The sequence below is a fragment of the Gardnerella leopoldii genome (assembly GCF_003293675.1).
Taxonomy (GTDB): Bacteria; Actinomycetota; Actinomycetes; order Actinomycetales; family Bifidobacteriaceae; genus Bifidobacterium; species Bifidobacterium leopoldii.
In genome coordinates, this window is record NZ_CP029984.1 from 461,372 (window position 1) to 519,042 (window position 57,671).

Genomic DNA, 57,671 nt, shown 5'->3' on the forward strand with positions numbered 1-57,671 from the left:
TACGCAAACTTTCAAAACAGCTGGATATACTAAGGATGATTTCCATCAGAGTACTGAAAATATTAAAAATTACAAGAATGCTGAAGAAGTTTGGACTCACAGGCTTGTAGGTTTGCTTGATTTGGATACTTCAAAGCCGCATGTTCAGCAAGTTTTAGGCAAGTATTTTGCAGATTTGCTTAAGATGGGTGTTGTTGGTTTCCGTGTGGATGCCGTTAAGCATATTTCGCCAGCGGATATGAAAGCCATTAAAGCTGAAGCTGCAAAGCAGGCAAATACTACTCCTGACAAGATTTGGTGGATGCAGGAGACGATTGGCGATCCTTCTGAAGCTCCAGAAATCCAGCCAGCTAAGCATTTAAACGAAGGCGAAGTCAACGAATTCCAGTATTCCTACCGTTTAAAGAACGATTTTTATGGATCAATTTCGAATCTAAAGAATATTACTAATGGGCTTGTTCCAAGTGATAAAGCTTCGATTTTCGTTACTAATTGGGATACTCCTCGCGAAAATTATGTGCGCACTCTCACTTATAAGGATGGTCCTCGCTACGAGCTTGCAAACGCGTTTATGCTTGGCTATCCGTATGGAAACCCAAACATTTATTCAGGGTACAGGTTTGCGGATGGACATAAGGATGATGGTGCGCCTAATGCGACCGATACGTCTGTTCCAGATGTAAATTGTTCTCCAAAAACTGGCTGGCAGTGCACTCAGCGTTGGACTTCTATTCGCGGAATGATTGGCTTCTTTAATGCTGTGAATGGTGCTCAAGTCACTAATTGGCAGGAGAGTGACAATAATAACATTGCATTTAGCCGCGAGAAGAAGGGTTTCTTAGCAATCAACAATACGCCAAACGCAAAGAGAGTTTTGTATAAGACTGATTTGCCTGATGGTGAGTATTGCAACGTTTATGCTGCAGGTGACTGCTCTAAGACTGTTAAAGTTGCAAATGGCAATGTTGCTGCGACTATCGCTCCTTATTCTGCAATTGCTTTGCATGTAAATGCAACGACTAAGAATGTTAAAAAGATTGCAGCTCGCAATGAGTCTGATCCAAAATACAATGTTGACGATGTTAAAGACCAGTCAACAACTGTATATTTCAATGCTAAAGGTAAAGCAGGTAATCCAAGTTCTGTAAATATTCATTATCAAATAAGTGGTGATAATTGGACTGTAGCTCCCGGATTGCCAATGCGCAAAGTTTGCAATGATTGGTTTGCAAAGACTATTACTAATCGTGGTGAATTTAAAGCTGTATTTAATAGCGGTGTAGGCAATTGGTATCACATAAATGGCCAGAATGATGGCGATTTCATTATTCCTGCTGGCGCAAAGAATTATGTGATAGATAATAATCTCAATGGTTCTATCGCAGAACAGGCTCCTTGCGAAGTTGAGGATACATCTTCAAAACCTTCTGCATTAAAGACGAAGATTGTTATTCACTACAATCAAAAAAACACGAATAAAGGTGTTTATATCTGGGGTCTTAAAGATGCAGATGGTAAAGAGATAAAAGGTACCTGGCATGCATTTAATGGTCAAGACGCTTTTGGTAAGACTTACACAATTGAAGCTGATGGCACTTACGAGAGTGGAAAAGTCGGATTTATTATTACTACTGATCCAGGAACTGATAATAAAAATTGGCATAAGGACGGAACAAAAAACCGTTTTATTTATAATATCGAAGATGGAGTAGGTCAAGCTTGGGTTATAAGCGGGAATGAAGATACTTTTGCTGAACCACCAGTTGAAGTTGCGGACAAACTTAATAAGATTCAAACGTTAAACGTTACTGTTCACTACCGTAGAACAAACAAGGATTACGCTGGTTGGAATCTCTGGACGTGGTATGGTAAGCAAGAAGGCGTAAAGCAAGATTTCACGGCTCATGATGATTTCGGCAAGATTGCAGAATATACGTTTACGGATAGTAATGGCGTAAAAGATCCGAAGTTTATTGTGCGATATTCTATGCAAGGCAACGATTGGGTTGCTAAAGATCCTGGTGAAGGCGATCGTGCAATTCCTGCAAAGGCAATCACTTTAAGCCAAGATGGTAAAACTGGTAATGCTGAAATCTGGCTTATGCAGGGCGATAGTAGAGTTTACTTAAGTCCAAACGTAATCAACACGAAGGCTAATGCTATTAATGCTGATATTACGTCTTTGAAGGAATTTACTGTAAATGCGAGCGGTGACCCTTCAGAGATTAAGAAGAATGACGTAACTATAACTGATGTTACAGATTCAAAGAAAGAGAATCATACGGCAGTAGATATTTCGCAAGTTGCTGTTGTAGATAATAAGATCGTAATCACCGCAAAGAACGAATTAGATCTTAAGAAAATGTATGAAATCAGCATTAAGGGTGTTGGTGGAATGCCTAAAACAGTGTCTGTGTCAACTGTTAAAGGCTCTAAGATTGTTCGCACTGATGAGTTCGATAAGAAATACGCTTATGCTGGCGACGACTTGGGTGCTGTTGTAAATGGTAATTCTACGACTTTCAAGCTTTGGGCACCAACTGCTACGAAAGTTGAGCTGGTAACTTATCAGTCTGATGCTGAGAATGCTCCAGAAGCTAAAACGCAAGAGATGAAGCTTGAAAGCAATAATAGTGTGTGGAGTATTACTACAAGCGATGCAAAAGTTGGCACTGCTTACACGTACAAGGTTCATTTTGCAGATGGTGCTGTTAATAATTCTCCAGACCCTTATGCAAAAGCTGCTGTGCGAAATGGAATGAGATCTGTTGTATTCGGTGGCAGTATGGCAACACCTGTAACTCGCATGGCATCGTTTGGTAAGCGCCCAACTGATGCGACTATTGCAGAAATGAATATTCGCGACTTTTCGATTCATGAAAGTTCTGGCGTAGATGTTGCAAAGCGCGGCAAATATCTCGGTGTAATTGAATCTGACACTAAGAATGGAAGCAAGCCAACTGGTTTGGATTATTTGAAGTCCCTCGGCATCACTCACGTGCAAATCATGCCAATGTATGATTTTGGTTCTGTGAATGAAGCAGGAGATTTGAGTTACGGCAAGTCAGGTGCTCAAAACTGGGGCTACGATCCAATCAATTACAACGTTCCAGAAGGTTCGTATGCGTCTGATTCAGCAAACCCTGCTACGCGTATTGCGGAACTAAAGCAAATGGTTGACGGTTTGCATAAGGCTGGCTTGCGCGTGATTATGGATGTTGTTTATAACCACGTTTATAACGCTCAAAAGAACGCTTTTGGCCAAACTGTGCCAGGTTACTACTTCCGTTACAACGATGACGGCAGCTTTACTAATGGATCTGGTTGCGGAAACGATACTGCTTCTGAGCGCAAAATGATGCGAAAGTATATTGTTGACTCTGTAAAGTATTGGGCTAAAGAGTACGGTATTGACGGCTTCCGATTTGATTTGATGGGATTGATTGATCTTGAAACCATGAAGGAAGTGCGTAAGGCTGTTTATGACATTGATAAAAACTCTATTATTCTTGGCGAAGGCTGGGATATGAGCCAATTGCCTTATGGAAACCGCACTATTCAGCCTAATGCGTATAAGCTTGCAGACAATAATGGCGTTGCATTCTTTAACGATTCCTTCCGTGATGCTGTAAAAGGCAAAGGAGATGATGATGTTGCTGGATTCGTGTCTGGAAATAGAGGCAGTGACAATCTGGTAATGCAAAATCTTTACGGTTGCCAGCCTGGAAACTCAAGTTGCACTGATAGACATTATGCGAATGCAGGTCAGACTGTGCAATATGTTGAAGCTCACGACAATCTTAATCTTTACGATAAGTTGAAGAAATCTTTGCCTCATGAGTCAGAAGAGAATCTTAAGAAGCGAGTAATGCTTGCTAATTCGCTTGTAATGTTTGCTCATGGCATGCCATTCTTTGAGCTTGGTCAAGAGTTCTTACGAAGCAAGAACGGCAATAAGAATAGCTACAATGCTGGTGATAGTGACAATTCTGTTAAGTGGGATTTGGTTAATAAGAATTCTGATGCTGTTGAATACTTCAAGGCATTGATAAAGTTAAGAAACGAAATTCCAGCTTTACGCGATTCTACATATTCTGATGTTAATAAGAATATGCATTGGATTAAGAGCAGCGATGGTATTAATGCGTTTAGTGTTGATGCCAAAGATAAAACGTATGTGTTTATTTTCAACGCTAATAGTAGTGAATCTACTGTGAATATTGGCAAAGGAAAGTATCACGTGCACATTGCTGATGGAAAAGCTAATGGTGATGATGCATCAAAGTTCCCTGAAGCATCTGTAGACGATAGTGGAAATTACAAGGTTTCTGCTCTTTCTACTGCAGTGCTTGTGAAGGTTGCTGAAAAGAAGAATAATAAGAATTCTATTGATCTTGAAAAGGTCGCTGAATATAAATTGCATCCTGCTGACGTAAGCGAACTAGTTAATGGTACTGTGAATCCTGCGCCTGAGCCATCGCCGGCACCTGGTCCTGTAAATCCTCAGCCTGGTCCTCAACCTCAGCCTCAGCCTGGTCCTGGTCCTGTGACGCCAACGCCTCAGCCACCTGCTCCTGCTCCTGTAGTTCCAACACCAGCTCCTGGACCTCAGCCGCAGCCTGGTCCGCAACCAGCGCCAGTTCCAGCTCCAACTCCTGGTACTGTGAATCCTGCTCCGGCTCCTCAGCCTGGTCCACAGCCTTCGCCATCACCTGCTCCGGCTCCGGTGCCAACGCCTCAGCCTGCACCAACACCGTCTCCGGCACCGGCTCCTCAGCCTCAGCCATCTGAGCATGAAACTCCAGCTAAGCCGGATCAGACTAAGCCAGATCAGACTAAGCCGGATCAGTCTAAGACTGAAACTCCAGCTGAGCAATCTGAACAGTCCGCACCTGCTAAGTCTGAACAGTCCGCACGTGCTAAGTCTGAACAGTCTGCACTGGCAAAGTCTGAGCATTCTGCGCCAGCTAAGCCGGCAGAATCCACTCCTGTACCTGTTGCTCCGAAAACTGTTCAGCAGCTTAATCCAGAATTAAAGGGAACTCTTAGCGTTGGTAACAATAACGTTGCAACTGCAGGTGTTGTTAACAGTGTAAGAATTAATCTTGTAAACAGCGAGTTCATCGAGCGTTTGCAGCGCGATGGAGTAGTTTATGCATACGCGTACATTTACTCGTCTCCTCGTTTGCTTAAGGGTGCTGATGGTTCAAAGTTTGTGACTGTTCGCATGGTTAATGGCAAGCCTCAGTTTGATGCTCAATTCCCAGCTGGATACATCGGAAAGCATACGGTTGTTTTGGTTGACGAGAAAGGTAATCAAGTTGCTTGGACAGATATCACAGTAACAAACAATGCAGTTTCGCAACAGCTTCATAGTTTAAGTGCGACAGGCAGTAATATATTCGTAGTTACTGCTGTATGCTCAATACTTATTGCTGCTGCGAGCGTATTGCTACTTCGTATTAAGAGTCACAAGCGCTATAGGAATTCGTGAGGTTTTATTAGTAAATAAATGAACTAATAAGTTCGCTCATTATAAAAGCCGAGGATAATTGCATTTGTTGCGATATCCTCGGCTTTGTGTTTGAAGCAGGGTATAGAATTAATAGATAGTTTGGTTTTTTATAACTGTATGTGAATGTTTTACTAATAAGGAAGAGAAAGAAGAAAATCATGTACTGCGTTAATTGCGGAGCTATTTTAAAAGATAATACGAGGTTCTGCACGCAGTGTGGTGCAGAAATTACTTCTTCAGCAAATAATACTCAGTCTCAGCAAGCAGAGCAGCCTCATCCTGAAGCGCAAACGCAAGTATTTTATACCAGCAACATTCCTAATCAGTATTATCGCCCTGAAGCAAATACACAATACCCGTATCAACAACAATACGGGTATGCGCAAGTTGCTGCTGAAAATGATGCGAAGCGAAGGAATATTATTATAGCTATTATTGTTATGATTGCTGTTATTCTTTCAAGTATTTTCGGGTATTGCATTTGGGATTATATGAGACCAAAACAAATTCCTTACGAAACTTTGCGAAAAGAAATTATGAAATCCAATAAATACGCGGATTATAAGTTGAAAATTGTTGACTCTGACGTATCTAAATATCCTCATGTAAAACTGTACTTTTCGCTTACTGATAGTAGTGGAAAAGCTTTGGAAATTGATTCTCCTACTGCTGCAATTCGTGAGAAGATTGGTGGTGGCAGAGAAGCTGAAAGACTTATCCATAAAGTTGAGCGCATTAAAGATAAACAAGGTGTTAATTACGAAATTCTGCTTGATAAATCTGGATCTATGGAAGATTCTATAGATACGATGAAACGTACTATGAGTGATTTTGTGCGCAATCTTAATTATAAGGTTGGCGATACAGGAGAGCTTATATCTTTCGATAGTTACTTAATGTATATGGCAACGTATACTAACGATAAAGATCGATTGCTTACAGGCATTGATAATATGACTCCTTACGGCATGACAGCTTTGTATGACGCACTTTATACCGGAATTACTAATGCTTCTAATCATCCTGGCTTTAATTGCGTAATTGCGTTTACTGATGGTCAAGATAATGAGAGTACTCATACTGCTGATGAGGTTATTTCTTTAGCTAAAGAAAAAGGTATTCCTGTATATTTGATTGGTACTAGTGAAGCTGATTCAAGTACTCTGCAAAATATTGCGAATGAAACGAATGGTTACTTCTGGGATATGAATTCAATTTCAGATATGCAAGAGGTAATGAATAGAATTCGAGTCAATCAAGATAATGTTTATTGTTTAGAATATGATTCTGATTCTTCTTCGAATGCGTATGCTGATCGAGTGGTTTCTGCATTGGTTGCAGATTCCAAGAATCATCAGTCTGGTGGTATTGGTGATGATTTGTCGTTTAAGCCAATTAAGAAGAAGAATTATAAGAAGGGTGCAACTCGCTTCGTGCTACATAAGGGCGATGTGAAGTGGACTGAAGCTAATAGTGCATGCATGCAAGATGGTGGTTACTTAGTAACTCTTACCAGTAAGAGTAAAGAGAAAAAGGTAATCAATATGGCGAAAAAGGAAGGCGTTAAGTATGTGTGGATTGGCGGTTATACTTCGCAACGTGAGAATGGTGACGTATTTGCGCACTGGGTTACTGGTGAAAAAGTAAAGTATGAAAACTGGTTGCCAGGAGAACCAAGTCGAAACGATAAAGATGGAGAGCCTGAGTTCTATCTTATGCTTTGGCGTTTAAATGATGAGTGGTCTTGGAATGATCAGCGCGATGATTTATTTACGACTCCTACATTGCGTAAAACCTTTAGCGGTAAAACTGGCTATGTTTGTGAGATAAATAGGCATTAGTATTACGCTACTACTTTTTGGTTCATTTTTAGCGAATTAGAGGAAACTCGTTATGCGAAAGCAAAGGACACGTAAACTACAAAGCAGTCCGCATTATGTAGATGGTCGCACTATGCAATATCGTAGTGCTCAGCATCATAATCAAATTGCAAGTGTTGTTCCAAGAAAGCGTTTTGCTGCTATTTTAGTGGCTATTATAGCTATTGTTTTACTTACAATATCTATGTTTGCTGCAGTATCTGTTATGCGCTCGCATTTTTTTAATGTTTCTTCTAAAACTTATGTTAGTAAGAAAACAGTTAACCCTGCGGATGTGGCTAAAAAACTTGAAGCACTAAAGCAAGCACGTAAAAGGCAAGCAAGACGGGGGATTGACCCTAATAGCAGTGTTGTTAAAAATGTGCTATCAAAGATGTCTCTTGAAGATAAAGTTGCTCAAATGTTCATAGTTAAGCCTGAAGAATTAGCTGGAACATACGGGACTGTGGTATCTTCTGGCTCGCAAATGCAGCAGTCGTTTAATTCCATACCTGTTGGCGGAATAATGTATAGCAGGGAGAATATTCAGAATCCTAATCAAACTCAGCAAATGATTTCTGGGTTGCAATCAATAAGCGAATCTAGAGTGTCACTGCCTGCTTTAGTAGCTGTTGATGAAGAAGGTGGCACTGTTGCGCGAGTTAGCTCAAATCCTCAAATGGGTGTTAATTCCTCGCCTAATATGAGGGATATTGGAGCGACTAAGAAAACTCGCAAAGCTTATAAAACTGGTGCTTACATTGGTAATTATCTTTCGAATTTAGGTTTTAATGTTGATTTTGCTCCAGTTGCTGATGTGATTACTAATCCGGATAATAACCTGATGATCAAGCGTTCATTCGGCTCTAATGCTTCGCTAGTTGCAAATATGACAGATGCGTTTACTGACGGTTTGCAAGAGCATCACGTTTTTGCCACGTATAAGCATTTTCCTGGTCATGGCTCAACTTTTGAGGATTCTCACAAAGGCGTTACTGTTTCGAACCAAACTCCACTTGCGTTAAGAAAAATAGATTTAGTACCATTCAAAGATGCTGTAGACACTGGTGTTAAGTTTATTATGGTCAGTCACGTGTCGTATCCGAAGATTACAGGTGATGATATTCCTGCTAGCATGTCTGAGAAAATTGTTACTGGTTTAGCTCGTAAAAAGCTTGGTTATAAAGGTATTCTTATTTCTGACTCTTTAGGAATGGGCGCAATATCGTTGCGCTATTCTCCTGGAGTTGCTGCAATTACAGGAATTAAAGCAGGCATCGATATATTACTTTCTCCTGCAAATTTGCGTCAAGCGTATTATTCTGTTGTTAATGCAGTTCGTCAAGGTGATATACCTGAGTCTCGAATTGATGAGTCTGTAAAGCGAATTATTGCAGTAAAATTGCAAATTGCTCAGCAATTAAAGAGTCAAAATGTAAAAAATTCTAAAATAACTAAATGAATCAGCGTGTTGCATTTATTTAAGTAAATTTTTTCTTTTACATTATTTTGGGAGTTTCTTTATTTAAAACGAGATTTTCTTTGCAAAATAAGGATTTACGAATAATAAATTTATAAATATTTTTGTAATAATTATTTCATTAGGAGAATATTTTTGAAAAAATGTTTGCATTTGTACTTTTATGGTGTTAGCATCATTTCCAACACAAACAAATATCGAATACTTCGGTTGGGGTTTGTGCGTGAACCACAGTTAGTATTAATGAGTTAAGGAGGCAGACATCATGCTTAACATGAACATGAATGCTGAATCTTTCGATACTCTTAATGCTGCACGTATGTGGTGGTGGCAGTCTTCTTTTTGGCGTGAGTTTACTCTGAAGTTTTAGAAGCTGCGTATAAAAGCTTGTAAAAGACCTCCGGGTAAGCCCCGGGGGTCTTTTTGTATACAAGCCTTAAATTTCAAAAATAACCAAATCACAAATCACAAATCACAACAAAATATTCGATAGCTTTGTATTCAAATAATATGAAGCTTAAACAAGGAGAGAAATCATGGCTAATGAAACTAATGAAAAAGTTATGGAAGCTACTAGCGGCGTCGCAAATGCAACTGCTGATGTTGCGTCGGTAATGATGAAAAATGCGAAAGTTAAGAATCATGCACTAAATATTACTTCGTTAGTGCTGGTTGCAGTTCTATTTGCAGCAGGATGCATTCTTGATTTTACTGTTGCCAAGCCTCTTTCTATTGGAAATATCCAGCCTGAGTTTGTTATTGCTTCATTCTGCTTGGCGATTTTGTTGGTTCGTCCAAAGATTTATCAAGGAGCTATTATTGGAGCTCTTGCTGCAACATTAATCCAACTTAATACTTCGATTCCATTCCTTGAATATGCGTGTGACATTCCTGCTGCAATTATTATGACAGCTATTTTAATTGGATATGTCCATCTCTTCCCAAAGGATGCTGCTCGTAAAGTAAGTGTTTTCCCATTTATTGCAACTTTTGTTACAACAGTAATTTCTGGTTGCATTTTCGCTTCTATTGCTGCTTACTTTATTCTTCATTCTCCAAACATGGTAATCGTAATGATGCCAATTATTTTTGGTACTGCTGCATTTAATGCGATTATTGTTGAAATTCTTTATACTCCATTGCGACTTGTATTGCACAAATAATAAATAATGTAACTAAGAAATTCTTATGATTGCATGTTTAATTGCACGTTATACATCATTATTAACGAATGTGTTTAATGCGTATAAATGTATAAAGTCATAGAAGTATAAATATAAAGGTATAAAAGCAAGTTGGCATCAGTCTAATATGATTGATGTCAACTTGTGTTTTTGTGTTATTAATTTTTTAGCGTTTGCTCGGTGTGTTAGAGTTAGGAATGTTATGTCTCAGCAAGAAAAATATGTTGCAGATAATCATTTAGTTGATTCTGCCGAACCGTGTAAAGAGCCTATGAAAAAAAGTGATGAATCAGTAAAAGAAGTGCCATTGCTTGAATTAAGCAATGTATCTTTTCGTTACGATACTCATAGTGATGAAAGTGTTGCAAATAAAGATAAAAAAGACAATGAAGATAATTGCAACTATGCTCTTCATAAAGTAAACCTTAGTATTCATCAAGGTGAATTCGTTGGAATTATTGGACCTTCTGGGTCTGGTAAAACAACTCTTGCTTCACTTTTTTCTGGAGCAATTCCTCACCATTATTCGGGAAAGTTTTTCGGAACTGTCAGAATTGCTGGTCATGACACTACTACTCTTGAGCTCACTAATATTGCTTGTTTAATTGGCTCTGTTATTCAAGATATTGATGCGCAAATGGTTGCTGCAAACGTTGAAGATGAGTTGCTTTTTGGCTTAGAAAACTTCGGAGTTTCGCACGATGAAATTCCTGAGCGTATAGCAAATGCACTAGAAACTGTTGGTATTAGCAATTTGCGAAATCGTGATTTAGACACGCTATCTGGAGGTCAAAAGCAGAAGGTCGCAATAGCTGCTATTTTGGCTTTAAGGCCTAAAGTGATGGTTTTAGATGAGCCTACTTGTGCGCTGGATCCAGTTTCTTCACGTATGATTTTCGATGTTTTAAGTGATTTGAATAAAAACTTTGGTATTACTATTGTAGTGATTGAGCAAAAAGTAGCTTTATTAAGTGAATATTGCAAGCGTCTTATAGTGCTTTCTAAAGGTGAGCTTGTTCTCGATGCTCCTGTTTGCGAAGCTCTTAAAGATATAGAGTTACTTCGTAAAGTAGGTATTAATTATCCACGTACTACGCGATTGCTTAAACAATTGCAAGATGAACAAATTTGCGATCCAGCACCTCTTAGTGTTGGCGTTGATGAGACTGTAAATACTATTGTTAAAACTTTGCGTTCTGATTATTTTAAACTTTCTAATCGCGATGATGTGTATGATGTAGAAGCTGATTTAGAACTTAATAAAGAAGATTCTAAAAGAGCTAACAATGCAGTTAATAATATTGATAAGCCATGCCTTTCAATAGATCATGTGAGTTTTGCTTATGCAAATGATGTCAAGGCTCTAAAAGATATTTCATTTGATGCTTATGCTGGTGAATTGATCGCATTAATTGGTAAAAACGGTGCCGGAAAAACTACTATTACAAAAATTATTAACGGTTTACTAAGACCTACTGAAGGTAGTGTGACAATTGACGGTATCGACACCAAGCCATTGCGAATTAGTCAAATAGCAAAATATGTTGCGACATTATTCCAAAATCCTGATCATCAATTATGTAAAGAGACTGTTCTTGAAGAAGTAGAGTTGAGCTGTATTTTAATTGGTGAAGATTCTAGTCAAGCGAAAACGCATGCAATGGAAATTATTGAGAAACTTGACTTAAATCCTACTGACAGTCCATTCATGCTTTCTAGAGGGCAGAGACAAATGGTGGCATTGGCTGCAACTGTCGTAACGCGTCCTAAAATACTTGTTCTCGATGAACCAACTTGTGGGCTTGATTACCATGAATGCGTGAGAATTATGCAAGTGGTTGAGGAGTTGCGAGCTCACGGTTGTTGCGTGATTATGGTTTGTCATGATATGGAAGTTGTGCTTGATTATGCAACTAGACTTATAACGATTAATGATGGAAAGCTTATTATTGATGGTTCGGCGCATGATGTTTTTGAAAAACCAGATGTCTGCTCAGCTGCTTCTTTATATCCACCATTATTGTGTGCTGTTTGCCAAGGTTTGGTTTCTAACGGTTTTAAGCAATGCTATGGATTGTATACGCGAAAAGAATTAGTTGAAGCGTTGCGTTTTGGTAAAATCGCAAAACTTAGTCAGAATAAGCAGCATAATCAGCAGAATAGTTAGAAGTAAAATAAAGGCATCTGATATTTATGAAAACGAGACTATTAACATATCAATCAGGCAACACATTCCTTCACCGCACAAACCCTATTGCGAAGCTAATTCTTGCTGCGAGTATTGTAATAAGCGTATTTATTGCTAAACAGTATTCTGTACTTATTGCGCTAGCTGTTATTATTTTTGTTGGCATGGCTTTTACTCATGTTGTTAAAACATTATTTGGCCTTATTAAAGCTATGCTAATAATTTCTTGCGTAATGTTTTTGCTACAAACTGTTATTGCTCAAAGTGGGAACTATATTTTTCTATGGTTTACGTTAAGAGGTATTGATATTGGAGCGAAAGCTTCTTTGCGTTTGTTCTGTTTTGCTTTTCCTCTTGTTACAGTGCTAACAGTAACTAAATTAAACGATCTTGCAAATGCTGTAGTCCAATATTTGCATATTCCATATTGTTATGCTTTTACTATAACTACTGCGGTTCGTTTTGTGCCTATTTTTGCGCAAGAAATGTCTCAAATCACAGAAGCTCAAATGGCTCGCGGAGTTGAATACGATAGTAAAAATCCATTTAAAAAATTAAAACTTATGATGCCTCTTATTGTGCCTCTTTTGGTTTCTTCAGTGCGTAAAGCAGATAGTTCTGCGCTAGCAGCGGAAGAGCGCGGCTTTTATTTGCGTACACGCAAGTCTTCGTATTACAAATACCCATTCGGATGGCGTGGATTCTTGTCTTTAGTTATTTCTGCACTTATTATTGCTTTACCAATATGCACTTCAATCTTTTTGCCAAATTTAGTGTAAAATATTTGTGTAAATCATAAATAAATAAATCATAAATAATTTATGAGGCTTTTGATGAAAAGTGTAAAAATTTGGCTTAAGGGTGCAAGAATTTACACGCTTCCAATAGGCTTAGTTCCTGTTGTTATGGCGTTTGCGGTTTCATTTAGAATGATGCGATTTTCGTATTTTGAAGAACCAATTATGCATCTAGAGCAATGTTTTATACAATTTTTCTTGTGCTGCATGGTTGCTGCGTTTATACAAATCGCCGTCAATTATGCCAATGATTATTGTGACGGATTGAATGGCTTGGATGAGAATCGTAGTTTGCGTGCTTTAAGTAGCAATAATTCAAAGCCTTTATGCGATGTATCTTGGCGCCTTGCAAATGCTGGAATTTCCTCGAAATCTGTGCTTAAAGCTGTAATAATTTCTGCTTTTATTTCTTGTATTTTTGGTTTGATTATTGTTTTGCGAACTGGAATATATTGGTTTATTTTACTTGGAATTGCGTGCTTTGCTGCAGCCTGGTTTTATGCCGGGGGTAAACATCCTTACGGTTATAAAGGTTGGGGAGAAGTAAGTGCGTTTGTATTTTTCGGTCCTGTTCCTTTTATTGGTTCGTTATGCGCAATTACATATGGAATTGGTATTCCAGAAACTAGTATATTTATTAATGGCGGGCAAAGGATTTTGGCTTGTTTGCTAATATCTTGCATTCCTGGTGCTTATTCGGCTTGCTTAATGATGGTAAACAATCTTCGAGATATTAAAAGCGATAAAGAGCATGGAAAAATAACTGCTATGGTTAGAATTGGTGAGCGCAATGGTAGGCGTTTATGCGCTGCTATGAGCATTGTTTCTGCTGTTCTATTGATCGCATATTCTATTTTGATTATTGTGTTACCTTCTGCAGTGCCATCAATATGGCGCTTTTATAGTGTTGAAGTTTTCCTCAGTTTTAGTGCGATTGTATGCAATACTTCATGGCATTTATTTTTTGCTGCTTTTCAGTGGCTCTTATTGTTAGTCATTGCAATTAAAGCTTATAAGTTTACTAAATGTGTGCTTATAGGTGATTACAAGAACGCTTTTCCTATGTGCGTTGCTCAGGCAATACTTGGTGCGCTGGCTGTATTATTATCTGCGATTATATAAAATAAGCAAAATAGTGCTAATTGTATGTGCTTGTTCGCGCGTCTTGCAATTCTTATGATATTATTAATTGACACGAACATGGTGCGCGTGCGGTATTTTAATGACTTGCAAATTGTGTTATGATGCGCAATTTCCACTAGTGTTTGTGAGTGTGCCGTTGCGTGAGCGCCATGTTAAAGATGCATGGTGATGTTGCCCTGTGAATGTGTGGCAATGAAGTGAGGTTTTGAATATGCCAGGTATGGATGAAAATGAAGGGACAGAGCCAGCGATGCCTGAGGTACTTACTGATGATGAGCTGCGCAAAGCTGCAGATGATGAAGCTGCTCAGCGAGAATCTAAAGAAAAGAAAAACAATCATATTCGTACTGTGGTAGTTGCAGAAGATGAATCAGTTAATCGTATGGATTTAGTGGCAATGCTTGAAGATAACGGATATCAAGTTGTAGGTCAGGCTGCTAACGGTCAAGAAGCTATTGAGTTGACGCGTGAAAATCATCCAGATGTTGTATGCATGGATGTTAAGATGCCTGTTATGGATGGCATTACCGCCGCTGCAACAATCTGTGATGAGAATATTGCTCCTGTAGTAATGCTCACTGCTTTTTCACAGTCAGATTTAGTAAAACAAGCAACTGGTGCTGGAGCGATGGCGTACGTTACTAAACCGTATGAAGAATCTAAACTTCTTCCTGCTTTGGAAGTTGCTATGGGTCGCTTTAGCGAGATCAACGATTTATTAGATAGTGTTGAACGTGCAGAAAACAAGTTACACGATGCTGAAGATCAGTTGAAGAAAACAGAAGAAAAGTTGAAGAAAGCTGAAGATACTTTAGAAGAACGTAAGCTTGTAGATCGTGCTAAAGGTCTTCTTATGGATAAGGCTGGATTCTCTGAACAGGGTGCTTTCCGCTGGATTCAAAAAACTTCTATGGATCAGCGTATCCCTAAGAAGCGTCTTGCAATGGCTATTATTGCAAAGTATAGCGATGATAAAGCAGAATCTTCATCTGAAAATTAGTAGGGTTATATTTATTCATTTTTATATAACTGCATAGTTATTTATTAGTAATTACGGAACGTGGGTGAGTAGTCAACAGTGAATACCGACATCGTTGAAGAACATTCTTCGGAACTTAAGAATGAGAAAGGAACGTTGTTGGTTGTCGATGGCCATTCTCTTGCGTTCCGTGCTTTTTTTGCAATATCTGCAGATAATTTTTCTACTCGCTCTGGGCAAGCAACAAATTCCATTTGGGGATTTATTACTATGCTTTCGCAGGTTGTAAAAAAAGAGAAGCCTGACCGCTTAGCTATTGCTTTTGACGTTAAAGGTGGAACTTTTAGAAATACTATGCTTCCTCAATATAAAGGTACTCGTGATGCTGCTCCGCAGGAGCTTCTTTCGCAGCTTCCTATTATTCAACAGATGCTTAAAGCTCTTGGTATCACTTATATTGAGAAACCAGGTTATGAAGGTGATGATGTTATCGGCACCCTTGCAACAATGGGAGCGAATGCCGGTTATAGAACTTTGGTACTTTCTGGCGATCGTGATGCATTCCAACTTATAGATGACAATATTACTGTTTTGTATCCAGGACAGCATTTTAAAGATTTAAAAGAAATGGATAAGGATGCTGTTTTTGAAAAATATCATGTTACGCCTAAGCAATATCCTGATCTAGCAGCGTTAAGAGGAGAAACTGCAGATAATATCCCAGGAGTTCCAGGTGTTGGAGATGGGTACGCTGCTAAATGGATTAATCAATTCGGCAGCCTAGAAAATATTATTGAACATTCGAATGAGATTAGCGGTAAAAAGGGAGAAGCTTTAAGAGAAAATATTGATCAAGTTCGTTTAAACCGTAAAGTTAATGCTTTAGTTTGCGATTTGGATTTAGGCGTAACTGTAGATGATTTGTGCTTTGGTGATGTTGATGCTGCAAAATTAGGAATCTTGCTGTCTCAACTTGAATTTGGCGAATTAAAAAAGAGAAAGATTCTCAAAACTTTTAGCAACGGTACGCAACAATCTATTGAAAATAATATGCGTATAATGTTTTCGTCTACGTATGAAGGTAATGCTAATAACGATGAGCTAGTTCAAGGTGATCAATCAAATATTGACGCAGAAAATTTTCAAGAAATGCTAGCAAGCATTGACTTGCATCATGTTAAAACTGTAGAAGACTTTATTAATTGGGAGAATTCCGTTTCTTCTTTACTTTATACAGAAATAAAGAAAGATTCAAAAAATACTGAAGATACTTTCGACCAACTAAGTTCCGAAGAAGAGAATTTTGAAGAATTAAGTTCCGAAAAAATTATAAATAATTCTCGTAAATGTGCCGAACCTATACTGAAAAATCAAGAAGTTGTAATATACGCTCATGAGTGCAAGAAGAATTCAAAACATCATTTTGAGTTGACTGCAGATTCTTTAATAATTCTTGTTGCTCATAAAGCTGTGTTATTGTACGCGTCTGATTTGCAATCGGCAGATCGAGCTTTGCTCGAGATGTTGCGAAAGTTCTTGCAAAAAAATTCTTCAATAACAGTATTGCATGATTATAAAAAGCATTTGGGATTGCTAAAATCGCTAAAATTATTCGATTCGAATAATTCATTTGGCACTCCACTTCTTGATACTCGATTGGCATCATATTTATTGGAGCCTGATTTTCGAGCTGAAACTTTAGAAAATATGGCTGAACATTATTTAGATATTCAGTCAGATGAAGATAATTTGGGTGAAAATGAAGCTAAGCAGGGTGAGCTCGATCTTCTTATTGACGATGAAACGCCAGCCAGTGAAGAAGAAAATAATGAAAAGCAAACTCAAGCGCGTGAAGCTAAATTCTTAAGAACTGCGCTTCTTATTCGTCTTTTGGCTCTTCATTTTGCTTCAACACTTGATGATAGAAAACAAACTGGTTTGATGACTGATTTGGAAATGCCTATTTCGCGAGTTTTGCGTGGCATGGAAGACGTCGGTGCTGCAGTTGATATGCAACGTTTAAGTGGTATGCTTAAGCAATTTTCTGCAGATGCTGAGTTCGCGCAAAATATGGCTTGGAAAGTTGCAGGTAGTTCTGTTAATTTACAAAGTCCTAAGCAGTTGCAGCAAATACTTTTTGAGCATTTTGGTCTTAAACCTACTCGTCGCACAAAGAATGGCTCGTACACGACTAATGCCGAAGCTTTGCAAGCTATGTACGTTAAACTCGATCCCGAAGAGCCTGCAAGTCAATTCTTGGGCGCCTTACTTAAACATCGCGAAACTAATAAATTGAAGCAGATTGTGCAAAGTTTAATTGATGCGGCTCATTATGATGATAGGCGCATCCATACAACTTTTGAGCAGACTATTGCGGCAACTGGTCGTTTAAGTTCTGCTGATCCTAATCTCCAGAATATTCCTAATAGGAATGCTGCTGGTCGTGAGATTCGTGCTGCTTTTATTCCAGGAGAAGAATTTGAATATTTAATGAGTTGTGATTATTCACAAGTTGAGCTTCGTATTATGGCTCATGCATCTCATGATAAAACTCTTATTGAAGCATTCCGTTCCGGCGCAGATTTTCATAAATATGTTGCGAGCTTAGTTTATAAGATTCCTGTTGAACAAGTAACGCCGGATCAACGTTCTCATGTAAAAGCTATGAGCTATGGATTAGCATATGGATTGAGTACTTATGGACTAGCCAAACAGCTTTCTATTAGTCCGGCTGAAGCTGAAATGTTGAAGAATAAGTATTTTGATACTTTTGGCAATGTTCATGACTATCTGGAATCTCTTGTGTCAAAGGCAAAAGAACTTGGATATACAGAAACTATGTTTGGTCGACGTAGGTACTTCCCGCAGCTTTCTTCCAATAATCGTGCATCTCGTGAAGCTGCTGAGCGCGGAGCTCTTAACGCTCCAATACAAGGTACTGCCGCAGATATTATGAAACTTGCTATGCTTCGTGTTGATTTGGGATTGCGTGAAGCAAAAGTTCGTAGCCGAGTAATATTGCAAATACATGATGAATTGATTTTAGAAATTTCACATGGTGAGCAAGAGCAGGTAGAAAATATTGTGCGTAAAGCTATGGAAAATGCTGTGCATTTAGATGTTCCTCTTAATGTTTCTACTGGAGTTGGTGTAGATTGGCAACTAGCAGCGCATTAACACTACTTAAAGGTAGAAGAAATGATTAGATTAAGCAAAGTAATTGAAGCTATAGAAACATTATACCCATTAAGCTTTGCTGAAGAGTGGGATGAGCCTGGTCTTATTGTTGGAGACTTGAATTCCCAAATTCAGCGAATCGTATGTGTCAGTGATCCTACGATTAGCGCAGTTGATCGAGCGTTATCAATGGGTGCCAACCTATTAGTGACTCATCATTCGCTATTTTTCAAAGCTGTGCATGGAGTTTCAAACGAAACTGTTCGTGGTGAAATTGTACAGCGTTTAATTAGTAATAATTGTGCGCTATGGGTTGGTCACACTAATGCGGATGTCGCGTGGCGTGGAGTTGCTCATGCTGCGGCAGAGTATTTTGGTCTTCATAATTTGCGTCCAATTGTTGTTTCTAAACAGATCGATTCTGCTGGACGTAACATTGGCTTAGGCAGAATTGGTGTTTTGGATGTGCCAATATCATTGCGTGATTTTGCGCAAAATGTTTTTAACGTTCTTCCTCATACAAAAGTTGGTGTTCAAGTTGCTGGAAATCTTGATGCGAAAGTTAGTACAGTAGCTGTTTTGCCTGGTTCTGGGGAAAGCTTGTTAGATGAAGTTCGCAAGGAAAAAGTTGACGTATATGTTACAAGCGATTTGCGTCATCATCCTGCACTTGACGCAATTGAGCGAGCTAAATATGAATCGAAACTGCGTCTTTCTTCTGGTGAAGATTACATTCAACACACATATCCTATGATTATTAACACTTCTCATAGTGCTATTGAGTCATTGTGGTTTACTTATGCGATTAATGATATTGCTGACTGCATAGAAGAAATGTATGGAGAGCGTCCAGAAGTTGCTTGGTTAGGTGAAGCTTGCGATCCATGGAATTACGTTATTAATTGAGGCTTTCATTTAAAATTCAAGCTTTTTTAAATAACGTCAACATGACGTGAAAACTACTCGAATATATGAGATACTTATATTATGCATATACGACCAGGTTCCATGTATCCGCTTGGCGCAAACTATGATGGCGCTGGCGTGAATTTTGCGCTGTTTTCCGAAGTTGCAAAGCGCGTTGAATTATGTTTATTTGATGAGCATGATAATGAAACACGTATTGATATGACTGAGCAGAACTCATACGTGTGGCATAACTATGTTTCAGGCATACAGCCTGGTCAGCGTTATGGTTATCGTGTTCACGGACCCTATGATCCTTCTCATGGTTTATGGTGCAATCCTCATAAGTTGTTGCTTGACCCATATGCCAAGGCGATTGAAGGAAATATAGACGGTGATGAGAGTCTTTTCTCGTATTGGTTTGATAATCCAGATGATATTTCAGCAATGAATACTTTGGATTCTGCGGATCATACGATGAAGGCTGCAGTTATTAACCCGTATTTTGATTGGGGTAATGATCAGCACCCTATGATTCCGTATCATGATTCTGTTATTTACGAAGCTCATGTTCGTGGAATGACTAATCTTGATAAACGTGTTCCTCCAGATATTAGAGGCACTTATGCTGGACTTGCACATCCAAGCGTTATTTCTTATTTAAGGAAGCTTGGTGTTACTGCAATAGAATTGATGCCTATCCATCAGTTTGTAAACGATTCTTTCTTGCAAAATAAAGGATTAAGTAACTACTGGGGATACAACACTATTGGTTTCTTCGCTCCTCAAAATTCTTATTCCAGCTCTGGTCAGCGCGGAGAGCAAGTTAACGAATTTAAGTCAATGGTTAAGGCGTATCATGCTGCAGGCATGGAAGTGATTCTAGACGTTGTCTACAATCACACTGCTGAGGGCAATGACCGTGGTCCTACTTTGAGTTTCCGTGGTATTGATAATCGTGCATATTATCGTCTTGTAGATAATGATCAGCGTCATTATTTTGACACTACTGGTACTGGTAATTCCTTACTTATGCGTTCTCCAAAAGCGTTGCGGTTAATCACAGATAGTTTGCGTTATTGGGTAACTGAAATGCATGTCGATGGCTTCCGTTTCGATTTAGCAGCAACTCTTGCTCGTCAGTTCCAAGAAGTAGATAAACTTTCTGCATTCTTTGACATTATTGAGCAGGATCCCATTATTTCAAGTGTGAAGCTTATTGCTGAACCTTGGGATATTGGTGTTGGTGGATATCAAGTTGGTGGATTCCCTCCAAGTTGGTCTGAGTGGAATGGAAGATATCGCGATTGTGTTCGCGACTTTTGGCGCTCACAACCATCTACATTACCTGAATTTGCTAGCAGGCTTATGGGTAGCTCAGATTTGTATGAGCAAAATGGACGAAAGCCTGTAGCTTCCGTGAACTTTATTACAGCTCACGATGGCTTCACTATGAACGATTTAGTTAGCTATAACGAAAAGCATAATGAAGCTAATAAAGAAGGCAATTGCGATGGTGCAAACGACAATCGTTCGTGGAATTGCGGTGTTGAAGGACCTACTAATATTCACGATGTTAACGAATTGCGTGAACGTCAAATACGTAATTTGTTCTCAACTCTTTTGATGAGCCAGGGCATTCCTATGATATGCGCTGGTGATGAAGTCATGCGCACGCAAAATGGTAATAACAATGCTTATTGCCAAGATAACGCTATTTCGTGGATAAGCTGGGATTATAACGAAACTCAGCGAGATATGTTCGATTTCGTTTCTAAGCTTATTCACCTGCGTTTGAAGCACCCTGTGTTGCATCGTCGTCGTTTCTTTACAGGTCGTTCTGCTGGAGATGATGTAAGCGATATTCCACAAGTTGAATGGCTTGACCATAACGGTACTGTTATGGATATGGAGGACTGGTCAAATACTCATGCTTTATCTGTGATGATTTATTTGAATGGTTCGGATATTCCAGAAACTGACTGGTATGGAACGAGAATGGTTGATAATGACTTTATTCTTATTTTTAATGCGCATTATGAACCTATTACTTTTACTTTGCCAGATAAACGTTATGGTGAGAAGTGGAAGTTGATTGTGGACACATATAATCCAAAGGGTCCGGAATTGTTATATGAAGCAGGATTTAATATTGTCGCACAATCTCGTAGTTTCTTGCTTCTTATGAGCGAGCATAAGCCAGAATGTTGAGTATTATGCTTTATTCGTAAAGAAGTTCGTGACTTGTAAAAACTAAAAGCAGCGCAGAAATTTAAGTTTCTACGCTGCTTTTGTTAGTTTAATTTATCTTTTGTTCTTATTCTATTTGTGCTTTTGAGCTTCTATTTAATATTAAAGCTTGATTTATTTTTGATTGAAGACGATCGCTTTGCATAGCCGCAACTTGTCGTGAAAATACAATAATCCATCCAAGAAATAGCAGACATGATAATGCTTCAACATTTGTAAGAGTATTATTTCCATGTACCCACTGATTTCCTGCCCACGCAGTAAGAATAACCGCTAAATCGGAAGCAATATAGAATGTGCGAGAAAGCCTAGGAGCAAGCCATGGAAGGCAAACAAGCATTGTGCAAATTAATCCTGTCACTCCTCGAGCACATAAATCATGTAAGAAAGGATGTGGCGTGTATCTAAAAGTTCCTATTCCAATAAACGATATTCCTCCAAGAATCAGCAAAGCTGCCATAACAGTTGTGCGCATCTTGAAGTGTTTAATCAGTTTTTGGTTATTGTGTTGTAGCATTTCGTGCTGTGTTGCAACGAATTCAGTAATAGCAAAGTAGCTCGTTATGATAATGCAAATTCCTGACAAAACAAGTGTTGCATTAAACATACTAGCTGCAAATGTTGTGCGGTCTCCAAGTTGAGAGAAATTATTGTTATACCAGTACGGATCATCTGTCGTAAGACCTGCAGTTGCAGCTCCAGAAATAACGAATAATGGCAGGAGGGAAGCCACAGTTTTAGCTTCAAGAAGTTCAGCTTGAATAAGCGTTGCGTATCCAACTATTCCAGATAAAGCTGAGCATAATACTGGTAAATAGCTGTTCATTGCCGCTCTGCCAATAATGCTATTAATAATAGATAGCAAAGCAAAAGACATAAGAAACATCGTTGCGCCGTAAATCGTAGAAAGCGCTGTTATTTCAAACGCGTGCTTAGCTACTCGAATTAAGTGATGGCTGATAACTTTTTTATTTGTACGCAAGTATCCAACAATAAAAGCGCCTACGCTGCACAAAGACACAATAGTTGAAGCTGTAAGGAATAATCGCTGGCTAATTTGCCAAAATGCTGGCATTGTTGCCATATACATTCTCATAATAATCATTCCACAAGCTGCACAAACTATGAATGATATTAACCCCATTGCCTCTGTTCGCTGGAAGCGTCCCATACTTAGCCCCTTTTTCTTTAAACTAATTCTATTGTATCGTTTGGTGGCTAGTAATGAGTTTTGTTAGTCGAATTTTGTAATGAAGAAAAAATTTTCATAATACGTGTGTCGTAATTTGCATTTGTCTGCAAAGTGCGCTATTGTAATTGATTGTGCTTGGAACTGGTAATCAGTTCAAAAGCCTCGGGGTGTAGCGCAGTTTGGTAGCGCGCCTGCTTTGGGAGCAGGATGTCGCAGGTTCGAATCCTGTCACCCCGACTTTTTATATCTAATGAAATATGCGTATTTTTGCTTTTTATTCTTATTTAACAGTACATGTCAATCGATAGTATTCATAGTATGAGTGGTATTAACGATATTGCAGATTGCACTACTTTTTGGAAAGCGCCGTATGCTAATCATCAATTAAAAGCTTATATTGAGGTTCCTGGAAGTAAATCTTTGTCGAATCGTTATTTAATTTTGGCAGCTTTGGGCACAAAACCAGTAGTTTTACAAGGATTATTGCGCTCGCGCGACACGGAGCTTATGATTAGCGCTTTATCTACATTTGGCGTTAGATGTGAGTCATTAAATGAAGATGGAACTAAGCTTCGTGTAATTCCTCCAGAAGACGGAGTTTTTAGGATTCCAGATAATGCTGAAGTGTATTGTGGTTTAGCTGGAACTGTAATGCGTTTCGTTGCAGCTTTAGCTTTATTTGCAAATAAAGCTGTGCGATTTGATGGCGATAAGCAAGCTTATGCGCGTCCTATGAAGCCAGTTCTTGACGGTTTAGAGCAGCTTGGTGCTCGCGTAGAGTATCAAGGAGAAGAGGGTTTCTTACCTTTTACTATTACGCCACCTTCAGTCGAATTTAAAATAAATAATTTTTCTGAAAAAATCGTGCAAATTGATTCTTCTTCATCATCACAATTTATTTCTGCGATGCTTCTAATTGGTTCACGTATACCTGGAGGCTTAAGTCTTAAACATATTGGTGACACATTGCCAAGTATGCCGCATATTCGCATGACTATGGACGATATTTGCAAAGCGGGTGGGGTTGTAAATATGACTAGCAACGCAATGTGGCATGTTAAAGAGAGCAAAATAGCTTTATCTGATACTGTTACTATAGAGCCTGATCTTTCTAATGCTGCGCCATTTTTAGGAGCATCATTGATTGCTGGAGGAAGTGTCAGTATACCTAATTGGCCGTTTTCTTCAACTCAACCTGGAGGATTGCTTCCTGGAATATTAGAGAAAATGTGCGCAAAAGTTAGTTTTGAAAAAACAAGCGATGATGCTGGAATAATGCATGTGGAAAGCGATGGTTCGATTAAAGCAATTCCGTATCTTGATTTGAGTGCAGCAGGAGAGATTGCTCCTAGTATTGCAGCTATTCTTGCTTTTGCGGACGGTCCGAGTGAACTTCATGGTATCGCGCATTTGAGAGGGCATGAAACGAATCGTTTGCAAGCTTTAGTTAATGAATTGAATCGAGTTGGGATTGGTGCTAAAGAGCTCGAAGATGGCATTCGTATTGAGCCAAGTAATCATATGCATGGGGAAGTAATGGAAACTTATGCGGATCACAGAATGGCAACTTTTGCTGCAATGCTTGGATTACGCATAGAAAATATAAGAATCAAAAATATTTCTACTACTCGCAAAACGATTCCTGATTTTCCAGGAATGTGGCATAGAATGCTTGAATAATGAATAATCCCGAGCCTTTTTGACCCGGGATTATTCATATTTATTTATTTTGTTCTACGCCGTTAAGCGCAAACAATTTAGTGCTCAAACTTGTTGCCGTAGCTATCTTCACCAGCTTCAGCAATGGTTGCAGCCTTGCGCGCAATAGCCAACTCTTCGTTCGTTGGAATCACAGCAATAATCACAGAGCTGTCTGGAGTGGAAATAACGCGTGGCTCCTTAGAACGAACCAAATTCTTTTCCTTATCGAGCTTAACGCCGAATGGCTCAAGCTTTTCGCATACGCGAGCGCGCACAATTTCGTCGTTTTCGCCGACACCAGCTGTGAAGGTAATGACATCAACGCCGCCCATTTGAGCAGTATAGTTGCCAATATAACCAACAATGCGGTGCACGTATACGCCGAGAGCGAGCTTAGCGTTTTCATCGCCTTCTGCGATGAGCTTGTGAATATCACGCAAATCGCCATGACCAGTCATACCCATCATGCCTGAACGCTTGTTGAAGAGAGTGTCAAGTTCGTCCACGTTCATGTGAGCGTTGCGAATAAGGTGGAATACTACAGCTGGGTCAATATCGCCAGTGCGACCGCCCATCATCAAGCCTTCGAGTGGGGTTAAGCCCATAGAAGTTTCGACTGGTTTTCCAGAAATCTGAGCAGAAGCAGAAGCACCGTTACCAATGTGCAAAACAATCTGCTTCAAACCTTCTGCAGGCTTACCGACAACGCTTGGAACAACAGAGCCAATGTATTCGTGAGAAGTGCCGTGAGCACCATAACGACGAATATGATAGCGATCTGCGATTTCCTTGTTCAAAGCATAAGTTGCTGCAACCTGTGGCAAATCATGGAAGAATGAAGAATCGAATACCATAATTTGTGGAACATCTGGCAAAAGTTCAGTCATGACTTCAGCGCCAACAGCTTCTGGACCGTTGTGAAGTGGAGCCAAAACTGCCAAATCCTTAACCTTATTGATTGTCTTTTCATTGACTAATGCAGGCTTAGGGAATGTTAAGCCACCCTGAACAACGCGGTGACCGACAGCAACAATGCCAGACTCTGAAAGCTTTGGACCATATTCTTCGAAGAATCCAAGTACGCGTTTCAAGCCCTGCTCGTGATCGTGAACTGGCTCATTGAACTCATGCTTTTCGCCATTGAATACGTGCTTGTAGTGGCCGTCAACTGGCTCGCCAATCTTCTCAACGATGCCGGAAGCGATGCCTTCACCGCTTTCCAAGTCAACGAGTTGATACTTAATCGAACTGGAACCAGAATTGATAACAAGAACGGTTTTTGCCATGTGGGCATCCTCCATAAGTATTGATAAGGCTTATAAATTGCCACGCTCTAGTTTAGCGTTAAGTTCCTACAAACTTAAAGATATTGAGTGCAATGCAATACCTCAAGGTTACGTACGCACTGTGATGCTGTTTTAGGAGCTTTATTATGTTTATTCTGATTGTGCTTCTAACGCGGTTAAAGCAACGGTATTAATAATATCTTGTACTAAAGCTCCTCTAGACAAATCATTTACAGGCTTATTTAATCCTTGCAAAATTGGACCAACAGCCAGTGCTCCGCTAGAGCGTTGCACGGCTTTATAAGCGATATTTCCTGCGCATAAATCAGGGAATACAAATACATTCACATGACCAGCAATACTATTATTTTTTGCTTTTGCTGCAGCAACTGTAGGAGACCATGCTGCATCAAACTGTATAGATCCAACAATTGCTAAATCAGGTGCTTTTTCTTTCGCAATGCGTGTTGCTTCCTCTACAGTATCAACGTCTGGCCCTTTTCCTGAACCAAGCGTTGAATAGGATAGCATTCCAACTTTAGGGTTGAGTCCGAAAGTCTCTGCAGTGTGTGCAGACTGAATAGCAATATCAGCAAGCTGTTCTGCACTAGGATTTGGGTTGATTGCACAATCTGCAAATACAGATACGTGATCTTTGAAGCACATAAGGAATGCTCCAGAAACCAGCTTAGAACCAGGCTTAGTTTTGATAACTTGAAGAGCAGGACGTACAGTGTTAGCGGTTGAATTAACTGAACCAGAAACAAGACCGTCTGCTTGACCTAGTACTACTAGCATGGTGCCGAAGTAGCTTGCATCTGTTAATTGTTCACGCGCTTGCTTTTCTGTCATTCCTTTCTTTGCTCTTAATTCGCAAAGTTTTGTAATCATATGGCTTAGCATTGCTTCATCGTGCATAGATTGGAAACTAGCTTTGCAAAGAGAATTGAGATTTAGTTCTTCTGCTCGAGCAAGAATAGATTCGCGTTCTCCAATGATAATTAGATTTACAATATCACGTTCTAGCAAATAGTTTGCTGCTTTAAGAATACGATCTTCTTCTCCTTCCGGAAGAACTATAGTTTTCTTATTTTCTTTTGCTTTCCCTAATAAACTGTATTGGAAAGCATAAGGTGTAGTTGGAACTTTAAATGGTTGGTGGAGAGCATTAAGAACATCATTTTCTCGAACGCAATTTACGAATGTTTCTAATGAAGAATTTTTAGTTTCTTCATCTATTGGTGGCAAAACCCATAATGGAGTTTGGCTTACTCGGGATGCTTCGTCGTTTGAGTTTGCATAATTCCTAGAGCTATAGTCACGCATTAACTCAGCTCCAAGTTCTGGATCGCAGTTTGTAACAAATACTCCTAAAACTTGTGTGCATGATTTAAGAACGCAAGCATTTGCAGAATCTATAGTTTGTAAAATTTGTTGTGAGTTTCTGCCTTGAGCTGAAACTGTGAGAAAAACAGGTGATGCCAAGTCAGCTGCAACAGTTGCGTCGAAAGAAAACAGTTCTGGATCATATGCTGGGTTTGCGTCACTAGAAACAATAATAGAAGCTTGAGCAGAGGTGGATTGCAACAATTCGTTATAGCGCGCAACGATATCTCCTCGCACTGTGTCTTTATTTGTTCTAACTATTTCTGGAGTTGTTGCAATAACTTGCTCTAATTTCGTTGAAGTATTTGTGATACCCAAAAGTTGTTTAGTAAAAGTGTCATTTGGTTGAGCGCATGGACGAAAAACAGTAGTGCTGTAGTTATTAGACAGAATATGTGTTATTCCGAATGCAACAGCATTTCTGCCGTACATATCTTCGTTGCCGATAATTGTTACATTAATATGCGACACGATGCGTTCTCCTTTGATACTTCGTGTTACTGCTAGGTTTATATTGTTAATGTAAGTTTTGCATTTTGCAATATAAACAAACTTTTTCTATTGTACGGCTTATCTATGTTGTACACGCACAAAATAGTAATTATAAATGTAATTTATTTTGCATATAACTAGTTTTATTGCATTGTTTGTTTTAATACACAAAACGGGAGCCAATCTTTCGATTGACTCCCGAAATGTTTTAGCTAACCAATTTTAGCTTTATCAGCTTAAAACTACTCGTTATCGCCTGCGGTTGCAGCGGTAGCGGTGACAGCGCCTGGCTTATCGGTCTTAACGCCTGGCCATACCCAATCGGTGTAGTCTGGGTGATCAAGACCCTTGTCGACTGCATACTGGAAGGCTTCGAGGCGGAAGTCCTCGAGCTTCTTGATTTCGTCGGCATACTTAGCGGCGTCAACCATGCGCAATGCTTCAGCGGTAAGCTCGTAACGATCCATGTCGTTCACACGAACCATATCGTATGGCGTTGTGGTGGAGCCCTGCTCCTTGTAGCCATGAACGTTGAAGTTATCGTGGTTTGGACGATCATAAATCAAGCCGCGAACGTCATGTGCATAGGAGTGATAAGCGAAGAGGACTGGCTTGTCAGCAGTGAAGAGCTCAGTGAACTCTTCGTCAGTCAAAGCTTCGTTGTTTTCCTTAGCGGACTGCAACTTGAGCAAGTCAACAACGTTAACAACCTTGAACTTAACGCCAAGCTTGTTCAACTTGTCGGCAGCTGCCATCAATTCCTGCTGTGGAACATCGCCAACACCAGCGAGAACAACCTGAACTTCGTCATTGTTCTTAGCGTTGGAAGCCCACTTCCACTCAGCAGCACCCTTCTCGAGCTCTTCGCGAGCTTCGTCGAGAGTCAACCAAGTAGCAGCTGGCTGCTTACCAGCGAAGATAGCATTAATCATGTTGGTGGACTTGTAAGCCTTTTCAGCAACAGCAAGCAACATGTTGGAATCTACTGGGAAGTAAATGCCGATTACGTGATCGTTGTTGAAGGTCTTGTTCAAGAGCACGGAGGTTACGCCTGGATCCTGGTGCGAGAAGCCGTTGTGATCCTGACGCCATACGTGAGAGGACACCAACAAGTTCACAGAGGAGATTGGCTTACGCCATGGGATCTCACGAACGGTAGCCTCAAGCCACTTTGCGTGCTGGTTCAACATGGAGTCGATAACGTGTACGAAGGACTCGTAGGAGCTCCAGATGCCGTGACGACCGGTGAGCAAGTAACCTTCGAGGAAGCCTTCCATCTGATGCTCGGAAAGCTGCTCGGTGACCTGACCGGTAACAGCCATGTGCTCATCGACTAAGCCGGAGAGATAGCCAGCATCCCACTGCTTGTTGGTTACTTCGTAAGCAGCCTGCAAACGGTTGGAAGCAGTCTCATCTGGTCCGAAGATACGGAAGGAATCTGGGTTGTTCTTGATGATGTCACGAGTGTAAACGCCAAGACGACGGGTAGCTTCGAGCTGACCCCAGCCGTGACCGAATTCCTTAACTTCCTTGACTTCGTAATCCTCAAGCTTTGGAAGCTTCAAATCTTCACGAATACGACCACCGTTGGCGTTTGGATTTTCACCAATGCGGAGTTCGCCCTTTGGCATGAAGGAAAGAACGTCTTCCTTCACAGCGCCCTTTTCATCGAAGAGCTCTTCAGGCTTGTAGGACTTCATCCAGTTCTTCAAAACCTCGAAGTGAGCTTCGGTATCGCGAGCAGATGCCAGTGGCACCTGGTGTGCACGCCAAGAACCTTCGGTCTTCTTGCCATCGATGAACTTCGGGCAGGTCCAACCCTTTGGAGTGCGGAAGATAATCATTGGGTAGTAAGGACGAGTTACATCGTTAGTCTGAGCCTCAGCCTTAATATCGCAAATTTCATCGAAGATAGTTTCGAACATGTCAGCAAAGCGACGGTGGATGGACATATGATCCTCATCGTCGAAGCCAGCAACGAACTCGTATGGTTCATAACCCATGCCGTGGAAGAACTCATGAAGCTCCTCATCGGAAATACGGGAAAGAATTGTTGGGTTAGCAATCTTATAGCCGTTCAAGTGCAAGATTGGAAGCACGATACCATCGGTACGTGGGTTCACAAGCTTGTTGGACTGCCAACCGGTAGCCAAAGGACCGGTCTCAGCTTCACCATCGCCAACGATTGCTGGAACGAACAAGCTTGGGTTGTTCATAACAGCGCCGTAAGCGTGAGAAAGTGCGTAACCAAGCTCGCCACCTTCGTGGATGGAACCTGGGGTTTCAGGAGCGAAGTGAGAAGGAATACCGCCTGGGTAAGAGAACTGACGGAAGAACTTCTGCAAACCAGCTTCGTCCTTAGTAATCTTTGGATAGTACTCAGTGTAAGTACCGTCGAGGTAAGACTGAGCAGTACCAGCTGGGCCGCCGTGGCCTGGACCCATGATAATCACGGTGTTCTGCTGGTGATCAGCGATAAAACGATTAATGTGGCCGATAAGGAAGTTAAGACCTGGAGTGGTGCCCCAGTGGCCCACCAGACGATGCTTAACGTCTTCGCGAGTGAACGGCTCCTTCATTAGAGGGTTGCTGCGAAGATAAATTTGGCCGATTGCAAGATAGTTGGCAACGCGCCAGTACTTGTCTACGCCTTCGATAGCTGCCTCGGAAACTGGAGCGTTTAGCTTCTTCCAAGGTGTGCCAATAACAGGACTCGTCATGTGTACTCCTGTACTCAAGCACTTTTCAGTGCAATTTGATCATTACCATTTGGTTATAGAGACTGGAAAACAAATGTATTACAGCTCTTTTTCCATCCGTTTCAGTATAGTGCCAGCGTCTGACTTTTGTTCGTTTGGTTACTTCTTCGTGCATTTGTGTTGAAAAAATGTGTGATTATGTGCGTAAAAAATGAGCCATTTGTATAGATTATGTTATATTTAATGTTCATTTTATACTTTATAGTTAAGCGTTTCGCACAAAAATCTACCAACGTTATTTGCAGTGTTAGACTGTACGTGTAACTTTTGTGTTTAATTTTCGGCGTTTTGTAATTACGTAACGTCGCAAAGTTTCACTATTATAAGTTGAATCGTGTTAGAACTTATATATAAGGAGAATCATGGCAAAAGGACCAGTGCTTGTCGTTGATTTTGGCGCTCAATATGCTCAGCTTATTGCTCGTCGAGTGCGCGAAGCAAATGTGTATTCAGAACTTGTTCCTCACTCTATGCCAGTTGACGAAATGCTTGCTAAGGATCCTCAAGCTATTATTCTTTCAGGCGGTCCTGCTTCTGTTTATGAACCAGGTGCTCCTGACATTGATCCAAAGATTTTTGAAGCAGGTGTACCGGTTCTTGGTATTTGCTATGGCTTCCAGGTAATGGCTCATGAGCTTGGTGGCGATGTCGATAAAGCTGCACTTGGTGAGTATGGCAAGACTGCTGCAACTATTGATGATTCTGAAGGTTTACTTTCCGGATCCCCATCTGCGCAGAATACTTGGATGAGTCACGGTGTTGCTGTTAAGCGTGCTCCAGAAGGTTTTACGGTTTTGGCTCACACAGAAGGTGCTCCAGTTGCAGCAATGCAAGACGAAAGTCGCAAACTCTACGGTGTGCAATGGCATCCAGAAGTTAAACACACTCCATTGGGTCAGGAACTTATATCTACATTCTTACATAAGTGTGCAGGACTAGATAATAATTGGAATCCTTCTAATATTATTGAGGATCAAGTTGCTAAGATTCGTGAAGAAGTTGGCGACGCGCAAGTTATTTGTGGTCTTTCTGGCGGCGTAGATTCTGCTGTTGCTGCAGCATTGGTACATAAAGCAATTGGCAATCAGCTTACTTGCGTTTTTGTTGACCACGGTTTGCTTCGTAAAGGCGAAGTTGAGCAGGTTAAGCATGATTTTGTTGAAGCAACAGGCATTAAACTTATTGCAGTTGATGCAGAAGATGACTTTTTGAACGCACTTAAAGGCGTGAGTGAGCCGGAGCGCAAGCGTAAGATTATTGGCGAGAAGTTTATACGCACTTTTGAAAAAGCTCAGCGTCAAGTTATCGAAGAAGCTGGAAAATCTGGAGCAGAAGTTAAGTTCCTTGTGCAAGGCACGCTTTACCCGGATGTAGTTGAATCCGGTGGCGGTGATGGTGCTGCAAACATCAAATCTCATCACAATGTTGGAGGTTTGCCAAAAGATTTGAAGTTTAAGCTTATTGAACCTTTGCGTACTTTGTTTAAGGATGAAGTTCGTGCTATTGGAACTGAGCTTGGACTTCCAGATGAAATTGTTTGGCGTCAGCCATTCCCAGGACCTGGTTTAGGTATTCGTATCGTGGGCGAGATTACACGCGAACGCTTAGCTGTTCTTCGTGAAGCAGATGCTATTGCGCGCGAAGAGCTTTCTAAAGCTGGATTGGATCGCGACATTTGGCAATGCCCAGTCGTTTTGCTTGCTGATGTTCATTCTGTTGGTGTTCAAGGTGATGAGCGTACATATGGTTCTCCAATTGTTTTGCGTCCTGTGAGCTCTGAGGATGCTATGACAGCTGATTGGTCTCGTGTGCCTTACGATGTGTTGGCAAATATTTCTACTCGAATCACGAATGAATGCCGTCAAATTAATCGTGTAGTGCTTGATGTAACGTCTAAGCCGCCTGCCACGATTGAGTGGGAGTGACAGTTTTTGATGAGAATTATTGACCGAAATATAAACATATGTTTATACAGTAAAACATATGTTTATTTTCATTAAAAACTGTAATAATTACCGATTTTTATAAAGCACTTCGTGAAAATGGAGTGCTTTTTTCTGTATATTGGTGTGTCGAATTTTCTAAAAACAGGTAAATTTTCGAATTTTATCGATATTTAATGAATATTTTAGTAGTAAATACTGTTGTTTTTAATTGTTTATAATGTTTAAACGATATAATGAATTTTACATGAAACAACAGTATGAGCTGTAACAGTAGTTGTTGGCTGGGTGTAAAAACTGCTGCTCGTAGTAGCTCTTACTACTTTGCTTCATTGCGGAACCGTGAATTTTGTATGTGTAGTTTTACTGTGCTACGAAACTAATCGTGTATTTCGAATAGTTTCGCCTACGGTATCGTTTGCGAAGTTTGTAAGATATTTTTTGCCGCCAATAATTGCGTAAGCCGCTCAAACTATATCGATTAATATGGTAAGGAGAGTTACGTGGACGGCATTCTGTCAGTACTGCTCGATATTTTCAGACAGCCATCTGTTATAGTTGCGCTTATTTCCTTTATTGGGCTTGCAGTGCAAAGAAAGAAATTCTCGGATATTTTGCAAGGATCAATCCGTACCCTTGTTGGTTTTCTTGTTTTAGCAGCTGGTTCTGGAGTTATTACTGAAGCGTTGAATCCATTTGGCAAAATGTTTCAATACGCATTTCATGTGCAAGGCGTAGTGCCGAATAATGAAGCAATTATTGGAACTGTTTTATTGAAGTATGGCTCTGAATCTGCGCTTATTTTCTTCTTTGGAATGATTGTTAATATTATTCTTTCTATTACTTCTCGTTTTAAATTTATCTATTTAACGGGTCACGTAGCTTTCTATATGGCAAGTATGCTTGCTGTTATATTTAATGTTGCTGGTTTTAGCATGTGGGAAGTCCTTTTATGGGGTTCAATTGCTCAAGGATTGTTTACGACAATTTCTCCAGCACTGGTGCAGCCGTTTATGAAAAAAGCTTCAGGCAAAGATGATGTTGCTTTAGGACATCCTGCTGGTACTGGTGTTGCTTTAGGTGCGTTAATTGCAAAGATTACTGCTTCAAAAAAGCGTCCTTCTAAGTCAACTGAGGATATTAAATTCCCAGCAGCATTGGGATTCTTGCGTGATACAACAGTTCTTATCACGCTTTCTATGGCTGTTATTTATATCGTAGTGGCTCTTTTTGCTGGATCTTCGTATGTCGAAACACATTTATCTAATGGTCAAAACTCCATTGTTTTCGTTATGTTGAAGGCTGCAACTTTTGCTGCAGGTGTTTATATTATTCTTGCAGGCGTGCAGATTGTTCTTGACGAAATTGTTCCAGCTTTTAAGGGAATATCGGAAAAGCTTGTTAAAAATGCTCGTCCTGCTTTAGATGCACCAATGACTTTTGGCTTTGCTCCTAATGCTGTTCTTATTGGCTTCTTGGCTAGTTTCTTTGGCGGCTTGCTTGGAATGACGTTTATGGCGATTTTGGGAACGACAATTATTATTCCTGGAATTGTTGCGCATTTTATGGCTGGTGGTGCTGCAGGAGTATTTGGTAATGGTCAAGGTGGAATACGTGGTTGCTTGACTGCATCATTTATTAATGGCCTTTTCATTACTTTCCTTCCGTTGTTCCTTTTGCCAGTGCTTGGCAATTTAGGAAGTGCAAATTCTACATATTCTGATGCAGATTATGGCGTATTTGGTGTAATACTTGGTCACGTAAATATTGTCGGTGGTCGTACTGTTCTAATTTCTGTAATACTTATTGCACTAATATTGTTCTATTCTGTTTCGATATTGATGAATAAACGCGATTCTAATAATTTTGAAAAAGTTGAAGAAATAAAATAAGTAAAGAAAATAAAAATACAATTAAATAATTGTGTAGACATAGATTAAATTCTTTTTACTCATTTTCCTATTTGTTTGTACATTTTATGTTAGGACTGATAGGATAACAGAGTTATTAGTTTTGCATGAGCCGTTGTTACTATGCTGTGTTTTACACAAACTAGTATCAGCGGCTTTTTCATGCTAGCGCTTAGTTAGGGGAGAGTGATAATGGTCGACGGTGTGCCTAAATATATTGCTGTGCGAGATAATCTACGCGCTCGTATTGATTCTATGGAAGCTAACGAACAATTACCTCCTGAAATTGAATTGTGCAAACAGTACAATGTGAGTCGTATCACTTTGAGGCATGCAGTTGATAATCTTATTACTGAAGGATTACTTGTTCGTGAGCAGGGTAGGGGAACATTTCGAGCTTCTTCAATTATTCATACTTATAATCAGGAAGTGATTTCTGATCGCGCGCAAGGATTTTATGAGCAGGCTTATTCTAATGATGCAAAAGTTAGAATAAAAGTTATTGAAAAAGATGTTATTCACGATGAAGATGCTGCTGCTCGTTTAGGTCTTGATCCAGAAGATGAGTTGATATGTTTGAAACGCTTGCGCTATGTTGACGATGTTTTATCGCGTTATAGTGTGATTTATTTGTCTGCTTCGCGTTTTCCTAAAATTTTGACGCATGATTTTTCAGATGATTCGTTAGCTGATTTTTGTTCAAAGCGTACGCTGTTCAGCTTGTAGAAAATGAGGTGTCTGTGCATGTAGAAGAGCTGTGTGACCGGCTTGCGGCAGTACTGAATGTTGAAGTTGGAACTTCTGTAATTGCAGCTTATTCTACTGTAAAAGATAAGTTTGGCACGATTATTGCTTTTGGTGCAGCTGTTTATACGCCAAATTCTGGCGAGATTCGTTTCCATTTGCATTCAAATGCTGCTTAATTAAATTTTTTAGGGCTAGCTAAGATGATCTTCTTAGCTAACACCTTTTTTGCGTTAGAAAACAATAAAACCTTGCTGGCTTTCCAGCAAGGTTTTTTCGTGTCCGGAGCGGGAGTTGAACCCGCACGCCTGTAACAAATAGGCACTAGCACCTCAAGCTAGCGCGTCTACCATTCCGCCACCCGGACAGGTGTTTTAGACAACAGATAAGACTATAACATCTTTTTTTCTTCTTCGCTTCGGCGTGTTGAAAAAATTACGAATTTTCAAAATATTTATATATGAAAATAGTAATAATAGTTTTAAATTATGCTATTTTCAGTATAAAAATCTCCTTTACTATCTTGTTTAAAATCAATAACATTCACTGGCTTTTTTGCCAAGTTTCCATCAAAGTCAATGAACGAGTGTTGTGGCAATGAAGAAATATCATGTTTTGGATAGTCTCTTCTAAAGAAAGCACCTCTAGATTCATGTCTAGCAAGTGAAGATTGTAATACTGCTTTTGCAAGTAGTGACATGTTCTTTATTTCCCATATTGCAGTAATTTCTTGGTTAAAAACTAAATTATCGCTATGAATGTGTAATGACTGAATTTTAGGATCTATAAATTCTTGTATGTCATTGAGTGCTTTCTTAATTGATTGTTCGTCGCATGATATTGCAACAGCGTTTTCCATGATTTTTCCTAAATCTGCAAATAATTTATAAGGATTATCTTCTTCTATTTGTGAAGATTCGTCGTTATAACTGTTGTCTGTAAAATCTGTAACTTGCTTCGCACTCGTTTCCATAAGCTGATTAAGTTCATTATTTCTTTGTTTATATAAGACTTGTAGTGCAACATTACTTGAGATAGTTTTATTGGTTTCGTTCGTTTCGTTCGTTTCATTGATTTCGTTACTGTTAGTTTCATCATCCTTGTTTAAGTTTTTCAATTCCTTTGCTATTGTTGCTCCCGCACGATTTCCAAAAAGGCATGCGTCAAGCAAGGAGTTTCCTCCTAATCGATTAGCTCCGTGCACTCCTACGCATGAGCATTCTCCGGCAGCGTATAAACCATAAACAATATTTTGGTTGTTATTTTGCCATCTATATACTTTTCCATTCAAAGTTATCGGTATTCCGCCCATTGTGTAGTGAGCTGTAGGGCGAATTGGGACTAAATCGCAAGTTGGGTCAAGATGAGCATATTTTTCAATAGTTTCTGTAACTTGTGGCAAGTATCCTAACATATTTTCTCGGCTGATATGTGTCATATCTAGCCAAACACAATCGTTATGCGAATTGCTTTGTTGCGTAGTTGTTGAATCGTTTACACCTCTTCCTTCGCGAATTTCTTTGGCAATTGCACGAGAAACAACATCTCTTGGAGCTAAATCTGCATGTACTTCATCGTATTTTTTCATAAAAGCTTCGCCATTTGAGTTCCTAAGCACGCCGCCTTCAGCTCTTGCTGCTTCTGAAAGCAGAATGCCAGTATGAGCTAGTCCAGTAGGGTGGAATTGAATGAACTCGCAGTCTTCAAGTTGTAATCCTGCTTTTAGAGCTAAAGCCATGCCATCGCCTGTTAAATCCCACGAATTAGATGTTGTTGCAAATAATCTTCCCGATCCGCCTGTAGCTAAAAGTAAGAATCTAGACCTTATTGCTCGCAAGTTTCCTGCAGATAAATCAAATGCAACAATTCCTTCAACGCTCATAGTTTGATCGTTTATAGCAACATCTGTTACGTAACAATCTTCAGCAAATACAATATTCTCGGAAACACATTGTTGCCATAAGCTATGCAAAATTTGGTGACCAATACGATCTGCAGCAAAAGCCGCACGTTCAATTGGATTCTTTCCAAAATTAGCAGTATGCCCACCAAAACGGCGTTGATTAATATACCCATTTTGCGTTCGAGAAAATGCTACGCCATCATGTTCAAGCTGAATAACTGTTTTCGGCGCTTCTTTTGCAAGTAGCTTTGCTGCATCTTGATCGCTTAGCCAATCTCCGCCATGAACTGTGTCATAATAATGCCATTGCCATTTGTCTTGTTCAACATTTCCAAGGCTTGCTGCTATACCTCCTTCAGCAGAACCCGTGTGTGAACGCAATGCTGGCACTTTAGAAATCACTAAAATTGATGGTGTTTTTCCTCCTTTTCTCATACATGCGTATTCTTCGGATTTAATTAATCCTAGTGCTGCAGATAATCCTGCAGCTCCAGCGCCAACAATAATAACATCGTAGTATTCGCTTGATTGCATACTTTTATTTTCTCACATATCTTGTATTGGGCGCGTTATTTTACGCTACTTTTTGCTGTGATAATGTTAAATTTTCTTTATTTTGTACAATAATTCCTTCCAATTCTAGCAATGCAATTTTCCCAGAAATTTCAGCAATAGATGGTATGTAATCTAATTGTTTTTCTTCGTAAGAAGCTTTTATTATTTCGTATATTCTGTCAACATTTGCAAGTTCACGTTTGCGTTTGCATGTTGTAATTGCGTCGATAATTAGTTTTTGCGTATTGTCATAATTTTTATAGTCTATACTTAATTTTTCTGGTTTAGGTTGAGAATAAGCAAAGTAATGATGAGATTGAGGAAACAGAATATCTATATCTTGATTTGAACACAATATTATAGCTTGTGAATCGTGTATTAGCTTGTTGCATCCTGCATTATTAGGCTGATTGATATCTCCTGGTATGGCGTATAGTTCGCGATTTAAATCAGTTGCCCATGTTGCAGTATTTAGCGCTCCGGATTGTAATCTTGCTTGAGCAACTATAATTTTTGATGCTAGAGCTGCAATAATTCTATTTCGTAATAAAAATCTGTGGCCTACAGGTGTTGTATCTGGGCATAGTTCGCTAATACACGCTCCGCCTTTTGCAATAATTTGTTCAAAAAGCTGATAATTGCATCTGGGTCCCATATGATTTAATCCTCCAGCAAATACAGCAATGGTTTTTCCTGTAGGCTTATTTTCATCTACATCTTGTGCATCTAATGCGCCCCAATGTGCTGCTGCATCAATTCCGTACGCTCCACCAGAAATAACAGTATGGCCTTTCGAAGCGCAATCATAAGCAAATTGATATGCAAGTTCTCTTCCGTAGTCTGTGCAAGAGCGTGAGCCAACAATAGCAAGTGGATTATGACATTGTGTTAATGCTTGTGGATTCCCTACACCCCACAAGCATAAAGGTGGTGAGAAATGACTCTGAAAAGCCAAATCTTGTAATTGTTTCGGCCAATATTTGCTGTGTGGTGCAATAATCCATTGCTTTCCGCCAGAAGTGAACCATTGACATAGTGATTCATTATTCCATGTTGGTAAATGCAATAATCGAACGCACCATTTTGAAATAGAATTGTGTAACACTTCTAAAGACTTAGGCGCATTATTGTTGTGATAACCCCACGCTGTTAAGCCCTTCTTGAAATAATTTTCTAAGAGTGTAAGTTCTTTATGGTTTTTTATGAAACTTATCATTGTAGATACTAATTCTTGATTTTTGTTACGTTTTCTTGAGCTAAAAGTTTTAGAATTGGCATCGTTTTCTTGATCTGCTACTTCACTAATAATTGGAAGTTGCATTTGTTGAGCTGAGCCTGTTGATTGTTGTTTCGTAAAATTTTTCACAATTGTTTTTAATATTGAAACAATTTCTTTAGCGCTTTTAGATCCCAATAGTAGCGTGTACATAATTGCATCCGCTCCTTCAAGGCAGAATGTAAGTATTGCACGAGATATTGTTTCTTCGTCTGGTGAAGAAAAATCGCTAGGTGAACTAATGGTTTCTTCATTGTTATCCGTGTTGTTTATGTTCTTAGTATTCATATTCGTGTCCTTAAACTGATTGCTTGTGCAATGTCTGTCATGTCTGGTGAAGTGTGTCCAGAAAGATCAGCAAGCGTCCACGCGAGTCGCAATGCTCTATCTGCTCCTCGCAAACTCAATTGATGCTTTTCTAATGCACGGTTGATAAGTCCTACAGCTTGCTGTGAAGTGTATTTTCTAAGCCATGTTCCAGATGCTTGTGCGTTGCAATCCCAGCCTTGTTTTATAAAACGGTCGCGAGCAATTTTACGAGCTTCTATTACGTTATCTCGCATTGTTTTGCTATTCAGATACGTGTTTTTAACTGAGTTTTGTGCATTGTCTTGATGATGGTTTGAAATAATAATTCGTTCTACTGGAGGTACATCCATTTGAATATCAATACGGTCAAGAATTGGACCTGAAAGGCGTGAAAAATATCGTGCTCTTTCGCGCTCTTTGCAAGTACATCGTTCTCCATTTCCGTATGCGTATCCGCAAGGACAAGGATTTGCAGCAACAACAAGCTGGAATTTAGCTGGATAAAGAGTTGTCCCTTTTGAACGAGAAATAGCAATATGCCCTGATTCCAATGGTTCTCTTAGGGTTTGCAATACTCTAGGAGAAAACTCTGGAGCTTCATCCATAAACAGCACTCCGCAATGTGCTCTAGTAATAATCCCAGGTTTTGCAACTCCTGTTCCTCCTCCGATAAGAGAAGCTGCTGAAGCAGTATGGTGAGGTGCTTCAAATGGTGGAATATTGCTAATTCCGTAATAGGGTAGTGTTCCACAAAGTGAACGAATTGAAGCAACCTCAAGCTGTTCTTGTTCGTTAAGTGGACACATAATGCTTGGTATTCGTGAAGCTAGCATGGTTTTCCCAGATCCTGGAGGCCCAATCATCATTACGTGATGCCCTCCAGCTGCAGCAACTTGTAGAGCCCATTTTGTATGTTCTTGCCCTATTACTTCAGACATATCTCCAATTTCATATTTTGGTTCAATTTGTAGTGGAGAAGTGCTTTCTTCGTGAATTGACGAATTATAATCTTCTTCTCCATTGTTATAATTTCCATTTCGTTCAAGGACTTGCATATGTTTATACGCAGGGTCTTCTTCAATAAGCTTGAGTGATTCTTCGCTCAAACTGCCATGCAATTGCGTCACTAAATCTAAAATATGGTGTATTCCAATAGATTCAATTCCATCTACAAGTTGCGCTTCGGCAAGATTTTCTTGCGGAATAAGCATTCGTTTAAAATGCATCTTTTTTGAGTAAAGTGCAATAGGAAGAATGCCTTGAATAGGTAATACTGTCCCGTCAAGATTTAGTTCTCCTAAAATAACTGTATTTTCTAATTCTGTAAGTGGAATATACTTTTCTGCGCTTAGTATGCTTGCCGCGATAGCTAAATCGTATGATGCTCCGCTTTTTGGCATTGAAGCAGGTGATAAGTTTACTGTTACCCTTCCTTCAGGCCATTTACAATGCAACGCAAAATGAGCTGATTTAACGCGCTCTCTTGCTTCGCTTAATGAAGTGTCAGGTAAGCCGATAATAGAAAAGTTTGGCATATTTCCAGATATAAAAGCTTGCAGCTGAATAGTAAAAGCTTTAAGACCAATAAGTCCTATTGATGTTGCGTTTCCAATATGCATTAGAATGCTCCTTGAACATGCTTGAATTGGATTGATGAATTATCTTCAATTTCTTCCAAAGATTGCAATTCATATGCAGAATCTGGATAAGTGTATTTGTTAATAATAAGAATTGATACAGCGTCAAATCGAATACGGTAAGGAGGTATATCGCTTCCGAATTCTTCCAGCCATTTCATACCAGTTGTACGTAATTTGCTACATTTTTCTTGAGTAATTGCTTCAAGTGGAGTGCCACAACGTACGCTTCTTCGAGTTTTTACTTCCACGAATACCAATTTTTGTTCTGGAGTAATCATCACCAAATCTAGCTCTCCATTACGGCAATGCCAGTTTCGGTCAATAACGTGCCACCCTTTTTGTATGAGTCGCAAAGCTGCGTATGTTTCTCCCAGTTTTCCCAACTCTTTACTTTCAAGAGAATCATCTTGAAGCTCGTTGGACACTTGTTCAAGTTTTTCTTGCAAAAATACTTGAGCAGTCTCAGCGTCGTCAATCTCGTCAAGCGAGATAATTTCATCGTCAATAATGTGTTTTTGTGTAATCATGCTGCTATTTTCTGTGCTTATTGAGCAGTAATCCAGATTTTTTAAGCATTGTGGATAAAAGCTGCATACGGCGTGTTGTATTAGAAATTCAGTATATTTTCTGTATTTTTCTAAAACAGATTTCGCTATTTTTTGCAAACTGTTAATTCGTTATAGCTAATTTTGATAACCGCAGGTATGTACGAATGAACCATAGTGGCATATTGTCGTTATCACTTAAATAAATATGTAAACAGAAAACGGAAAAGTAAGTGGATGCGCAAAGTGAGCTGAAGCAAACTAATCTACTGTTTGAAAAAGTCGCAAAACTGGAGGGGTATTATGAGCGATATTGAAGAAACGCAAGGAAAGTATCATTTTGAAACCTTGCAGTTGCATGTTGGTCAAGAGCAGGCGGATCCGGCAACTGATTCTCGTGCAGTTCCTATTTATCAAACAACAAGCTACGTGTTCCACGATTTTGATCATGCCGCTGCTCGTTTTGATTTGCGTGACGCTGGAAATATTTATGGCCGTTTGACGAATTCTACTCAAGATGTTTTTGAGCGTAGAATTGCAGCTCTTGAAGGTGGAACTGCAGCTTTGGCTGTTGCTTCTGGTGCGGCAGCTGTAGACTATGCTATTCGTAACATCACTCAGCAGGGCGATCACATTGTGTCTTCAAAGAATGTGTATGGTGGAACTTATAACCTTCTTCGTCATACTCTTCCTCGAGATGGTGTAACAACTACTTTTGTGGATCCTAAGAATCCTCAGAACTTCGAGGATGCAATTCAGCCGAATACGAAGCTCGTGTACTTTGAAACTTTTGGTAATCCTAATGCTGATTTGCCTGATTTTGAGGCTATTTCCGAGATTGCGCATCGCCACAATCTTCCTGTTTTTGTTGACAACACTTTTGCAACTGCATACTTGTTCCGTCCGCTTGAGCATGGTGCAGATATTGTAGTTGAGTCTGCTACGAAGTTTATTGGCGGCCATGGCACAACTCTTGGTGGCATTATTGTTGAAGGCGGCAATTTTGATTGGGCTAAAGTCCCTGGAAAATTCCCAACTCTTACTGAAGCTGACCCTAGCTATCATGGTTTGAACTTCTATGATGCTTTAGGATCTGTGGCTTTTGTGACTCGTATTCGTGCGATTATTTTGCGCGATACTGGCGCTTGCATTAGCCCGTTTGCTGCATTCTTGCTTTTGCAAGGCACGGAAACTTTGAGTTTGCGTGTTGAGCGTCACGTTGAGAATGCGTTGAAGGTTGTTCAATATTTGCAAACTGTGCCAGAGGTTGAATCTGTAAGTCATCCTTCTATTGAAGGTCGTTCTGATCACGAGCTTTATAAGCGCTACTTCCCGAATGGTGGAGGCTCTATTTTCACGTTTGATATTAAAGGTGGAAGGGATGCAGCTCGCATATTTATTGACAATTTACAGCTTTTCTCATTGCTTGCAAATGTTGCTGACGTAAAGTCATTGGTTATCCATCCTGCATCTACTACGCACTCTCAGGAAACTTCTGAAGAGTTGGAAGATCAGGGCATTCATGAAGGTACTATTCGTTTGTCTATTGGAACTGAACATATTGACGATATTCTTGCCGATTTGCAGCGCGGATTTGACGCTGTTCGTAAAGCAGGACTTGCTTAAATAGAAAAGAGAAAGCAAAGTAAAAAATTATTAATTAAAAATATTCCTGAAGATCCATTACCATTTTATTCGGAGCGCATTCGTATTTGTATGTGCTCCGATTTTTTATACATTATGTAAATTTACGCATCATACTTTAGGATGAGATGCTAATTTTTTCTCAATAATTTCCGCCTTACGCACGATAGTAACCAGCAGTCTTTTCACGTAAATTTAAGTATTAGCAGTAGATAACTATGCGATTACTACTTTTTAAGAAAAGGAGCAGTTATGAACAGTCCGTACGAAACAAGCTCATACGAGCAAGAAAATGCTTTAGATTTTAGAGCAGATTTTAACCAAAACTTGATTGGTGAGACGGCAGTTGCAGCTTTGCATGTTGTTAAAGATTTTGGCAAGGGTGCAGGCATTGTTCACGCTTTGCGAGACGTTAGTGTTAGCTTTGAGCGCGGCAAGTTCACTGCGATTATGGGCCCGTCTGGCTCTGGAAAGTCAACTTTAATGCATTCTTTGGCTGGTCTTGACAGCGTTAATTCTGGAAAAGTTTTGGTAGATGGCCTAGATATTACAGGAATGAGCGATAAACAGCTTACGCTTATGCGACGCGAAATGGTTGGGTTCATTTTCCAAAGTTTTAATCTTCTTCCAATGTTTAGTGCTGAGCAAAATATTCTTATGCCTCTTACTTTGGCAGGCAAAAAGCCAGATAAGCAATGGTTTAATACTTTGGTTTTAACTCTTGGCTTGCAAGATCGCTTAAAGCATAGGCCTGCTGAGCTTTCTGGCGGTCAGCGACAACGCGTTGCAATTGCTCGAGCTTTAATCTCTAAGCCTTCCGTAGTTTTTGCGGATGAGCCTACCGGTAATCTTGACTCTGCTTCCAGCTCAGAAGTTTTGCATTTTTTGAAGAAGTCTGTAACGGAACTTGGTCAAACTGTGATTATGGTTACTCACGACGCTGTTGCAGCGTCTTATGCGGATCGAGCAATCGTGTTTGCAGATGGTCAAATCGTTGAAGACGTGCAAAATCCTACTGCAGAAGGAATGAGCAAGATGCTTATGGAACGCAGCGAGGCTGGCGTTAATAATCAGCCTGCTCAATTGCAATAAAAGGTGGTGAAGTTAGAATGTGGAAAATCGCACTAAAACTTATGCGTAAAAGCGTGCGCATGCTAATCGCCTCTGGAATTGCAATTCTTATAGGCAGCATGTTTATGAGCGCTACTTTGCTTTTTGCAAACAGCGTTGATGACTTGATGGTTCGTAACGCAACAAATGAATTCGGTAGCGCAAATTATGCAATCTCATTTAAAAATCCTAACAGCTCTCCGAGTAGTGAAATTCATTACAAAGACCTTCATTTAGACAAAATATCGAAGATGCCTGGTATCAACGGTATTCGTAGTGACGATGCGACTGCGCTTGTAAGAGTGGAAAAAGGTGATAAATCAGTTACAAGTATTGCTTGGTCTAGTGGTTTGTATGGAAATCTTCCTGTTTATAAATCAACAGAAGGTAGAGATCCGCAAAAAATAGGCGAAATTACGCTTATTAAAAGTATTGCAAAATCAATACATGCAAACATTGGCGATACTATAACTTTGGTTAAAGTAGATGACACTGGCGGAGATAAAGAAAAATCGTACGATGTTCGTGTGGTTGGTCTTGTAGACGATGGAGAACATTCTCAAATACCAGTTTCAAATCGCGGCACGTATCTTGGTGGAGTAACGAATGATTTTTGTGCAAAACTCAACAATCTTAAGAATTTTGACAATGAAGTTGTGCAAAGCAAAGTGTACATGAGTATTGATGAATCTAAAATAAACGATTTATCTCCTAAGATTAACTCTTTGCTTCCTTCGAGATTCTCTCTTATGTCTAGGCATGAAGTTGGCGTAAGAGCTGTTCGAAATGTGTCTAACGGCACTAATTTTGTAACCATGTTCTTGCTATCTTTTGGTATCCTAGCGTTGCTTATTTCTTCGCTTGTTATAGCAAACACATTTCAAGTTTTGGTTGCTCAACGCAGACGCACTCTTGCACTTTTGCGCGTAATCGGCGCACAATCGCACCAGCTTTATGCAGCAGTTTTGCTTGAAGCCGCAATACTTGGAGTTATTTCTGCGGCTGTTGGCGTGCTTTGCGCAATAGGATTTATGGGCGCAATTAGTAACGTGAATATTAATTCTGGACCGTTATCTAAGATTCCTTTGATTGTTTCACTTCCGGCAATTGTGTGGCCAATAGCAATTGGCACGATTGTAACAGTTCTTGCATCTATGAGTGCTGCTCGATCTGCTACAAAAGTAACGCCTATGGAAGCGCTGCGACCAATGGATTTGATTAAAGATAAGCGTGCAAGCATTATTCGCGCTGTTTTTGGCGTTCTGTTTATTGTTGTAGGTATTTTAGCTACGGCTTTAAGTGCTACTTCTTTGGCAAGCATGATTGCGGGTAAGTCGCCTACTGCTGGTTCTGACTCTTGGATGACTTTGCTTGGAGCAATGTTTGGTTGTGCGCTTGTTTTTATTGGCATTATTATTACAGCAACATTCTGGATGCCGTTTGCTATGAAGGCAACTGGAGCAATTATGGCGCTTTGTGGGCCCGCGTCTAAAGTTGCTAATGCAAACGTGCAAAGAAATCCTAGAAGAGTTGCAGCAACTGGAACAGCTTTGCTTATTGGAGTAACGCTTGTTTCTACAGTAGTAACGGGCGCAATTTGTGGTAAAGCAACTCTTAAAGGTGTTGTTGATGACCATTACAGTGTTGACATTATTATTCAAGGCAAGAATGTTGATGAATCTTTAGCTGCCGACATTTCAAAGATTAGTGGAATAAAGCATACTGAGTTGCTTCCTGCAGTTCCTATGACTTTTAAGAACGCTAAGGGCAAAACTGAGTATGCTATGGCAGCTGGAGTTGATAATGTAAATCAACTTAAAAATGTAATGCACACTGATCTTGATGGCGTTAATATAAACAAAGATTCTGTGCTTTTGCCTAAGTTTAACGAAGAAGGGGGAGAACCCTTTGAACTTAAAAAAGGAAACCTTAATCTACAAGCTTATGTAGAAAAGTACAGTTCTGGTGAAACAGACAGTGATGATATTACGCCATTTACCGGAATGAATACAGACCCGAGTAATAACGATAAGAGCATTACTGTAAAGCAAGTTCAGTTTAAGAAGTATAGGAATGTCAATATATATTCAAGGAATACTGCTTTTGTGAGCAAATCTTACTTCAATAACTACCTTAAGCCTACAACGCATATTCTGCTTATTTCGGTAGACTCTAGCAAAGCTAATCTTGTAGATATTGTTAAGAATATTAGAAATATTACATCTAGCTATGCGGAGGTTATGGCTGGTGGAAGCGTGTTCCAGCGAGCGCAGTGGGAAAGTGCTATCGACGTAATGATGATGTTGCTTGTTGGCTTAATAGCAGTAGCTGTTGTGATTGCTTTAATAGGTGTTGCAAACACATTAAGCTTGTCTGTTATTGAGCGAACCAAAGAATCTGCAACTTTGCGAGCAATCGGCATGACAAGAGGACAGGTTAGAAGATCTCTTGCGTTGGAAGCAACGTTGATTTCCTTAACAAGCACCGTTTCTGGCTTGATTGTTGGAACAGCGTTTGGGTGGATTGGATCCTACATGGTGTTTAGCGCAATTGGCAAAGTTCCGTTTGTAATTGATTGGACTATTTACGCGGTTCTTGCTCTAATCGCTTTGCTTGCAGCGCTTCTTTCCAGCGTTCTTCCAGCTCGTAGAGCAGTAAAGTCTTCGCCAGTAGTTGCGCTCGCGGAGGACTAAATTTCGTAAGAACATATGTGAAAAGATAGTCTGTAGAAGTTAAGTTGCAGAAAAAATAGAGATAATGCCGGTATGTAAATTTTACTTATCGGCATTATCTTTTTCTTAGGCTTTTTCGACACTCTGAAAAAATTTGTAATATTGTTATTATTTTTTAAAAATTATTGTGTATAACTATTCGAATTATATAATATTATGTGCATAATTGGCATTTTTTATTAATGGTCTTCAAAAATAATACGATTATTATTCATTATGACAAGTTTTATCGGAAATATTCCGAATAAATAGCGTTGAAAATGTATTTATTCCTTTGTTATGCTCAAGGATGACTGCTGACATAAGTTAGACATGAAGGCCGCTACGAGCAAGGAGTAACAAATATGGTAACGGTCAAGAAAAAATCTGCCGCAGCAATCGCAGGATTTGTTTTGTTCCTGCAAGGCCCAATGCCAGCATGGGCGCAAGAAGCTGTTGAGGATGTACAAAATACGCAAGCTCAAACAGAGGTGACTGCAAAAGCATCTACTGAAGAAGCAATTGAAAAAGCTGAAGAGCAGGTTCAGCAATTAGAAGCTCAAATTGAAGAGTATAAGAAAAAAGTTGCAGAATTTGACGATCTTTTAAGTAAAATCTCTGAAACTGAAAAAGGATTTGAAAACGTTGAGAAAGATAAGGAAAAGGAACTTTTAGAAGCTGAAAATGCATTGAAAATGGATTCCGAAGCCGCAAAAGTAAAAATTGCAGAATTTGAAAAATCCAAAGAAGAAAAGGATAACGAGCTTATTGGATTAAAAGCCGCATATGAACTTTTAAAAGAGCAATATGATCATGCAAAATTAGCTCTTGATGCTTTGCAAAGTGACGAAGAAGAAAAAAGTCAAACAAAAGAAAGAGCTGCAGCTAATATAAAACAATATGAATCACAGATTTCAGATCTTCACAAAGAAGTAGATAATCTTAATGAATCTATTGCAAGTGATTCTGCTCAAATTAAAGAGTATGATACAAAAATCGGTGAATTGGAATCCGCATTAGAAAAAGTTGATCCAAACGATGGTGATAATATTTATTCTATAGCGGAGCAGTTTAGAAAAGTCTCTAATGATCAAACTTCACTTAGCAAAAAAGTTGAAGAAAATAAGAAACTTGTTGCTGCTAAAGAAAAAACTGTGAAAGAATTAGAAGTTCTTTTCCAGAATGCAAAGCAAGAATTTGAAAAAGTAAGTGAAGATCTTCAAAAAATTAAAGATCAAATTGATGAGTCTAAAAAAGATGTAGCTAGTAAGCTTGAAGCTTCCAACAGTAAAGATTCTGAAGTAAAGAAAGCAGAGTCTGAAACAAAGCTTCTTAATAATATTATTGAGAACTATAAGTTAGTTGACGACAAAAAGAAACTAGATGAAAAAATTAAGTCATTAAGAAATGGCTTTGAAGGCGCTAAAACATTTAAGAACAATCAGATTCAGGAGAGAACTGCGAAAAGTGATTTAAAGAAGCAAGCTGAGGATTCTTTAAAGGACGCAGAAAAGAATCTTGAGGAAGCTAAAGCTAAAGTTACTATTCTTAAAGCTCAATTGAAGAAGGAAAAAGATCAAAAAGATCAGCAAAGTGGTAACAGTTCTGCTGGTAATAATGAGGCAAAAGAATCAGGAAAACAGACTGGTCCTACTGCTCCAGCACCTTCTGATTCTAAAAAAGATAATGAATCTCAAGAGCATGCTGCTCCAGTCCCTGCACCTCCAGTAGCATCTGCTCCGAAAGTAGCTGCTCCTGCCGAATCCGATACACAATCAAATGCTGCTTCTGAGGTTCCTAAAGCTAAGGTTCCAGTGCCATCTGTTAATTCTCCGGTTGTGCCGCCAGCTTCTGCGGCTCCAACAGTACCAGTTCCTACTGTTCCTACTGTTCCGTCGGCACCTGCTGCTCCTGCAACCCCTGCGGTTCCAGCAGTTCAAGTTGAAAATAATTCAACTCATGTTGTTCCTGCAGCTTCTGCGGTTCCAGCAGTGCCAAGCTCCAAGCCTTCTGATGCAAATACTCAGAAAGTAGTAGTTCCGGTTGTTGAAATAGTTAAAAAGGTTTCTTCTGCAGCCGAATCTCATGCTCCAGCTGCTGCTAATACTTCTTCTTCGCCTGTGACTCCGACAGACAATACTTCAAAAACAAACAAGTCAACCGAATCACAGGTTTCAGAAGAAAACTCTACGAAGCCTGAAAATAACAAGGGTGATGTTGAGGAAGTTGAAGAAAAGACTCCTGTTGAAAGCAATAAGCCACAAGCTCAAGCTAAAGTTGCAGGCGAAAACAAGTCTTCTGGTAATATGCTTAGCACTATAATGCTAGGCGTTTTGGGTGCATTAACTATTTCTGGAGCTGCTGCTGCCGGCGTGACTGTTATGCGTCACCGTCGCCTTCCAAGAGCATAAATTAAAAGGCTACTAGGTACGTTGATAATCTAAATTGCGGCTATTTGTGTCTATGCATAAACAGCCGCAATTTTATATTTTTTACGGCTTAACTAAGCCATTTTCGTAAGCGAAAACTACAGCTTGAACGCGGTCTCTAGCATCGATTTTTCCTAAAATATGCGCAACATGCGTTTTTACTGTGGGCAAGCTAATAAATAGTTTGTCAGCAATTTCCTGATTTGAAAGTCCGTGAGCAATTTCAACAAGAACTTCGCGTTCTCTATCAGTAAGTTCTGGAATAGCAGAATTTTCGTATGTGCAGCTTTGCGTTTCTTGTACATCCGGATTTGTTTGCGCAGTCGAACTTGCCTGTACATCGTAACTTGCTTGTGCGGTATAATTCGCAGCACTGTTTTCTGTAGTATTTGTTGCTACTTTGCTTTGCTGAATCATAGTTTCAATCAAACGCTTCGTAGCAGTCGGAGCAATAATTGCGTTTCCTTGATACACTGTTCGTATTGAATTAAGCAAAGTTTCAGGTTCAGTATCTTTCAAAAGGAACCCGGAAGCGCCAGCATGAATTGCAGCCATAACATATTCGTCTAAATCAAAAGTTGTCAGAATAATAATTTTAGTATTTTCGTTAGTTTTTTGCTGCAGAATCTTGCGAGTTGCTTCCAATCCGTCCATTACAGGCATGCGAACGTCCATAAGAATAATGTCTGGATGATCTCTTTCTGTAATCTCTACTATTTGTTTTCCATTCGCTGCTTGAGCAACAACTTGCATATCTTGCTGCGAGTTAATTACCATAGCAAATCCTGCACGAACAAGCTCCTGATCGTCTGCTATTGTAACGCGAATTACTCCATTGTTTTCCATATTTTCTATAGTATCAACTTATTCTTGCTTATTTAATGCACTGTGTTGAATTTGCTCATCGAGCGAGGGAGCAGGGCGAACTGCAATTTCAGTTACATTCGCACCATTATTTGCTGAATTAACGCTTGATCCTGTTTCTCGCAAAATTCCAAGCAATTTTCGCATATATTTTAGTGCTGAGCGACCTTCATCTCCAATATTTTTGAAAGCTTTACTAATTTCTTCACTTTGTCCCTGTGATTGCTCTGGGTCTGATGACTTTCGATTTTCTGTATTGTTATTTGCTTTTTCGTATTTATTTAGCATATCAATTCCGTTATTTGCGGCATCGATTACTTTATGCAGTGTAACAGCAACTTTTTGCTGAATATTTGAGCTAAGTCGCTGCCTTTCTGCGTTTGCTGCAAGTACTTCTAGCTGTTTTTGTTCTTGCTCGAGTTCTGTTCTGCGTGTTTTTAGAAGCAATAAATTATTGTCATCGTTTCTTCGGTAATAAGCAAACGCAATAACTGTAAAACAAATTAACGCAACTGCGAAACCAAAAACTAATCCTACGGATGCCATTTGCATAATGATATAAAAATTAGTCGTGTCTATATTCGATGTAAAGAATTGTATTGGAGTTGCATTTTTTGGAATATTTCTTGATGCGATGCCAATTTTTAGTGCAAAAATAGCAGATTCTAAAAGTACTATTGCGCTAATCCATTGCCATGCGCGCTTTTTGCCGTATAGAACCGCAGCATAAATAATGCTTGGAATGAATAAGTTAGCAAACAAAATATTAGGTAAGAATATTAGCTGTATTGCAGAAAATATTGCGGCAACAATTGCGCATGTTGTTGGAGATTTTCTACGGAACATAAACGGCACCATGGTTGCAAGAGTAAATACTCTATAAAATATTTCTAACGAAAGTGAGTCGAAATATTGTGAAGACATTCCATCTCCAAGAATAAAATCATAAGTTGGCACAAAAAGCATCAGAACAATCCAAGGCGCTGCATAAATAATGTCTCCAATAAGCCAATGTTGTTCAAACCATTGTGATACTTTCTCAATCTTATTTTGTGAAGCATTTACTTCTGGAAAAACTTTTGATGAGGTTGGAACATTTGCATTTGCCGGTTTTGTTTGCGCTATTGATTGATTATTAATTTTTGCATTCTTATAAGTAACGTTAGGAATACTATTTAATACAGAAGCAGTAGTATTTGACGGGTCTGTGCTGTAAGAATATGGAATAAAAGCAACAATACTAAACGTTCCATCGTTTAGTTTCCCGTAATTAAGCGTTCCGTGAAGATTTTCAATGCGTTCTTTCATGCCAATTAAGCCATAACCGTTTTTATGCTGCGCATTGCTATTTTGCGTTTGGTTAACTTCGATTTTGTGTATTTCATTTGTAATTTTTAGTTTTAAACCTTGGTTGTTCCATTCTTCATGAATGTTTACTTTAACGCATTCGCCTGCATGCTTGCGAATATTAGTAAGTGCTTCTTGAATAATTCTATATGCTACAGTTTGTGCAGCTTTGTTGAGTTTATGAGAAGAATTTATGCCATCAACAGTATGCCAAAAAATATTATTTGGTGAAGCAATTCGCGCTTGCTCAATAAGTGATGGCACGTGATTCAAATTTGTGTCGTTAGAAGGTGCATCAGTTAAAGCTTCTAGCAGCCTACGCATGTCGTGAACGGCGCGCTCAGCTTCATTTTTAATAATATGCATTGTTTTTTTAGCGAGCGAAATATTTTGTGTTGCGGCATAACGGCCGCCATCTGCTTGCACAATAATAATAGAAAGCGTATGAGCAACAATATCGTGCATATCTCTAGCAATTCTTGCTCGCTCTGCAGTAACAGCAATGTGTTGAGCTTTTCGGCGGTACGCGCGAATAGCGTTATTGTGTTCTTGCAAAAGTTGAATAGTATGCACATGAGTGCGCTGCCAGTAGCCAATAATAACCGTAATAGTGGTAATAATAATCGCAAAAATTATGGAAGGAATCGCAAAATTAAGTATATTTGAAACGCAATTTTTTATATTACTGCTATTTATATTTCGTACACTGCAGGTATAACTAGATTTCGAATGATTATTGCCATATATTGGTCCCATTACAACATTCCACGATATTAATGCGCAAGATAATATGGTTGTTATGTAAGCTGTAATAACAAAAACTTTCGTATGCGTTGGGTTTCCGCGCGCAATAGCGTTAACAAGCAGCACGAAACCAAAGAAATCAGCGAAAAGTTGAGCTGGACCAAATATTACTTGCACAATGCAAATAACAATAAAAATAATAGCCGCCTGTTCAGGCCATATCTTTCTTACTGAAAGTAGTAGTGCAACAACGATATTTGTAAGCGCTACTGTAACCAGCGAACCCTGAGTCAGTAAACCGTCAACATAGCTTATACTATATCTATTGTTTGAAAGTATAAAAAGAATAAGTGGAATAATACCCCATAATATGTCGTTTAATGTGAGCTCTTTTCGTAAGGACTGTATAACACTTTGAAACATATTAGGTACTTTCATAATTACTAGGCTAGTGCATAGCACTTTATAGAACAATCGAACTTGAGTATGATTTATATAAGAATGTGTAATTGACATTGCATGTAGCATGCAAGAGTACAGAAAGGGAGTGCGAAATGGCGTTACTTACAAGCTATTATGTTCCGGGATTGCATATCGAAGAACGTGCAATTGACGTGCCGCTTGATTGGGAAGGAAACACTCCTGGTGGAGCTATTAAAGGCGAAACAATCCGATTGTTCTGTAGAGTAGTTTGTGCTCCTGAGCATGTACATGATAATTTGCCTTTATTAGTATTTTTGCAAGGAGGTCCTGGTGGGCAGTGTCCACGACCGCTTTCGCCTTCTAGTGATGGCTGGATTCAAGAAGCTATTAAACATTTTCGCGTAGTCTTGCCGGATCAGCGTGGTGTTGGGCGTTCTTCAAGAGTAGACGCTTCAACTATGAAGCGCATGGCAGATGACGGTGTAAGCGTTGAGCGACAAGCCTGGTATTTAAAGCGTTTCTTGGCTGACTCTATTATTCGCGATTTTGAACATCTGCGACTTACTGAATTCGATGCTAAGCCATGGGTTTCACTTGGTCAAAGCTATGGTGGCTTCTTGACTCTTACATATCTATCACTATTCCCTCAAGGATTAATTGCAAGCTTTACAACAGGAGGTATTCCTCACGTTCCAGCAAATGCGCGTGAAGTCTATGAGCATACTTTTCCTCGTATGGCGCGTAAAACTGAGCAATTCTATGAGCGCTATCCGCAAGATGTTGCTCGTGCTGCAGCTATTGCAGATCGTATTGCACAGGGTGATGTTGTGCTTCCGAACGGTGAAAAACTTACGGTTGAGCGATTCCAAATGTTGGGTTCTTCATTTGGAATGAAACCAAGTTTTGAACGAGTGCATTGGTTAATTGACTCTGCGTTTGCAGATGGTGATGGTTCCTTGAAAGCATTTAAGCACGGCGGAGGAGCTTCTGCAGGTAGTTTAAGTGACGATTTTGTGTATGGTGTCATGGATTCTACAGCTTCTAGTCCACTTTATTGGCCATTACAAGAATTTATTTATGCTGATGGTGAATTGGAACACCCAATTTTGTGGGCTGCTCAGCAGGTTCGAGAAACTATGCCAGAGTTTTCTGGTTCTGCTCGCCCTATTATGTTTACAGGTGAAGCAATGTTTCCTTGGATGTACGATCAAGAGAAAGCTTTGCAACCATTCCTTCCAGCTGTTGACTGCTTGATGAAAGATAAGCAGTTTGGCAAAATTTACGATCAAGATCAACTTGCTAATAACGAAGTTCCATTGCAATCAGCAGTGTATTTTGATGACATGTATGTCGATTCTGGTCTTCAGCTTGACACTCTTTCTCGTATTGCCAACTCCCACTATTGGACAACGAACGAGTTTGAGCATGATGGTTTGCATGGAGACATTGTTTTCCGTCATTTGTTTGATGAGGCGCTGAATCGTGGTGATTTAGAGGGAATTTATAAGAGATAAGCCATATATAAAGGTAATAATTTTAATATGCGCAATGATTATAGTGCACTCTTTGCTATGCTATACATCTGTTTGCTTAGTAATGAGTGCGCTATTGTTTTATCAATGCGCTAAAGGGGGTCGTGTATGAGTACTTGTGTATCTGAAACTGTTGGTTTTATAGGTTATGGCAACATGGCACAAGCAATCGCTAAAGGTGCGCTGAATGCTGGCGTATTACAAGGTGAAAATATTGTTGCTTGCGCGCATAATTTTGAAAAACTCGAGCGTAATACTTCGCTGATTGGCGCTCGCGCTATGCACACTGCTCAAGAAGTATGTGAAGCAAGTGATGCGATTATTATTGCTGTAAAGCCATATCAGGTTGCTGAAGTACTTAAGCCAATTTGTGAAATTATTAATGAACGAGGTATTGCTGTTATTTCCGTTGCAGCCGGTTGGACGCTTGAGCGTTACATGGAACTACTTGGCAAGGAAGCTCATGTTCAGTGCATTATTCCTAATACTCCTATTTCTGTAGGCCAAGGTGTGACTTTAGCTGAAACTACTCATACGCTTACTGATAGTCAACTTTCAATGTTTAATGCTTTATTTGAGCCAATTTCTTTGGTAGAGCGAGTGACTAGTGATCATATGAATATTGCAATGTGTATTTCTAGCTGCGCTCCAGCTTTTACAGCAATGTACATGGAAGCATTGAGTGATGCTGGTGTGAAGTATGGTTTGCAACGTGATTGTGCTTACCGTTTGGCTGCAAAAATGATTGAAGGAGTAGGTGCGTTATACATGGATTCGCGCACGCATCCTGGTGCTATGAAAGATGCAGTGTGCTCTCCTGGAGGAACCACTATTCGTGGCGTTGCTGAGCTAGAATCTCGCGGATTTAGGGGAGATGTGATTGCTGCAGTTGATGCTATTGAAAATAAATAGTAAATAAAATCAAGTTGTGTCGGCTTTCCCGGCGCTGGTCTAAACTAGGTAAATATGTCTTTAACTATTGGAATCGTTGGATTGCCAAACGTTGGTAAGTCCACTATGTTTAATGCTTTAACCCGCAACAACGTTTTGGCGGAGAATTATCCGTTTGCAACTATTGAGCCTAATACTGGTATTGTTCCGCTTCCGGATCATCGTCTTCCAGTTTTAGCTAAATTAGTTAATACTGAAAAGATTGTTCCAGCAACAGTTACTTTCGTTGATATTGCAGGCATTGTTAAGGGTGCTTCCGAGGGTGAAGGTTTGGGCAATAAGTTCCTTGCTAATATTCGCGAAGCAGACGCTATTTGCGAAGTTGTGCGCGCATTTAATGATGATGATATTGTGCATGTTAACGGCAGAGTAGATCCTGCTGACGATATTGACACGATTAATACTGAGCTAATTCTCGCCGATATGCAAACTATTGACAATGCTCTTCCAAAGTTGGAAAAGGATTTGCGCGGTAAGAAAGTTACGCAGGAATACGTAGACGCTGTAAATAAAGCTAAGGAAATTCTTGAATCTGGAAAGACTATTGACCAGGCTCATAACGAAAAGCTTATTGATAAAAACGATGTGTATGATTTACACTTGCTCACTGCTAAGCCATTTATTTACGTGTTTAACGTGGATGATTCGGAGTTGGCTGATGAAGATTTGAAGTCTAAACTTTCTGCATCTGTCGCTCCTGCAAAAGCAATATTCCTTAATGCTCAGTTTGAGTCCGAGCTTACTGAACTTGACGAAGCTGATGCTCGTGAAATGCTTGAAGATGCTGGTTTGAAGGAATCTGGTTTGGATCAACTTGCGCGTGTGGGATTCGATATTTTAGGTCTTCAAACCTATTTGACTGCTGGTGTTAAGGAAGTTCACGCTTGGCAGATTCATAAAGGTTGGACTGCTCCACAAGCTGCTGGTGTGATTCACACTGATTTTGAGCGTGGATTTATTAAGGCAGAAATCGTATCTTATGATGATTTCGTTGCTGCTGACGGTTCTATGGCAAAAATTAAGGAAGAAGGAAAGCTTCGTCTTGAAGGTCGCGACTATGTGATGCAAGACGGTGATATTGTCGAATTCAAATTTAATGTATGATTATTTTCATGTTCGTTCAAAAAAATTTATGATTTTTATGTTACGAGTGATTTTAATATCATAATAAATAAAAGATTTATTTTTTTTTTTAAGCGTTGCTCTCCTCGGTTTGCTGTTAAACTAGGGGGAGCGACGTTTTTGCTTTTACAATGGAGATGTTATGCAATTTATTCGTAACTTTGTGAGCGATATACGCAAGTGTGTTCGCATTGTTGCAAGATTTTGCAAATGGTGGAAGCGTAGTTCTAATTTTGCTCGTTGTGTTGCATCAGCTTTATTGGCTACATTATTGATTCCGTTCTTCTGCTTTGTTGGTTTTGAAACTTCTAATGTTGTTTCTGCTTCTTTAAGGCATAGTGCTCAGTTAAAAAAAATTAATTTGAGTGAGCGTGAAAAAATTGATTGCAAAATAAGCAAACTGAACGGTAATGATAAATCTTTTATTAAAAAATATTGCAAAAATTATCTAGAAAATAAGTCTTTACTTAAACCTAATTTTTGGAAATATCCTACTGGTGGAGCCTATCCTAATCTTACAGGAATAAAGGTTTCGGATTTGCATGTGAATGTAAATTTGAAAAAACAGCGTGTTTATATTATTGCTCATGGGAAAACTGTGTATTCAATGGTTATGAGTTCTGGAATAAAAGACTCGACTCCTCATGGTAATTATCAAATTAATGGTCGTGGTGATCATTTCTTTAATCAAGATGAAAAAGTTGGAGCGGATTACTGGGTTGCTTTTATTGGATCGCAATATTTATTCCATTCTGTGCCGACGAATTATAATTTTGGAGAATATATTCCGTCAGAAGGCATGAAGCTTGGAAAGCCTGCATCGCATGGTTGTGTGCGTTTAAGCGTTGCGGATGCCAAATGGTTTTATAAAAATATTCCTGATGGAACGGCTGTGCATATTGGATAGATTTTTCAAGAATACACGAAAATAAATTATCGAGAATATAAAATGAGGATCTTCAAACGAAGACCCTCATTTGTTAAGCAAAACTATTTTGTAATGTTGTATTTAGAAGAACAGTACTGCAGCTGCATAAGCCAAAGCAACTAAAACAATAGAAGCTAGGAAGCTTGCTGCAAATGCTGCGCGACCTTGCTTAAAAATAGCTCGGAAGTTTACGTTAATTCCAAGTGCAGCCATAGCCATGCCAAGGAAAACGTATCCTGCTTCTACAAGAGTTGATGCGTGAGCTGTTATGAAAGGAACATAAGTTCCAATAACGGATGCTGCAATGAAGCCAAGCATAAACCATGGGAAGCTAATCTTATGCTTTCCGCCATTTTCAACTTTGCTATGACGAGCATTCCACCAAATTGCAATAAAGATGGAGGCTGGAACGAGCATAAGAACTCGTGAAAGCTTCATGATTGTTGCAACATCGATACTATCGAATGCTCCGCCAGCTGCAACGGCATGTGCGATTTCGTGAAGTGATGCACCTGCTGTAATGCCAAGCTGCTGCTTAGTCATGCCAAAGTTAGGCAGGATGAAGATTTCAGCAAGAGCGTAAATAGTGCCCATAATTGCAACTGTTGCAACAGCCATAACTTCGTTCTGTTCTTTCTCATCTTCCTCTTCTGGAAGAACTGGCATTGAGCCAGAAAGACCCATAACTGCAGCAGCTCCACAAATACTTGTGCCTCCTGCTGTAAGCATTGCAAGCTGAGGATTTAC

Annotated in this window: 33 protein-coding genes, 2 tRNA genes and 1 pseudogene (2 of these 36 running past the window's edge); 24 read left to right on the forward strand and 12 right to left on the reverse strand. The window is 39.5% G+C overall.

The annotated features are described in order from the left end of the window. From pulA to glgX, 11 genes are all read left to right on the forward strand, one after another. On the forward strand, positions 1-5,494 hold the 3' portion of the coding sequence (gene pulA / locus DOD25_RS02065) for a type I pullulanase (RefSeq protein ID WP_112928604.1). It extends 464 nt beyond the left edge of the window; only the last 5,494 of its 5,958 coding nucleotides appear in the window; its start codon lies beyond the left edge, outside the window; its stop codon occupies positions 5,492-5,494. A 179-nt stretch (positions 5,495-5,673) separates the two neighbouring features. After that, on the forward strand, positions 5,674-7,356 hold the full coding sequence (locus DOD25_RS02070) for a VWA domain-containing protein (RefSeq protein ID WP_004119297.1): 1,683 nt from the start codon (positions 5,674-5,676) through the stop codon (positions 7,354-7,356). A 52-nt stretch (positions 7,357-7,408) separates the two neighbouring features. Then, the gene (locus tag DOD25_RS02075; RefSeq protein ID WP_004119300.1) at positions 7,409-8,836 is read left to right on the forward strand and encodes a glycoside hydrolase family 3 protein; all 1,428 of its coding nucleotides are present in this window, start codon (positions 7,409-7,411) and stop codon (positions 8,834-8,836) included. A 554-nt stretch (positions 8,837-9,390) separates the two neighbouring features. Continuing rightward, entirely contained in the window at positions 9,391-10,017 is a 627-nt protein-coding gene (locus tag DOD25_RS02080; RefSeq protein WP_004107001.1) for a hypothetical protein, read from the forward strand. Positions 10,018-10,240: 223 nt separating this feature from the next. Next, entirely contained in the window at positions 10,241-12,205 is a 1,965-nt protein-coding gene (locus DOD25_RS02085) for an ABC transporter ATP-binding protein (protein WP_004106999.1), read from the forward strand. 26 nt (positions 12,206-12,231) lie between these two features. Next, on the forward strand, positions 12,232-13,005 hold the full coding sequence (locus DOD25_RS02090; protein WP_004106997.1) for an energy-coupling factor transporter transmembrane component T family protein: 774 nt from the start codon (positions 12,232-12,234) through the stop codon (positions 13,003-13,005). 54 nt (positions 13,006-13,059) lie between these two features. Then, the gene (gene menA, locus DOD25_RS02095; RefSeq protein ID WP_064340599.1) at positions 13,060-14,145 is read left to right on the forward strand and encodes a 1,4-dihydroxy-2-naphthoate octaprenyltransferase; all 1,086 of its coding nucleotides are present in this window, start codon (positions 13,060-13,062) and stop codon (positions 14,143-14,145) included. Positions 14,146-14,377: 232 nt separating this feature from the next. Beyond that, on the forward strand, positions 14,378-15,166 hold the full coding sequence (locus tag DOD25_RS02100; RefSeq protein WP_004119309.1) for an ANTAR domain-containing response regulator: 789 nt from the start codon (positions 14,378-14,380) through the stop codon (positions 15,164-15,166). A gap of 78 nt (positions 15,167-15,244) precedes the next feature. After that, positions 15,245-18,322, forward strand: coding sequence for a DNA polymerase I (gene polA / locus DOD25_RS02105; RefSeq protein WP_004106991.1), 3,078 nt, complete (start codon positions 15,245-15,247; stop codon positions 18,320-18,322). 21 nt (positions 18,323-18,343) lie between these two features. Beyond that, positions 18,344-19,228, forward strand: coding sequence for a Nif3-like dinuclear metal center hexameric protein (locus DOD25_RS02110; protein WP_064340546.1), 885 nt, complete (start codon positions 18,344-18,346; stop codon positions 19,226-19,228). An 81-nt stretch (positions 19,229-19,309) separates the two neighbouring features. Then, positions 19,310-21,439, forward strand: coding sequence for a glycogen debranching protein GlgX (gene glgX / locus DOD25_RS02115; protein WP_032835386.1), 2,130 nt, complete (start codon positions 19,310-19,312; stop codon positions 21,437-21,439). Positions 21,440-21,545: 106 nt separating this feature from the next. Here the strand turns inward: glgX and DOD25_RS02120 are convergent, their stop codons facing one another. Continuing rightward, a complete protein-coding gene (locus tag DOD25_RS02120; RefSeq protein WP_004119320.1) occupies positions 21,546-22,649 on the reverse strand; it encodes a hypothetical protein in 1,104 nt (367 codons plus the stop codon). 184 nt (positions 22,650-22,833) lie between these two features. Between DOD25_RS02120 and DOD25_RS02125 the strand changes: the two genes are divergently transcribed. Continuing rightward, a tRNA-Pro gene (locus DOD25_RS02125) sits at positions 22,834-22,907 on the forward strand. 81 nt (positions 22,908-22,988) lie between these two features. Further along, positions 22,989-24,350 (forward strand): 3-phosphoshikimate 1-carboxyvinyltransferase, encoded by a 1,362-nt coding sequence (gene aroA, locus DOD25_RS02130; protein ID WP_064340547.1) that lies wholly within the window; start codon positions 22,989-22,991, stop codon positions 24,348-24,350. A 77-nt stretch (positions 24,351-24,427) separates the two neighbouring features. Here aroA and DOD25_RS02135 read toward each other — a convergent pair whose 3' ends face one another. The 3 genes from DOD25_RS02135 to DOD25_RS02145 form a co-directional block, all read right to left on the reverse strand. Beyond that, positions 24,428-25,657: an acetate/propionate family kinase gene (locus tag DOD25_RS02135; protein ID WP_004106960.1), complete on the reverse strand. Its 1,230-nt coding sequence runs from the start codon at positions 25,655-25,657 to the stop codon at positions 24,428-24,430. 150 nt (positions 25,658-25,807) lie between these two features. After that, positions 25,808-27,514 carry a phosphate acetyltransferase gene (gene pta, locus DOD25_RS02140; RefSeq protein WP_004111340.1) on the reverse strand — a complete coding sequence of 569 codons (1,707 nt, stop codon included), beginning with the start codon at positions 27,512-27,514 and terminating at the stop codon, positions 25,808-25,810. 263 nt (positions 27,515-27,777) lie between these two features. Further along, a complete protein-coding gene (locus tag DOD25_RS02145) occupies positions 27,778-30,255 on the reverse strand; it encodes a phosphoketolase (RefSeq protein WP_004111342.1) in 2,478 nt (825 codons plus the stop codon). A gap of 401 nt (positions 30,256-30,656) precedes the next feature. On the opposite strand from DOD25_RS02145, the gene guaA reads away from it, so the two are divergent. The 3 genes and pseudogenes from guaA to DOD25_RS02160 all read left to right on the forward strand — a co-directional run bounded on the left by guaA (position 30,657) and on the right by DOD25_RS02160 (position 35,070). Continuing rightward, complete coding sequence (guaA, locus tag DOD25_RS02150) at positions 30,657-32,219, forward strand: glutamine-hydrolyzing GMP synthase (RefSeq protein ID WP_004106945.1); 1,563 nt, start codon at positions 30,657-30,659, stop codon at positions 32,217-32,219. A gap of 521 nt (positions 32,220-32,740) precedes the next feature. Next, positions 32,741-34,129 (forward strand): PTS ascorbate transporter subunit IIC, encoded by a 1,389-nt coding sequence (locus DOD25_RS02155; RefSeq protein WP_004106942.1) that lies wholly within the window; start codon positions 32,741-32,743, stop codon positions 34,127-34,129. A 210-nt stretch (positions 34,130-34,339) separates the two neighbouring features. Further along, positions 34,340-35,070 (forward strand): annotated as a pseudogene (locus DOD25_RS02160) (GntR family transcriptional regulator). 100 nt (positions 35,071-35,170) lie between these two features. Here DOD25_RS02160 and DOD25_RS02165 read toward each other — a convergent pair. From DOD25_RS02165 to DOD25_RS02185, 5 genes are all read right to left on the reverse strand, one after another. Beyond that, a tRNA-Leu gene (locus DOD25_RS02165) sits at positions 35,171-35,258 on the reverse strand. A 114-nt stretch (positions 35,259-35,372) separates the two neighbouring features. Next, complete coding sequence (locus DOD25_RS02170) at positions 35,373-37,328, reverse strand: FAD-binding protein (protein ID WP_101892151.1); 1,956 nt, start codon at positions 37,326-37,328, stop codon at positions 35,373-35,375. A gap of 40 nt (positions 37,329-37,368) precedes the next feature. Further along, positions 37,369-38,913, reverse strand: a complete 1,545-nt coding sequence (gene dprA / locus DOD25_RS02175) for a DNA-processing protein DprA (RefSeq protein ID WP_064340592.1) — start codon at positions 38,911-38,913, stop codon at positions 37,369-37,371. Then, complete coding sequence (locus DOD25_RS02180) at positions 38,910-40,553, reverse strand: YifB family Mg chelatase-like AAA ATPase (protein ID WP_064340591.1); 1,644 nt, start codon at positions 40,551-40,553, stop codon at positions 38,910-38,912. Before DOD25_RS02180 ends, dprA begins: the two co-directional genes overlap by 4 nt. Then, on the reverse strand, positions 40,553-41,101 hold the full coding sequence (locus tag DOD25_RS02185) for a YraN family protein (RefSeq protein WP_064340590.1): 549 nt from the start codon (positions 41,099-41,101) through the stop codon (positions 40,553-40,555). The genes DOD25_RS02180 and DOD25_RS02185 overlap by 1 nt, the downstream gene beginning before the upstream one ends. A gap of 321 nt (positions 41,102-41,422) precedes the next feature. Between DOD25_RS02185 and DOD25_RS02190 the strand changes: the two genes are divergently transcribed. The 4 genes from DOD25_RS02190 to DOD25_RS02205 all read left to right on the forward strand — a co-directional run bounded on the left by DOD25_RS02190 (position 41,423) and on the right by DOD25_RS02205 (position 48,995). Continuing rightward, positions 41,423-42,745, forward strand: coding sequence for an O-acetylhomoserine aminocarboxypropyltransferase/cysteine synthase family protein (locus DOD25_RS02190; RefSeq protein ID WP_004106910.1), 1,323 nt, complete (start codon positions 41,423-41,425; stop codon positions 42,743-42,745). Positions 42,746-43,015: 270 nt separating this feature from the next. Further along, complete coding sequence (locus tag DOD25_RS02195) at positions 43,016-43,855, forward strand: ABC transporter ATP-binding protein (RefSeq protein ID WP_004106907.1); 840 nt, start codon at positions 43,016-43,018, stop codon at positions 43,853-43,855. Positions 43,856-43,872: 17 nt separating this feature from the next. Next, the gene (locus DOD25_RS02200) at positions 43,873-46,566 is read left to right on the forward strand and encodes an ABC transporter permease (RefSeq protein ID WP_064340419.1); all 2,694 of its coding nucleotides are present in this window, start codon (positions 43,873-43,875) and stop codon (positions 46,564-46,566) included. Positions 46,567-46,949: 383 nt separating this feature from the next. Next, on the forward strand, positions 46,950-48,995 hold the full coding sequence (locus DOD25_RS02205) for a coiled-coil domain-containing protein (RefSeq protein WP_004106902.1): 2,046 nt from the start codon (positions 46,950-46,952) through the stop codon (positions 48,993-48,995). A gap of 81 nt (positions 48,996-49,076) precedes the next feature. Here DOD25_RS02205 and DOD25_RS02210 read toward each other — a convergent pair whose 3' ends face one another. Together DOD25_RS02210 and DOD25_RS02215 are read right to left on the reverse strand one after the other, a co-directional pair. After that, entirely contained in the window at positions 49,077-49,859 is a 783-nt protein-coding gene (locus DOD25_RS02210) for a response regulator (protein WP_004106900.1), read from the reverse strand. Between the two features lie 18 nt (positions 49,860-49,877). Beyond that, positions 49,878-52,406, reverse strand: coding sequence for a sensor histidine kinase (locus DOD25_RS02215; protein ID WP_101892150.1), 2,529 nt, complete (start codon positions 52,404-52,406; stop codon positions 49,878-49,880). Between the two features lie 116 nt (positions 52,407-52,522). Here DOD25_RS02215 and DOD25_RS02220 point away from each other — a divergent pair, with 116 nt between their 5' ends. The 4 genes from DOD25_RS02220 to DOD25_RS02235 all read left to right on the forward strand — a co-directional run bounded on the left by DOD25_RS02220 (position 52,523) and on the right by DOD25_RS02235 (position 56,903). Continuing rightward, positions 52,523-53,905, forward strand: coding sequence for an alpha/beta fold hydrolase (locus DOD25_RS02220; RefSeq protein ID WP_064340433.1), 1,383 nt, complete (start codon positions 52,523-52,525; stop codon positions 53,903-53,905). A 126-nt stretch (positions 53,906-54,031) separates the two neighbouring features. Then, entirely contained in the window at positions 54,032-54,835 is an 804-nt protein-coding gene (proC, locus tag DOD25_RS02225; RefSeq protein WP_004106891.1) for a pyrroline-5-carboxylate reductase, read from the forward strand. Between the two features lie 54 nt (positions 54,836-54,889). Further along, the gene (ychF, locus tag DOD25_RS02230) at positions 54,890-55,978 is read left to right on the forward strand and encodes a redox-regulated ATPase YchF (RefSeq protein ID WP_004106888.1); all 1,089 of its coding nucleotides are present in this window, start codon (positions 54,890-54,892) and stop codon (positions 55,976-55,978) included. A gap of 160 nt (positions 55,979-56,138) precedes the next feature. Further along, on the forward strand, positions 56,139-56,903 hold the full coding sequence (locus DOD25_RS02235; protein WP_004106885.1) for a L,D-transpeptidase: 765 nt from the start codon (positions 56,139-56,141) through the stop codon (positions 56,901-56,903). Between the two features lie 102 nt (positions 56,904-57,005). Here the strand turns inward: DOD25_RS02235 and DOD25_RS02240 are convergent, their stop codons facing one another. Then, positions 57,006-57,671, reverse strand: the 3' portion of a protein-coding gene (locus DOD25_RS02240) for a YeiH family protein (protein WP_032842515.1). The gene runs 396 nt beyond the window's last position; the window shows 666 of its 1,062 coding nt (coding positions 397-1,062); the start codon falls outside the window, past its right edge; it ends in the stop codon at positions 57,006-57,008.

Excerpts from the sequence above, each read along its gene's own strand:
- DOD25_RS02070 (WP_004119297.1), top strand. The coding sequence starts at position 5,674 with ATGTACTGCGTTAATTGCGGAGCTATTTTAAAAGATAATACGAGGTTC.
- DOD25_RS02075 (WP_004119300.1), top strand. The coding sequence starts at position 7,409 with ATGCGAAAGCAAAGGACACGTAAACTACAAAGCAGTCCGCATTATGTA.
- DOD25_RS02080 (WP_004107001.1), top strand. The coding sequence starts at position 9,391 with ATGGCTAATGAAACTAATGAAAAAGTTATGGAAGCTACTAGCGGCGTC.
- DOD25_RS02085 (WP_004106999.1), top strand. The coding sequence starts at position 10,241 with ATGTCTCAGCAAGAAAAATATGTTGCAGATAATCATTTAGTTGATTCT.
- DOD25_RS02090 (WP_004106997.1), top strand. The coding sequence starts at position 12,232 with ATGAAAACGAGACTATTAACATATCAATCAGGCAACACATTCCTTCAC.
- menA (WP_064340599.1), top strand. The coding sequence starts at position 13,060 with ATGAAAAGTGTAAAAATTTGGCTTAAGGGTGCAAGAATTTACACGCTT.
- DOD25_RS02100 (WP_004119309.1), top strand. The coding sequence starts at position 14,378 with ATGCCAGGTATGGATGAAAATGAAGGGACAGAGCCAGCGATGCCTGAG.
- DOD25_RS02110 (WP_064340546.1), top strand. The coding sequence starts at position 18,344 with ATGATTAGATTAAGCAAAGTAATTGAAGCTATAGAAACATTATACCCA.
- glgX (WP_032835386.1), top strand. The coding sequence starts at position 19,310 with ATGCATATACGACCAGGTTCCATGTATCCGCTTGGCGCAAACTATGAT.
- DOD25_RS02120 (WP_004119320.1), bottom strand. The coding sequence starts at position 22,649 with ATGGGACGCTTCCAGCGAACAGAGGCAATGGGGTTAATATCATTCATA.
- aroA (WP_064340547.1), top strand. The coding sequence starts at position 22,989 with ATGAGTGGTATTAACGATATTGCAGATTGCACTACTTTTTGGAAAGCG.
- DOD25_RS02135 (WP_004106960.1), bottom strand. The coding sequence starts at position 25,657 with ATGGCAAAAACCGTTCTTGTTATCAATTCTGGTTCCAGTTCGATTAAG.
- DOD25_RS02145 (WP_004111342.1), bottom strand. The coding sequence starts at position 30,255 with ATGACGAGTCCTGTTATTGGCACACCTTGGAAGAAGCTAAACGCTCCA.
- guaA (WP_004106945.1), top strand. The coding sequence starts at position 30,657 with ATGGCAAAAGGACCAGTGCTTGTCGTTGATTTTGGCGCTCAATATGCT.
- DOD25_RS02170 (WP_101892151.1), bottom strand. The coding sequence starts at position 37,328 with ATGCAATCAAGCGAATACTACGATGTTATTATTGTTGGCGCTGGAGCT.
- dprA (WP_064340592.1), bottom strand. The coding sequence starts at position 38,913 with ATGAATACTAAGAACATAAACAACACGGATAACAATGAAGAAACCATT.
- DOD25_RS02180 (WP_064340591.1), bottom strand. The coding sequence starts at position 40,553 with ATGCATATTGGAAACGCAACATCAATAGGACTTATTGGTCTTAAAGCT.
- DOD25_RS02185 (WP_064340590.1), bottom strand. The coding sequence starts at position 41,101 with ATGATTACACAAAAACACATTATTGACGATGAAATTATCTCGCTTGAC.
- DOD25_RS02190 (WP_004106910.1), top strand. The coding sequence starts at position 41,423 with ATGAGCGATATTGAAGAAACGCAAGGAAAGTATCATTTTGAAACCTTG.
- DOD25_RS02195 (WP_004106907.1), top strand. The coding sequence starts at position 43,016 with ATGAACAGTCCGTACGAAACAAGCTCATACGAGCAAGAAAATGCTTTA.
- DOD25_RS02200 (WP_064340419.1), top strand. The coding sequence starts at position 43,873 with ATGTGGAAAATCGCACTAAAACTTATGCGTAAAAGCGTGCGCATGCTA.
- DOD25_RS02205 (WP_004106902.1), top strand. The coding sequence starts at position 46,950 with ATGGTAACGGTCAAGAAAAAATCTGCCGCAGCAATCGCAGGATTTGTT.
- DOD25_RS02210 (WP_004106900.1), bottom strand. The coding sequence starts at position 49,859 with ATGGAAAACAATGGAGTAATTCGCGTTACAATAGCAGACGATCAGGAG.
- DOD25_RS02215 (WP_101892150.1), bottom strand. The coding sequence starts at position 52,406 with ATGAAAGTACCTAATATGTTTCAAAGTGTTATACAGTCCTTACGAAAA.
- DOD25_RS02220 (WP_064340433.1), top strand. The coding sequence starts at position 52,523 with ATGGCGTTACTTACAAGCTATTATGTTCCGGGATTGCATATCGAAGAA.
- proC (WP_004106891.1), top strand. The coding sequence starts at position 54,032 with ATGAGTACTTGTGTATCTGAAACTGTTGGTTTTATAGGTTATGGCAAC.
- ychF (WP_004106888.1), top strand. The coding sequence starts at position 54,890 with ATGTCTTTAACTATTGGAATCGTTGGATTGCCAAACGTTGGTAAGTCC.
- DOD25_RS02235 (WP_004106885.1), top strand. The coding sequence starts at position 56,139 with ATGCAATTTATTCGTAACTTTGTGAGCGATATACGCAAGTGTGTTCGC.